General features: G+C 71.1%; 51 protein-coding genes. 22 read left to right on the forward strand and 29 right to left on the reverse strand.

Translation table 11 applies throughout. The annotated features are described in order from the left end of the window. Nucleotides 1-315: 315 nt before the first annotated feature. Complete coding sequence (nucS, locus tag QMK28_RS19350) at nucleotides 316-978, reverse strand: endonuclease NucS (protein ID WP_326439610.1); 663 nt, start codon at nucleotides 976-978, stop codon at nucleotides 316-318. Nucleotides 979-1,197: 219 nt separating this feature from the next. Here nucS and QMK28_RS19355 point away from each other — a divergent pair, with 219 nt between their 5' ends. Then, nucleotides 1,198-1,590, forward strand: coding sequence for an SCO5389 family protein (locus QMK28_RS19355; protein ID WP_326439612.1), 393 nt, complete (start codon nucleotides 1,198-1,200; stop codon nucleotides 1,588-1,590). 193 nt (nucleotides 1,591-1,783) lie between these two features. Here QMK28_RS19355 and QMK28_RS19360 read toward each other — a convergent pair whose 3' ends face one another. Further along, on the reverse strand, nucleotides 1,784-2,812 hold the full coding sequence (locus QMK28_RS19360; protein WP_326439614.1) for an LLM class flavin-dependent oxidoreductase: 1,029 nt from the start codon (nucleotides 2,810-2,812) through the stop codon (nucleotides 1,784-1,786). A 189-nt stretch (nucleotides 2,813-3,001) separates the two neighbouring features. On the opposite strand from QMK28_RS19360, the gene QMK28_RS19365 reads away from it, so the two are divergent. Next, nucleotides 3,002-3,319, forward strand: coding sequence for an ATP/GTP-binding protein (locus tag QMK28_RS19365; protein WP_326439616.1), 318 nt, complete (start codon nucleotides 3,002-3,004; stop codon nucleotides 3,317-3,319). A gap of 71 nt (nucleotides 3,320-3,390) precedes the next feature. Here QMK28_RS19365 and QMK28_RS19370 read toward each other — a convergent pair whose 3' ends face one another. From QMK28_RS19370 to mce, 7 genes are all read right to left on the reverse strand, one after another. Further along, nucleotides 3,391-4,380, reverse strand: a complete 990-nt coding sequence (locus tag QMK28_RS19370; RefSeq protein ID WP_326439618.1) for an ABC transporter permease — start codon at nucleotides 4,378-4,380, stop codon at nucleotides 3,391-3,393. After that, a complete protein-coding gene (locus QMK28_RS19375) occupies nucleotides 4,377-5,684 on the reverse strand; it encodes an ABC transporter ATP-binding protein (protein WP_326439620.1) in 1,308 nt (435 codons plus the stop codon). Before QMK28_RS19375 ends, QMK28_RS19370 begins: the two co-directional genes overlap by 4 nt. 150 nt (nucleotides 5,685-5,834) lie before the next feature. Then, on the reverse strand, nucleotides 5,835-6,605 hold the full coding sequence (locus QMK28_RS19380) for an ABC transporter permease subunit (protein ID WP_326439622.1): 771 nt from the start codon (nucleotides 6,603-6,605) through the stop codon (nucleotides 5,835-5,837). Between the two features lie 3 nt (nucleotides 6,606-6,608). Then, nucleotides 6,609-7,619 carry an ATP-binding cassette domain-containing protein gene (locus tag QMK28_RS19385; protein WP_326439624.1) on the reverse strand — a complete coding sequence of 337 codons (1,011 nt, stop codon included), beginning with the start codon at nucleotides 7,617-7,619 and terminating at the stop codon, nucleotides 6,609-6,611. A gap of 248 nt (nucleotides 7,620-7,867) precedes the next feature. Beyond that, nucleotides 7,868-8,803: a cellulose-binding protein gene (locus QMK28_RS19390; RefSeq protein WP_326439626.1), complete on the reverse strand. Its 936-nt coding sequence runs from the start codon at nucleotides 8,801-8,803 to the stop codon at nucleotides 7,868-7,870. Between the two features lie 114 nt (nucleotides 8,804-8,917). After that, entirely contained in the window at nucleotides 8,918-12,346 is a 3,429-nt protein-coding gene (locus QMK28_RS19395; protein ID WP_326439628.1) for a hypothetical protein, read from the reverse strand. 168 nt (nucleotides 12,347-12,514) lie between these two features. After that, nucleotides 12,515-12,967, reverse strand: a complete 453-nt coding sequence (mce, locus tag QMK28_RS19400; protein WP_326439630.1) for a methylmalonyl-CoA epimerase — start codon at nucleotides 12,965-12,967, stop codon at nucleotides 12,515-12,517. Between the two features lie 194 nt (nucleotides 12,968-13,161). Between mce and QMK28_RS19405 the strand changes: the two genes are divergently transcribed. After that, the gene (locus QMK28_RS19405; protein ID WP_326439632.1) at nucleotides 13,162-14,376 is read left to right on the forward strand and encodes an acetyl-CoA C-acetyltransferase; all 1,215 of its coding nucleotides are present in this window, start codon (nucleotides 13,162-13,164) and stop codon (nucleotides 14,374-14,376) included. 74 nt (nucleotides 14,377-14,450) lie between these two features. Then, entirely contained in the window at nucleotides 14,451-15,407 is a 957-nt protein-coding gene (gene meaB, locus QMK28_RS19410) for a methylmalonyl Co-A mutase-associated GTPase MeaB (protein WP_326439634.1), read from the forward strand. Nucleotides 15,408-15,645: 238 nt separating this feature from the next. On the opposite strand, the gene QMK28_RS19415 is transcribed toward meaB, so the two are convergent. Then, on the reverse strand, nucleotides 15,646-16,446 hold the full coding sequence (locus QMK28_RS19415; protein ID WP_326439636.1) for a PepSY domain-containing protein: 801 nt from the start codon (nucleotides 16,444-16,446) through the stop codon (nucleotides 15,646-15,648). A gap of 128 nt (nucleotides 16,447-16,574) precedes the next feature. Here QMK28_RS19415 and QMK28_RS19420 point away from each other — a divergent pair, with 128 nt between their 5' ends. Beyond that, nucleotides 16,575-17,240 (forward strand): response regulator transcription factor, encoded by a 666-nt coding sequence (locus tag QMK28_RS19420; protein ID WP_326439638.1) that lies wholly within the window; start codon nucleotides 16,575-16,577, stop codon nucleotides 17,238-17,240. After that, complete coding sequence (locus QMK28_RS19425) at nucleotides 17,233-18,723, forward strand: sensor histidine kinase (RefSeq protein WP_326439640.1); 1,491 nt, start codon at nucleotides 17,233-17,235, stop codon at nucleotides 18,721-18,723. The genes QMK28_RS19420 and QMK28_RS19425 overlap by 8 nt, the downstream gene beginning before the upstream one ends. 130 nt (nucleotides 18,724-18,853) lie before the next feature. Here QMK28_RS19425 and QMK28_RS19430 read toward each other — a convergent pair whose 3' ends face one another. From QMK28_RS19430 to QMK28_RS19445, 4 genes are all read right to left on the reverse strand, one after another. Further along, entirely contained in the window at nucleotides 18,854-19,330 is a 477-nt protein-coding gene (locus QMK28_RS19430) for a MarR family winged helix-turn-helix transcriptional regulator (protein ID WP_326439642.1), read from the reverse strand. Between the two features lie 100 nt (nucleotides 19,331-19,430). Continuing rightward, complete coding sequence (locus QMK28_RS19435) at nucleotides 19,431-20,210, reverse strand: AIM24 family protein (RefSeq protein WP_326439644.1); 780 nt, start codon at nucleotides 20,208-20,210, stop codon at nucleotides 19,431-19,433. Further along, the gene (locus QMK28_RS19440; RefSeq protein ID WP_326439646.1) at nucleotides 20,207-20,857 is read right to left on the reverse strand and encodes an AIM24 family protein; all 651 of its coding nucleotides are present in this window, start codon (nucleotides 20,855-20,857) and stop codon (nucleotides 20,207-20,209) included. The genes QMK28_RS19435 and QMK28_RS19440 overlap by 4 nt, the downstream gene beginning before the upstream one ends. Then, nucleotides 20,857-21,495, reverse strand: coding sequence for an AIM24 family protein (locus tag QMK28_RS19445; protein ID WP_326439647.1), 639 nt, complete (start codon nucleotides 21,493-21,495; stop codon nucleotides 20,857-20,859). Before QMK28_RS19445 ends, QMK28_RS19440 begins: the two co-directional genes overlap by 1 nt. A 157-nt stretch (nucleotides 21,496-21,652) precedes the next feature. Here QMK28_RS19445 and QMK28_RS19450 point away from each other — a divergent pair, with 157 nt between their 5' ends. From QMK28_RS19450 to QMK28_RS19470, 5 genes are all read left to right on the forward strand, one after another. Further along, nucleotides 21,653-22,000 carry a DUF3817 domain-containing protein gene (locus QMK28_RS19450; RefSeq protein ID WP_326439649.1) on the forward strand — a complete coding sequence of 116 codons (348 nt, stop codon included), beginning with the start codon at nucleotides 21,653-21,655 and terminating at the stop codon, nucleotides 21,998-22,000. Beyond that, a complete protein-coding gene (locus QMK28_RS19455) occupies nucleotides 21,997-22,293 on the forward strand; it encodes an MTH1187 family thiamine-binding protein (RefSeq protein WP_326439651.1) in 297 nt (98 codons plus the stop codon). Before QMK28_RS19450 ends, QMK28_RS19455 begins: the two co-directional genes overlap by 4 nt. A 140-nt stretch (nucleotides 22,294-22,433) precedes the next feature. Continuing rightward, nucleotides 22,434-22,940: a MarR family winged helix-turn-helix transcriptional regulator gene (locus tag QMK28_RS19460; protein ID WP_326439653.1), complete on the forward strand. Its 507-nt coding sequence runs from the start codon at nucleotides 22,434-22,436 to the stop codon at nucleotides 22,938-22,940. A gap of 127 nt (nucleotides 22,941-23,067) precedes the next feature. Next, the gene (locus QMK28_RS19465) at nucleotides 23,068-23,394 is read left to right on the forward strand and encodes a DUF3817 domain-containing protein (protein WP_326439654.1); all 327 of its coding nucleotides are present in this window, start codon (nucleotides 23,068-23,070) and stop codon (nucleotides 23,392-23,394) included. A gap of 94 nt (nucleotides 23,395-23,488) precedes the next feature. Continuing rightward, on the forward strand, nucleotides 23,489-25,189 hold the full coding sequence (locus QMK28_RS19470) for an acyl-CoA mutase large subunit family protein (RefSeq protein ID WP_326439656.1): 1,701 nt from the start codon (nucleotides 23,489-23,491) through the stop codon (nucleotides 25,187-25,189). Nucleotides 25,190-25,479: 290 nt separating this feature from the next. Here QMK28_RS19470 and QMK28_RS19475 read toward each other — a convergent pair whose 3' ends face one another. Then, nucleotides 25,480-26,814, reverse strand: coding sequence for a sensor histidine kinase (locus QMK28_RS19475; RefSeq protein WP_326439706.1), 1,335 nt, complete (start codon nucleotides 26,812-26,814; stop codon nucleotides 25,480-25,482). A 167-nt stretch (nucleotides 26,815-26,981) separates the two neighbouring features. Continuing rightward, on the reverse strand, nucleotides 26,982-27,677 hold the full coding sequence (locus QMK28_RS19480) for a response regulator transcription factor (RefSeq protein WP_326439657.1): 696 nt from the start codon (nucleotides 27,675-27,677) through the stop codon (nucleotides 26,982-26,984). 101 nt (nucleotides 27,678-27,778) lie between these two features. Between QMK28_RS19480 and QMK28_RS19485 the strand changes: the two genes are divergently transcribed. Then, nucleotides 27,779-29,065 carry a UDP-N-acetylglucosamine--N-acetylmuramyl-(pentapeptide) pyrophosphoryl-undecaprenol N-acetylglucosamine transferase gene (locus QMK28_RS19485; protein ID WP_326439658.1) on the forward strand — a complete coding sequence of 429 codons (1,287 nt, stop codon included), beginning with the start codon at nucleotides 27,779-27,781 and terminating at the stop codon, nucleotides 29,063-29,065. Continuing rightward, nucleotides 29,062-30,120, forward strand: coding sequence for a GDP-mannose 4,6-dehydratase (locus QMK28_RS19490; RefSeq protein ID WP_326439660.1), 1,059 nt, complete (start codon nucleotides 29,062-29,064; stop codon nucleotides 30,118-30,120). Before QMK28_RS19485 ends, QMK28_RS19490 begins: the two co-directional genes overlap by 4 nt. A 35-nt stretch (nucleotides 30,121-30,155) precedes the next feature. Here QMK28_RS19490 and QMK28_RS19495 read toward each other — a convergent pair whose 3' ends face one another. Beyond that, complete coding sequence (locus QMK28_RS19495) at nucleotides 30,156-30,815, reverse strand: TetR/AcrR family transcriptional regulator (RefSeq protein ID WP_326439662.1); 660 nt, start codon at nucleotides 30,813-30,815, stop codon at nucleotides 30,156-30,158. Nucleotides 30,816-31,151: 336 nt separating this feature from the next. Here QMK28_RS19495 and QMK28_RS19500 point away from each other — a divergent pair, with 336 nt between their 5' ends. The 4 genes from QMK28_RS19500 (at nucleotide 31,152) to QMK28_RS19515 (ending at nucleotide 35,325) form a co-directional block, all read left to right on the forward strand. Further along, complete coding sequence (locus tag QMK28_RS19500; RefSeq protein ID WP_326439664.1) at nucleotides 31,152-32,180, forward strand: tetratricopeptide repeat protein; 1,029 nt, start codon at nucleotides 31,152-31,154, stop codon at nucleotides 32,178-32,180. A 553-nt stretch (nucleotides 32,181-32,733) separates the two neighbouring features. Then, a complete protein-coding gene (locus QMK28_RS19505) occupies nucleotides 32,734-33,351 on the forward strand; it encodes a DUF6230 family protein (protein ID WP_326439666.1) in 618 nt (205 codons plus the stop codon). A 104-nt stretch (nucleotides 33,352-33,455) separates the two neighbouring features. After that, nucleotides 33,456-33,995: a DUF6114 domain-containing protein gene (locus QMK28_RS19510; RefSeq protein ID WP_326439668.1), complete on the forward strand. Its 540-nt coding sequence runs from the start codon at nucleotides 33,456-33,458 to the stop codon at nucleotides 33,993-33,995. A gap of 70 nt (nucleotides 33,996-34,065) precedes the next feature. Further along, a complete protein-coding gene (locus QMK28_RS19515) occupies nucleotides 34,066-35,325 on the forward strand; it encodes a hydrogenase expression protein HypF (RefSeq protein WP_326439670.1) in 1,260 nt (419 codons plus the stop codon). A 146-nt stretch (nucleotides 35,326-35,471) separates the two neighbouring features. Here QMK28_RS19515 and pyk read toward each other — a convergent pair whose 3' ends face one another. From pyk to pta, 3 genes are all read right to left on the reverse strand, one after another. Next, nucleotides 35,472-36,905: a pyruvate kinase gene (pyk, locus tag QMK28_RS19520; protein ID WP_326439672.1), complete on the reverse strand. Its 1,434-nt coding sequence runs from the start codon at nucleotides 36,903-36,905 to the stop codon at nucleotides 35,472-35,474. 61 nt (nucleotides 36,906-36,966) lie between these two features. Continuing rightward, nucleotides 36,967-38,112, reverse strand: coding sequence for an acetate kinase (locus QMK28_RS19525; RefSeq protein ID WP_326439674.1), 1,146 nt, complete (start codon nucleotides 38,110-38,112; stop codon nucleotides 36,967-36,969). 54 nt (nucleotides 38,113-38,166) lie between these two features. After that, nucleotides 38,167-40,290 carry a phosphate acetyltransferase gene (pta, locus tag QMK28_RS19530; protein ID WP_326439676.1) on the reverse strand — a complete coding sequence of 708 codons (2,124 nt, stop codon included), beginning with the start codon at nucleotides 40,288-40,290 and terminating at the stop codon, nucleotides 38,167-38,169. 422 nt (nucleotides 40,291-40,712) lie between these two features. Here pta and QMK28_RS19535 point away from each other — a divergent pair, with 422 nt between their 5' ends. Beyond that, nucleotides 40,713-41,738, forward strand: coding sequence for an ATP-dependent 6-phosphofructokinase (locus tag QMK28_RS19535; RefSeq protein ID WP_326439678.1), 1,026 nt, complete (start codon nucleotides 40,713-40,715; stop codon nucleotides 41,736-41,738). Nucleotides 41,739-42,026: 288 nt separating this feature from the next. Further along, nucleotides 42,027-43,052, forward strand: a complete 1,026-nt coding sequence (locus tag QMK28_RS19540; RefSeq protein ID WP_326439680.1) for a serine/threonine dehydratase — start codon at nucleotides 42,027-42,029, stop codon at nucleotides 43,050-43,052. Between the two features lie 22 nt (nucleotides 43,053-43,074). Here the strand turns inward: QMK28_RS19540 and QMK28_RS19545 are convergent, their stop codons facing one another. From QMK28_RS19545 to QMK28_RS19555, 3 genes are all read right to left on the reverse strand, one after another. Then, a complete protein-coding gene (locus QMK28_RS19545) occupies nucleotides 43,075-43,710 on the reverse strand; it encodes a helix-turn-helix domain-containing protein (RefSeq protein ID WP_326439682.1) in 636 nt (211 codons plus the stop codon). Nucleotides 43,711-43,919: 209 nt separating this feature from the next. Then, nucleotides 43,920-44,126: a DUF397 domain-containing protein gene (locus tag QMK28_RS19550; protein WP_326439684.1), complete on the reverse strand. Its 207-nt coding sequence runs from the start codon at nucleotides 44,124-44,126 to the stop codon at nucleotides 43,920-43,922. Continuing rightward, entirely contained in the window at nucleotides 44,123-45,001 is an 879-nt protein-coding gene (locus QMK28_RS19555) for a helix-turn-helix domain-containing protein (RefSeq protein WP_326439686.1), read from the reverse strand. Before QMK28_RS19555 ends, QMK28_RS19550 begins: the two co-directional genes overlap by 4 nt. A 210-nt stretch (nucleotides 45,002-45,211) precedes the next feature. Here QMK28_RS19555 and QMK28_RS19560 point away from each other — a divergent pair, with 210 nt between their 5' ends. The 3 genes from QMK28_RS19560 (at nucleotide 45,212) to QMK28_RS19570 (ending at nucleotide 46,836) form a co-directional block, all read left to right on the forward strand. Continuing rightward, complete coding sequence (locus QMK28_RS19560) at nucleotides 45,212-45,670, forward strand: ATP-binding protein (protein ID WP_326439688.1); 459 nt, start codon at nucleotides 45,212-45,214, stop codon at nucleotides 45,668-45,670. Next, complete coding sequence (locus tag QMK28_RS19565; RefSeq protein WP_326439690.1) at nucleotides 45,655-46,053, forward strand: hypothetical protein; 399 nt, start codon at nucleotides 45,655-45,657, stop codon at nucleotides 46,051-46,053. The genes QMK28_RS19560 and QMK28_RS19565 overlap by 16 nt, the downstream gene beginning before the upstream one ends. A gap of 186 nt (nucleotides 46,054-46,239) precedes the next feature. Continuing rightward, on the forward strand, nucleotides 46,240-46,836 hold the full coding sequence (locus tag QMK28_RS19570; protein ID WP_326439692.1) for a TetR/AcrR family transcriptional regulator: 597 nt from the start codon (nucleotides 46,240-46,242) through the stop codon (nucleotides 46,834-46,836). 20 nt (nucleotides 46,837-46,856) lie between these two features. Here QMK28_RS19570 and QMK28_RS19575 read toward each other — a convergent pair whose 3' ends face one another. The 6 genes from QMK28_RS19575 to QMK28_RS19600 form a co-directional block, all read right to left on the reverse strand. Beyond that, a complete protein-coding gene (locus QMK28_RS19575; protein WP_326439694.1) occupies nucleotides 46,857-47,693 on the reverse strand; it encodes a carbohydrate ABC transporter permease in 837 nt (278 codons plus the stop codon). A gap of 121 nt (nucleotides 47,694-47,814) precedes the next feature. Beyond that, nucleotides 47,815-48,738 carry a carbohydrate ABC transporter permease gene (locus QMK28_RS19580; RefSeq protein ID WP_326439696.1) on the reverse strand — a complete coding sequence of 308 codons (924 nt, stop codon included), beginning with the start codon at nucleotides 48,736-48,738 and terminating at the stop codon, nucleotides 47,815-47,817. Beyond that, nucleotides 48,735-50,102, reverse strand: a complete 1,368-nt coding sequence (locus tag QMK28_RS19585; protein WP_326439698.1) for an ABC transporter substrate-binding protein — start codon at nucleotides 50,100-50,102, stop codon at nucleotides 48,735-48,737. The genes QMK28_RS19580 and QMK28_RS19585 overlap by 4 nt, the downstream gene beginning before the upstream one ends. 167 nt (nucleotides 50,103-50,269) lie before the next feature. After that, nucleotides 50,270-51,559 carry a glycosyl hydrolase family 8 gene (locus QMK28_RS19590; RefSeq protein WP_326439700.1) on the reverse strand — a complete coding sequence of 430 codons (1,290 nt, stop codon included), beginning with the start codon at nucleotides 51,557-51,559 and terminating at the stop codon, nucleotides 50,270-50,272. Nucleotides 51,560-51,654: 95 nt separating this feature from the next. Continuing rightward, the gene (locus QMK28_RS19595; protein WP_326439702.1) at nucleotides 51,655-52,449 is read right to left on the reverse strand and encodes a response regulator; all 795 of its coding nucleotides are present in this window, start codon (nucleotides 52,447-52,449) and stop codon (nucleotides 51,655-51,657) included. Then, nucleotides 52,446-52,939 (reverse strand): sensor histidine kinase (locus QMK28_RS19600; RefSeq protein ID WP_326439704.1); only part of this gene is annotated, 494 nt, incomplete at its 5' end. The genes QMK28_RS19595 and QMK28_RS19600, both read right to left, overlap by 4 nt.

Consider the following 52,939-nt stretch of genomic DNA (forward strand, 5'->3'; position numbering starts at 1 on the left):
CCGCCTCCGCGCCCGCGCACCGCCCCGCCCCCGGCGACGCGGGGATCGCGTAGCCGGAGGCGGCGGACGGACAGGGGCGAGCGGGGAGCGGAGCGATGGGCCCCGCCTGCCGGGCTCGGGGGCGGGTGCTCCTGGGGCCCTGGAGGCCCCTGGGGCGGTCCGCTGGCCGACGGGATGAAGAACCTCGGACCCTGGGATATCGCGCGCCCTGGGAAGATCTCGGGTCCTGGCTGAGCAGACCCCGGGGCCCGAGCCCCGGGAAGCCCTCGGGCCTCAGGGAAACCCCGGCCCCCGAGGGCGGGCGAAGCCGACCGCTCAGAACAGGCGGAGCTTGTCGTCCTCGATGCCGCGCAGTCCGTTGTAGTCGAGCACGACGCAGCCGATGCCGCGGTCGGTGGCGAGCACGCGCGCCTGCGGCTTGATCTCCTGGGCCGCGAAGATGCCCTTGACCGGAGCCAGGTGCGGGTCGCGGTTCAGCAGTTCGAGGTACCGGGTCAACTGCTCGACGCCGTCGATCTCACCGCGTCGCTTGATCTCCACCGCGACCGTGACGCCGTCCGCGTCGCGGCACAGGATGTCCACCGGGCCGATCGCCGTCGGGTACTCGCGCCGGATCAGCGTCCAGCCCTCGCCGAGGGTCTCCATCCGGTCCGCGAGCAGCTCCTGAAGGTGTGCTTCCACGCCGTCCTTGATGAGCCCGGGGTCCACCCCGAGTTCATGCGAGGAGTCGTGCAGCACTTCCTCCATCGTGATGATGAGCTTCTCGCCGGCCTTGTTCTCCACCGTCCAGACGCTGCCGTCGCCCTCCTTCAACGTGCAGGGCGGCGACATCCAGTTGAGTGGCTTGTATGCCTTGTCGTCCGCGTGAATGGACAGGCTGCCGTCGGCCTTCACGAGGATGAGGCGAGGCGCCGACGGAAGGTGGGCGGTGAGCCGGCCCGCGTAGTCCACGGAGCAGCGGGCAATGACGAGACGCATGGTCGGTCACGCTACTCGACGGCGGGTGGTCCACGCGATTCGCCCCTGGATGAACGTGTTCGGCTTCGGCCGGTTGTACGCGCATTCTCCTGGTGCCTCCGCCGTGCGCGACTTACCGTTGAAGCTGGTGGTTGTCGCGCGGACACGCTGTGTTGCCCTCGGCGACCGCTGATCCGAACCGTGAGACCCCGATGTCCGGGGTCGCGAGAGGAGAACCCCATGTCGCTCGACGTCTCACCGGCCCTCCTCCAACAGGCCGAGCGGGGCGACGTCGACGAAGCGGAATTCGTCGACTGCGTCCGGAGCTCCCTGCCCTACGCATGGGAGATGATCAGCTCTCTGGTGGTCCAGCTCAAGGTGGACGGCGGCCAGTTCGCCGACAACCAGGTACCGCCGCCGGACGAGCAGGCGCGCGGCCAGCTGCTGCGCGCACTGGCGAGCGACGCGATTCGCGGCGCCCTGGAGCGGCACTTCGGCGTACGGCTGGCGTTCCAGAACTGCCACCGGGTAGCGGTCTTCCCGCTCGACCCGGCGGTGGACGACCGGCTCGCCCGCTTCACCTCGATCCGAGGCCAGCTGCTCAATCAGTCGCCCGAGCTGCGGGACTGCTGACCCGACCCGTTGCCGTTCTGCACGCGGGAGGTGCAGATCTGTGCGGGAGCGGCAGTGTGCGGGAGGAGTGCCCCGGCTGTGTGATCGGGGGTGTGCGGCACGCCTCCGGCCGCTCGGCCGGAGGCACCCGCGCACGCCGCCGCGAACGGGAGGCGGTCACGCGATGCCGGTGCGGGTCAGGGCAGGATGCGGCTCAGGGCAGGAGCGGCATGACCTCGTGCCCCAGCCGCAGTACGTTCTGCTCGGTCGCCGCGAGATCCCCGGAACCCTCGACGAGCAGCGCGAACCTGCTGATCCCAGTCCGCTCGGCGGTGGCCGCGAGCCGGTCGGCGCACTGCTGGGGGGTGCCCAGCGGGTGCAGCCCGCACAACATCTCGGTGTAGTCCAGCGGGTCGCGCATCGACCGCGGCCTGCCGTCCACCGTCACATGCGCGCCCAGCCCCTGCCGCAGCCAGCCGGGCAGCGCCTTGGTCAGCGTCTCCGCCGCGTCCCTGCGGGTGTCGGAGACCTGCACGACACCGGCCGACACATGGGCCGCGGCCTCGACCTCGTCGGGCGTACGGCCCGCGGCGAGCGCGCTGCGCCGCCACAGGCCGACCATCGCGGCCTTGTCCTCGTCGCCGCAGTGCATGCCGAGCAGCATCGGCAGCCCGCGCTCTGCGGCCAGCAGGACCGACGCCGGGGAGGTGCACGCGAGCACCACGGGCGGCCGGCCCGCGCCGTCCATCAGCTCGTCGGGGCGGGGTACGACGGCGACCTCGCGGAACGCGAAGCGCTCGCCCGCCGCGCCCACCCGGGGCTCGCTCAGCCAGCGCAGCAGCAGATCCAGCGCTTCGGGGAAGTGGCGCTCGTACGCGGCCAGTCCGGAGCCGAAGACTTCCAGGTCCACCCAGGGGCCGCCGCGGCCGACGCCGAGCGTGAACCGCCCGCCCGAGGTCACATGCAGCAGCGCGGCCTGTTCGCCGAGCGCCACCGGATGGCCGGTCGGCAGCACGCTGACCGCGGTGCCCACCCCGATCCGCCGGGTGCGGCCCAGCAGCAGCGCGGCGAGCGTCACCGCCGACGGACAGACGCCGTACGGCACGAAGTGGTGTTCGGCCAGCCAGACCGAGTCGAGCCCGGCCTCCTCGGCCACCTCCGCCGACCGCACCGCGCGGTGCAGCGCTTCCCCCTGTCCCTGGCCCGGGAATTGAGCGGCCAGGATGAACGCCCCGATGTGCATCGTTGTCTTCCTCCTCGAAGCCGACGCGGCACTTTTCCCATAGAAAACAACGGGATGACACATGCCTAGGGCACGGCCTGGCGAGAAGTTTTCCCGATGATCAGAGGATGGCGGTATGCCGTGTCCGACAGTGACGAGCCAACGTAGGCTGGTGACCGCCCGTAGTCCCCAGACCTGTCGAGGTGTCCCGTGTCCCCGCGTCGAAATCGCCCGCCGGGTGGAGACAAGCCCCAACCCAGCGACGAGGGCGACCGCTTCGGTCTGGAGCGCACGGAGAGCTGGCGGGGCGAGGAGTGGATGGTGCGGCAGATCGGCGGCAGCGCCGCCGGCAAGCACTACCGCTGCCCGGGGTGCGACCAGGAGATCCCGCCGGGGGTGCCGCATGTGGTGGCCTGGCCGCAGGACGGCGGCGCGGACGACCGCCGGCACTGGCACAAGGCGTGCTGGAACGCACGGGACCGCCGGAGCGCGCGGCTCCAGCGGTCCCGTAACGCACCGCGCTACTGAGCGCGGTTCGAGCGGTCCGAGCGGTCCGAACGGGCGTCAGCCGTCGGATGCCGGCCCTCGGACGTCAGCCGTCAGACGTCGCGCTTCTCCAGCATGATGAACGCGACCACGAACACAGCCGCGGTGACCCCCGCGAGCCCGCCGAGCAGCGGCCAGCCGGAGGCGTCGCCGCCGTCCATCGGGATGCGGTAGAGCGTGGCCAGGCCGTTGATCGGCGAGTACTCGATGAGCTTCTCGCGCACCGTCGACAGGCTCTCGCCGATCATGAACAGCGCGAGCAGCAGCGGCAGCAGCACGACGCCCAGCATCGCGGTGATCGCGCCGGCCGAGTGCCGCAGCAGCGAGCCGACGGCCAGCGCCAGCAGGCCCAGCAGCGCGACGTACAGCCCGGCGCCGATGGTCGCCCCGAACCACTGGCTGCCGTCGGCGACGACCTGGCCGGCCTCGATCGATCCGCTCATGGTCGGGCTGTCCGTGGCGTAGTCGGGCACCGTCTGGTCGCTGAGCATCGCCGAGTGCATCAGCGCGACCAGGGCGCAGGCCACGGTCGTCAGCACGAACGTCAGCACGAAGAAGACGAGCGCCTTGGCGGCCAGCACCCGGCTGCGGCTCGGGCAGGCGGTCAGCGTCGTACGGATCATGCCAGTGCCGTACTCGGAGGTGACCACCAGCACGCCGAGCGTGATGACGCACAGCTGGCCGAGCATCAGCCCGAAGAAGCCGCCGCCGAGCAACGGCATACCGACGTAGTCCTGGCTGCCCATGGCCAGGGCGACCAGGAAGCCGACGCCGACGACGAGGACCAGCATGACGCTCAGCGTCCATATCGTGGAGCGCACGGTGCGGATCTTGGTCCACTCGGAGGCGATCGCGTGGCCCAGGTGGGTGCGCTCCATCGGGATCGGCGAGGCGTAGCCGTGCCCGGCCGGCGCGCCGCCGCCCTGCCACTGGCCCTGCTGCTGAGGCGGCTGCGGGCCCTGCGCGTACGGCTGCGGCGGCGGACCGGGCTGGTGGAGCTGCGGCTGCGGCGGCTGTCCGGGCTGCTGGTACGGGGTCGTCATCGGGCGTCCTCATCATCGCGGTGGTCGCGGGGTTCGCGGTTCTCGCGCTTGCTCAGGTCGGCAGGGGCGGCAGGGGAGTCCGCGGGGGCCGGGGGAGCGGCGGCGGGCCGGGCCTGCGCCGCGGCGGGGCCGCCCCACGCCTCGGTGTGCGCGTACGGGTTCGGCATGCCCTGCGGCGGGCCTTGCGGGGCCGTCTGCGCTGCTCCCGGCGCTGGGGGTGCTCCCTGGGGGGCCGTCTGCGGTGCTGCCTGCTGCGGGGCCGGCGGGGGGTTGTACGCGCCGAGCTGCGGCTGCGCGTACGGGCCGCCCTGCGGGGCGTAGCCCTGCGGGGGCGCGCCCTGCGGCGCGTACCCGGCGGGGATCTGCTGGAGGCCGGCCCGCTGGTCGGCGGTGGAGCGGTAGTCGACCGCGCCCTGCGTCATCCGCATGTACGCCTCTTCCAGCGAGGCCTGGTGCGGGGAGAGCTCCCACAGCCGGATGTCCGCGCCGTGCGCCAGTTCGCTGATGCGCGGCAGCTCGACCCCGGTCACCCGCAGCGCGCCGTCCGGCTCGGGCAGCACCTGCGCGCCCGCCTCGGTCAGCGTCGCGGTCAGCTTCTCCCGGTGCTGCGGCTCGCTGTCCGGCGTACGCACCCGGGCGAAGCCCGCCGAGTTGTGCGCGATGAAGTCGTTCACGCTCATGTCGGCGAGCAGCTGGCCGCGCCCGATGACGATGAGGTGTTCGGCGGTGAGCGCCATCTCGCTCATCAGGTGGCTGGAAACGAACACCGTGCGGCCCTCGGCGGCGAGCTGCTTCATCAGGTTGCGGACCCAGAGGATGCCCTCCGGGTCGAGGCCGTTGACCGGCTCGTCGAAGAGCAGCACCTGCGGGTCGCCGAGCAGCGCGCCGGCGATGCCGAGCCGCTGCCCCATGCCGAGCGAGAAGCCGCCGGAGCGCTTCCTGGCGACGTCCTGGAGACCGACGACGCCGAGCACCTCGTCGACCCGGCGGGCCGGGATGCCGGAGAGCTGCGCGAGGCACATCAGGTGCTGCCGGGCGCTGCGCCCGCCGTGCACGGCCTTGGCGTCGAGCAGCGCGCCGACCTGGCGGGGGGCGTTGGGCAGCCGCCGGAAGGGGTGGCCGCCGATCGTGACCTGACCGCTGCTCGGTTCGTCCAGGCCCAGGATCATCCGCATCGTGGTCGATTTACCGGAGCCGTTGGGCCCCAGGAAACCGGTCACGATGCCCGGCCGTACCTGGAATGACAAGTTGTACACGGCTGTCTTGGCGCCGTAGCGCTTCGTCAGACCGACTGCCTCGATCATTCTCCGCCCCTCGCGAGATTGGTCGGGGCACGTGCCCCCGTAAGGGTAAGGAGGATAACGGCAGGTTGACGGTTCCCGGCCATCGGCGAGTGTGACCGGCGTCCGCGCAGGTCGGGGCAGGTCCGGAGAACGGTCCGGGCGACGCCGGTGCTAGGCGTCGCGCTTCTTGAGGAACAGATAGCCGCAGACCATCGCCGCGGCCACCCACACCAGCATGATCACCAGCCCGCCCCAGGGCCCGTACGGGGTGTCGTCGTCCAGCGGCGGGATCACCTGCATGACCTTCTGGCCGGCCTGGTCGGGGAGGTACTGCGCGTACTTCTTGGTGGCCGAGACGCCGCCGAGGATGTTGGAGATCAGGAAGAAGAACGGCATCAGGATGCCCAGCGACAGCATCGGGCTGCGCAGCATCGTGGCGAGGGCCATCGAGAACACCGCGATGAGCGTCATATAGAGCCCGCCGCCGACCACCGCGCGCAGCACCCCGGGGTCGCCGAGCGCCGCCTGGTGCGAGCCGAGCAGCGACTGGCCGAGGAAGAAGGTGACGAAGCTGGTGATCAGGCCGACGACCAGGGCGAGCACCGTCGCGACCGCGACCTTGCCGAAGAGGAACGCGCCGCGCTGCGGCACTGCGGCGAGCGAGGTGCGGATCATGCCGGTGCTGTACTCGTTGCCGACGACCAGCACCCCGAAGACGATCATCGCGAGCTGGCCGAGGCCCATCCCGGCGAAGCTGATGAAGGTGGGGTCGAAGGTGAGCCGGTCCTCCTGGGACAGATTCTTGAAGTCGTTCTTGGACAGGACGCAGATCAGCGCGCCGAGGCCCGCGGTGACGACCGCGGCCAGGCCCAGTGTCCACACCGTCGACCGCACTGACTTGATCTTGGTCCACTCCGAGCGGAGGACCTGCGAAACCGCCATGGCTCAGGAACCCTTCTTCTGCCAGTCGCCGCCCCAGCCGGACCGGGCCGCGGCGAGCTCACCCGCGGGCGCCGCGGCCGGCTCCCCGACCGGTGCGCCGGAGGCCGGGGCCGAGTGCGCGTGGTACTCCACCGACTCCGCCGTGAGCTGCATGAAGGCGTCCTCCAACGAGGCCCGCTGCGGACTCAGCTCGTGCAGCACCAACTCGTGCCGCGCGGCCAGATCACCCAGCGGGGCCGCTCCCGTGCCGTCCACCTCCAGGGCGCCGTCCGAGGCGGCGGCCACGGTGATCCCGGCCGCCGTCAGCACGTCGAGCAGCCGCTCCCGCTCCGGCGAGCGCAGCCGTACGTAGGTCCGTGAGTTCTCCGCGATGAAGTCGGCCATCGAGGTGTCGGCGAGCAGCTTGCCCTGGCCGATCACCACCAGGTGGTCCGCGGTGAGCGCCATCTCGCTCATCAGGTGGCTGGAGACGAAGACCGTACGGCCCTGCGAGGCCAGCCCCTTCATGAGGTTGCGGATCCAGTGGATGCCCTCCGGGTCGAGGCCGTTGACCGGCTCGTCGAACATCAGGATCTCCGGGTCGCCCAGCAGCGCGCCGGCGATCCCCAGCCGCTGCCCCATGCCGAGCGAGAACCCCTTGGACCGCTTCTCGGCGACCGAGGTGAGCCCCACGGTGTCCAGCACCTCGTCCACCCGGCCGCGCCGGATGCCGTTGCTCTGCGCGAGGCACAGCAGATGGTTGTACGCGCTCCGGCCGCCGTGCATCGCCTTCGCGTCGAGCAGCGCGCCGATGTACTTCAGCGGGTCGGTCAGCTGCCGGTAGCTCTTGCCGTCGATCCGCACCCGGCCGCCGGACGGGTTGTCGAGGTCGAGCATCATCCGCATCGTGGTCGACTTGCCGGCCCCGTTCGGGCCGAGGAACCCGGTGACGATGCCCGGCCGGACGGTGAACGTCAGATCGTCCACCGCGGTCTTCTCGCCGTAGCGCTTGGTCAGCCCCTCGAGCTCGATCATGCGGCCACGGTAAGGGGGCGCGAGGCCCCTCGCCACTGGAGTGGCGAGGGGCGAGCGTTGGTTGACCGGGACCGCCCGGGGCGGTGTCCTCAAGCGCCGGACGGGCTGATTGGTCCTGCGGGTGGCCTCAAGCGCCGGACGGCTGAAAATTCAGTCCGTCCGGCGCTTGAGGCCAGCGTGCGGCCACGGACGCGTGCCACCGGGGCCCCGGGCCGAGCCCAGGGAAGTACCCCGCCAAGTCCAAGCGACTAGCGAGTCTGCTGGGCCGGGACGCCGCGGGTGACCGGCTCGTCGCCGGGGTCGCCGACGGCGGCTACGGCCGCGCCGGTCAGTGTCGCCAGCATCTCGCGGACGTTGGTGAGCTGGGCGTTGATGCTGTCGCGGCGGTTGGTGAGCGCCGCGAGCTCGCGCTCGGACTCGCTGCGGATGCGGTCGGCCTTGGCGTTGGCGTCGGCGACGATGTCCTCCGCCTGGCGCTGCGCGGTCTCCACCGTCTGACGGGCACGGCGCTCCGCGTCCGTACGCAGCTTCTCGGCTTCGAGGCGGAGCTGCTCGGCGCGGTGCTCGATCTCGGCGAGACGCTTCTCCGCCTTGGCCTGACGCGACGCCAGGTCACGCTCGGACTGCTCGCGGCGCTTGGCGAGGTTCGTCTCGAAGTCGGCGGCGGCCTGAGCGGCCTTGGCGCGGGTCTCCTCGAAGAGGGAGTCCGCCTCCTCGCGCTTGGACAGCGCGTCCTTCTGCGCCTCGCCGCGCAGCGTGGAAGCGTCGCCCTTCGCCTTCTCGACGATGCGCTGGCCCTCGTCCTCGGCCTTCGACTTCCGCTCGACGGCGAACGACTCGGCGTCGTTGCGCACCTGCTGGGCGGAGGACTCGGCGAGCTCGCGGTGCTGCTCGGCGGCGCGACGGGCCTCTTCCCGAAGGTCCTTGGCCTCTTCCTCGGCGAGCCGGAGGATCTTCTCGACCCTGGCGCCGAGGCCCGCGTAGGACGGCTCCGAGTCATTGACCTGAGCCTGGGCGTTCTGCGTTTCGAGGTGCAGCTCCTCGATCCGCTTCTCCAACGAGGTGATACGGGCCAGTGCGCTGTCGCGGTCGGCTACGAGCTTGGTAATGCGGTCGTCCACCTGGCCGCGGTCGTATCCACGCCGCACGAGCTCGAAGCCGAATGGGGAGGAAGTGTCGCTCATGGGGTTCCTGTCGAAAGAGACCGGTGAGGTGATAGGGGGAATCCTAGGGGTGCGAGCGGCGTGTCATCGAGTCAATGCCCGTTTGATCTGGAGAATGTCCCCTCGTTCGGGTGGCTAGCCCTCGGACTGCTTGCCACCCGAACGGGTCGCGCCCGCGGCGGCTGCCGTCTTACCGCCGTTCTCCTTGGGACTGCCTGCCCCAGGAGTCTCGAATGATTCCAACGCCTCCAACACGTCCTGGACACGGGAGATCTCCGTCTGAATGTCTTCGCGACGGCGCACCAGGACCGCGAGTTCGCGTTTGCCCTCGTCGACCATCCGTTCCGCCTCCTCGGCGGCCTCCTGGTGCACCCGCTCGGCCTCCCGGACCAACTCGGCCTTCTTCGAAGCGGCTTCCTTGAGCAGGCCCTCGGCCTTCTTGACGGCGGCGATCCGCACCTTGCTGGCCTCGCCGCTCGCGTCGGAGAGCATGTTCTTGGCCTTCTCCTCGGCCTCCGCCAGCTGTTCGTTCGCGGCCGTGACCAGCTTGTCGACGCGCTCGCCCGCCGTCCGCAACTGCTCGGCGGACTCCCGGCGGGCCCGGTCGTGCAGCTCCTCGACCTCGGACTCGATGCGGGTGCGCAGCTCCTCGGCGCGCTCCCTTACCGCGGTGGCGTCCCGACGGGCCTCGCTGAGCAGCGTGTCGGCGTCCATACGGGAGCGCTCAACCATGGTGTTGCCCTCGACGGTCGACTCGGCGACCAGCCGCTCGGCCTCCCTGCGGGCCGCGCCGACCATCGTGTCCGCCTGCTCCTCCGCCGCCGCGGCCGTCCGCAGCGCGGACTCCTGCGCGTCGGAGGTGAGCCGTTCGGCCTCCGAGGAGGACTCGCCGACCAGCCGGTCGGCCTGCTCGGCCGCGTCGTTGCGGCGCTGGTTGGCCTCCGCGCGCGCCTCGTCGAGGACCCGCTCGGAGTCGGTGCGCGCCGCGTTGCGCAGCCGCTCGGCCTCCTCGGCCGCGGCCGTCGCGAGCTGCTCCGACTCGGCGCGGGTGCGCGCCGCGTGCTGCTGCGCGGAGAGGACCGTCTCGGCGGCCTCGGCCCGCAGCCGCTCCGCCTCGCCGGTGGCCTCGGCGAGCATCCGCTCGGACTCGGCGGTGGCTTCGTTGACGAGCCGGTCGGCCTGCTCGGCGGCCTCCTGGCGGCGGGCGTTCGCGCTCTCCCGCGCCTCGGTGCGGGTCTGCTCGGACTCGTTGATGGCGTCCGAAACGGTTCGCTCCGCGAGCGTCTTGGCGGCGTCCGTCTCGTCCCGCGCCTCGCCGCGCAGCCGCGCCGCGTCCTCGGCGGCGCGCTCCCGCTCGGTGTAGGCGTCGGTGCGGACCCGGTCCGCCTCCTCCTGCGCCTCGGTGCGGGTGCGCTGCGCGGCGTGCTCGGCGGCCGACCGCAGACCGGTGACCTCCTCCTCGGCCCGCGCGTGCAGACCCGACACCGCGTCCCGTACCTGCTGCGCGGTCTGCTCGGCGGAGGCGACCAGCTCGCCCGCCCGTCGCTCCGCCTCTTCGACCAGCCGCTGCGCCTCGTCCTGCGCCTCGGAGACCCGCTTGCGGGCGGCGGCGAGCAGCCCCTCGCTCTGCTCGCGGGCCTGCTCGCGTTCCTGCTGTGCTTCGTCGCGGGCCTCGCCGAGGGTCTGCTCGGCCTGCTGCTGGAGGGCGCGCAGCCGCTCCGCGGACTCGGTGCGCAGCCGTTCGGACTCCTCGGCGGTGTCCTTGCGCAGCCGCTCGGCCTCGGTACGGGCCTCGCGCAGCGTCTGTTCGGTGGCGGTGACCCGCTCCTCGGCCTCGGTGTGCAGCCGGGTCAGCTCGCCCTCGGCCTCCGCGCGGCGGTCCTGGGCGGCCTGCTCCGCCTCGGCGCGCAGCTGCTTGGAGGCTTCCTCCGCGTCGGACTTGACGCGGGCGGCCTGCTCCTCGGACTCGGTGCGCAGTTCCTCGGCCTCGGTGCGGGCTCGCTCCAGGGCCTCCTCGGCCTGCTTGTGCAGCGCGGTGGCGCGCTCAGTCGCCTCGGTGCGGACCCGCTTGCCGTCGGCGGTCGCGCTGTCCCGGGTCTCCTCGGCGTCGGACTTGGCGCGGGTCAGCAACTCCTCGGCGGCGGTGGCCGCTTCCTCGATCTGCTGGAGCGCCTCGCGGCGGGCCTCGCCGCGGATGCGCTCGCCCTCGGCGACGGCCTCGGAGCGCAGCTGCTCGGCCTCGCCGCGCAGCCGCCGGGCCTCTTCCTGAAGCTCGACGGTCTTGGCCCGGTACTCCTTGGTGTCGTCCTTGGCCGCGCCCTTGAGCTCCTCGGCGGCGTCGGCCGCCTCGGCGCGCAGCCGCTCGGTCTCGGCGGCGGCCTCGCTGCGGATGCGCTCAGCCTCCTCGGAGGCGGCGCGGGTGGTGGCGCGGGCGTCGTCGGACGCCTTGGTCAGCACGGCCTCGGCGGCCTTCGCGGCCTTGGCGAGCTGGGCCGCGGAGTCCTCGGCGGCGGCCGAGCGGGCCGACTCCTGGGCCTCGGCGAGCAGCCGCTCGGACTTGGTGCGCGCGTCCGTCAGCGACTGCTCGGCCTCGGCCTTGAGCGCATCGGACTCCTTGGTGGCCTCACCGACCATCCGGGCGATCTGGGCGCGGGCGGTCCTGGTGCGCTGCTCGTTCTCCGACTCGGCGGCGGACAGCCTGGTCGTCGCGGACTCGGTGGCCTCGCCGACCAGCTTCTCCGCCTCGGCGCGGGCCTCGCGCAGCGCGGTGGTGGCCTCTTGCATCCGCTGCTCGGCGCCGCGGGCCAGCTCGGTGGACTCGCGGCGGGTCTCCTCGGACTCGGTCGCGGTCGCGGTGCGCAGCTGCTCGGCGTGGTCGGTGGCCTCCTGCGCCTGCGTCGAGGCGGCGTTGAGCAGCCGTTCGGCGTCGGTGCGGGCCCGGCGAAGAATCGCTTCGGCTTCGGAACGGGCCGTCTCGGCCTCGGAACCGAGGCGCTCGCGGGCCTGTTCGGCGAGGCGCTGGGCCTCGGCGCGGGTGGCTGCGAGCGACTGCTCGGCCTCGGCGCGCGACTCCTCCAGCAGCCGGCGGGCCTGCGACTCGGTGCGGGCGCGCAACTGCTCGGCCCACGCGACGTTCTCGTTGACGTGCGACTCGACGGTCGCGCGGCGCTCGGCCAGCTCCTCGTCGAGGCGCTGGCGGCGGGTGACCGCCTCGGAGTGCAGCTCGGCTTCGAGCAGGGACTGCCGCTCGGCCCGTTCCTGGAGCAGCCGTTGGGTCTGCGCGCGGGCGTCGCGCAGCTCGCGCTCGGCGTCGGTGCGCAGCTGGTCGGCCTGGATCTGGGCGTTGCGCAGGAGCTGTTCGGCCTGGTGACTGAGGTTGTCGTAGGCGGGACGGGTCGCGAGAGAGCGGCGCGCCTCGTGGAGCTTGGCGCGCAGCACCTCGACCTGGTAGCCGAGGTCGTCGGCGTGCTCGACGGCCTTCTTCCGCTCCGTCTTCAGCCGCTCCATCTCGGCTTCGAACTGAGAGAGGTGGTCGTCAGCCTCGTAGCGGTCGTTGCCCCGCACTGCGCGGTCCCATCCGTCCCCTAGTCGCGTTGGCGGCCGGCACCGTCCTGCCCGTACCGGAGGTGGCCCTTAACAAGAAATGGTGTCAGATCATCGGCAGGATGCGGACCGAGCCCCCAACCGTCACCCCGGCCGAAGGTGCACTCTACCGGCCGGGGAAGCGGAAGGTCAGTGATCCGTTGCGCCGGGGGCCGGGTGGAGGGCAGCGGAGGTGACCAGTTCGGTCAATACGCCGTGGCAGTCCTTGGGGTGCAGGAAGGTGATCCGCGACCCCATGGAGCCGGTCCGCGGCTCGTCGTAGAGCACCCGCACGCCCTTGTCGCGCACGGCCGCGGCGTCGCCGTCGACGTCCGCGGTGCCGAAGGCGATGTGGTGCACGCCCTCGCCGTTCTTGGCCAGCCACTTGCCCACCGCGGAGTCCTCGCGGGTGGCTTCGAGGAGCTGAAGATACGAGGCGCCGCCGTCGGAGGTCTCATTGATCTTGAGCATCGCCTCGCGCACCCCCTGCTCCTCGTTGACCTCGCTGTGGAACACCTCGAAGCCGTAAGTGGCACGGTAGAACTCGACAGTTCTGTCGAGGTCGAAACAGGCGATCCCGATGTGGTCGATTCTTGTCAGCATCCTCCTAGTGCACCGCTCACACGGGTGGTTACGCAACGTGCGCGCGATCACACCCGCCGACCGGTGACCAGGGGCCTACCGCTCAGTACATTGACGTCAAACCCTCGTACACCTTTCTTCCGGGGGCCACGGCGACCGTCGGCGCCCGCGCCGCGGGCCGTACCCCGAAAGTCCTTCTCCGAAGGGGCCGCACCATGACTGGTACGACCGGCAGGACGAACGGCACCACCTCCGTGATCGTCGCGGGAGCCCGTACGCCGATGGGGCGTCTGCTCGGCTCGCTGCGCACCTTCTCCGGGGCGGACCTCGGTGGCGTGGCCATCAAGGCCGCGCTGGACCGGGCCGGCATCGGCGGCGATCAGGTGCAGTACGTGATCATGGGACAGGTGCTGCAGGCGGGCACCGGCCAGATCCCGGCGCGGCAGGCCGCCGTCAAGGCCGGCATCCCGATGAGCGTCCCGGCGCTGACGATCAACAAGGTCTGTCTGTCCGGGCTCGACGCGATCGCGCTCGCCGACCAGCTCATCAGGGCGGGCGAGTTCGACGTCGTGGTGGCCGGCGGCCAGGAGTCCATGACCAACGCCCCGCATGTGCTGCCCAAGTCCCGTGAGGGCTTCAAGTACGGCGCGATCGAGATGCTCGACTCGATGGCCCACGACGGCCTGACCGACTCCTTCGAGGGCATCCCGATGGGGGAGTCCACGGAGAAGCACAACACCCGGCTCGGCATCGACCGGCCCGCGCAGGACGAGATCGCCGCGCTGTCCCACCAGCGGGCGGCCGCCGCCCAGAAGAACGGCCTGTTCGAGGCCGAGATCACGCCGGTCGAGATCCCGCAGCGCAAGGGCGACCCGGTGCTCTTCTCGCAGGACGAGGGCATCCGCGCCGAGACGACCCCCGAGTCGCTGGCCAAGCTGCGGCCCGCGTTCGCCAAGGACGGCACGATCACCGCCGGCACCGCCTCGCAGATCTCGGACGGCGCGGCGGCGGTCGTGGTGATGAGCCGCGCCAAGGCCGAGGAGCTGGGCCTCGAATGGCTCGCCGAGATCGGCGCGCACGGCAATGTGGCGGGACCGGACAACTCGCTCCAGTCGCAGCCCTCCAACGCCATCGCGCACGCGCTGCGCAAGGAGGGCCTGGGCGTCGAGGATCTTGATCTGATCGAGATCAACGAGGCGTTTGCCGCCGTCTCCGTCCAGTCAATGAAGGACCTGGGGGTGACCCCGGAAAAGGTGAACGTCAACGGCGGGGCCATCGCCCTGGGCCACCCGATCGGGATGTCCGGAGCGCGTCTGGTGCTGCACCTCGCGCTGGAGCTGAAGCGGCGCGGCGGCGGGGTCGGCGCGGCCGCGCTGTGCGGCGGCGGCGGTCAGGGTGACGCGCTGGTCATCCGGGTGCCGCAGAAGTAGCGACCGGACAGTGACGGCCGGGCAGTGACGACCGGGCGGTATCGGCCGGTACGGGTGCGAGGAGCGGAGCAGCGATGGTGGATGTCCCCGAACTGGTGGAGCAGGCGCGCCACGGCAGGCCGCGGGCCGTGGCCCGGCTGATCTCGCTGGTCGAGGGGGCGTCGCCGCAGCTGCGCGAGGTGATGGCCGCGCTGGCGCCGCTGACCGGCGGCGCGTATGTGGTCGGGCTGACCGGATCGCCCGGTGTCGGCAAGTCGACCTGCACCTCGGCGCTGGTCACCGCCTACCGGAAGACCGGCAAGCGGGTGGGGGTGCTGGCGGTAGACCCCTCCTCGCCGTTCTCCGGCGGCGCGCTGCTCGGCGACCGGGTGCGGATGAGCGAGCACGCCTCCGACCCCGGGGTCTACATCAGGTCGATGGCCACCCGCGGTCACTTGGGCGGGCTCGCCTGGTCCGCGCCGCAGGCGATCCGGGTGCTGGACGCCGCCGGCTGCGAGATCGTCCTGGTGGAGACGGTGGGCGTCGGGCAGTCCGAGGTCGAGATCGCCTCGCAGGCCGATACCAGCGTGGTGCTGCTCGCGCCGGGCATGGGCGACGGAATCCAGGCCGCGAAGGCCGGAATCCTGGAGATCGGCGATGTGTACGTCGTCAACAAGGCGGACCGGGACGGCGCGGACGCGACGGCCCGCGAGCTGCGCAACATGCTGGGCCTGGGCGAGGCGCGCGGGCCGGGCGACTGGCGCCCGCCGATCGTCAAGACGGTGGCCGCCAGGAGCGAGGGCATCGACGAGGTCGTCGAGGCGCTGGAGAAGCACCGGGCGTGGATGGAGGAACGCGGGGTCCTCGGCGAGCGGCGGGCGGCGCGGGCCGCCCACGAGGTCGAGACCATCGCGGTCACCGCGCTGCGCGAGCGGATCGGCGACCTGCGCGGGGACCGCCGGCTGGGAGCGCTCGCGGAGCGGATCGTCGCGGGCGAGCTGGACTCGTACCGGGCCGCGGATGAGCTGATCGCGGGGATCACGGAGGGCTGAGGGCCTGCCGCGGCTGCTTTCGGGGAGAGGCGTCCGGAGCGCCGTCCGGGAGAGCTTCCCGAGCGGGCTTCCCGAGCGGGTGGGCACGCGGCCTGTCACGCACAGCGGCCCGAACGGCGGTGGTTCTACGGGTCGTACGGTCCTGCGGCTCGTACAAGCGGCCGGTACGGGTGATCAGTACGGGCGGCACCACGGGCGGCCACTACGGGGGATGGCCGCGCGAGATCCGTACGGCTGATCAGTTGTCCAGGTCGCTGCTGTCGTCGTCGCTGTCGTCGTCGTGGTCGGCCGGGGCGGTGGTGACCTTGCCGGTCTTGAGGTCGACGCGCAGGTCCTGCTGCTTGCCGTCCTTGCCCTGGACCTCGACCTCCCACGCGGTGGTGGCGTTGTCGTCGTCCAGGTCGACCGAGGTCACCGTGCCGCGCGACTGGGCGGCCTGGGCAGCGTCCCTGGCGTCGACGCCGGAGCCCTTGAGGTCCTTGCGGACGTTGCGGGCGTCAGCGGCACCGTCGTCGTCGCGGTCCTGGTGCTGGTTCAGCACCTTGGCGTTGCCCGCGTCGATGGTCACGTCGTGCCAGGTGTTGTCCTTGGCGAGGACGTCGATCTCCCAGGCCAGGTCGGAGCCCTCCGCGTCGAGCTCGGCGGAGGTCACCGTGCCCGGGGAAGCCTTGAGGGCCGCGCTGATGGCCTCGGAGACACTGACCTTGGCCGCCTTGGCCTGCGCGTCGTCCTCCCGGGCGTCCCTGGCGTCCTCGGCCTTGTCGTCGTCCCGGTCGGCCTTGTCGTCGGCGCGGTCCGTCTTGTCGTCGGCCTTGTCCTCGGCGCGCTCGGCCTTGTCCTCCGCCTTGTCCTCGGCGCGGTCCGCCTTCTCCTCGGCGGCGCTGTCGTGGTCGTCGCCGTCGTCGTCCCGGTCCGCCACCTGGACGCTGGAGCGCTTGGCCTGCCCGCTGTCCTCGCCCGACACGGCGAAGGCGGTGGCGGTGCCGCCGGTGATCAGGGCGGCGGCGGTGACGGTGGCGATGACGATGTTGCGCTTCATGTGGTCCTCCTGGTGGGGCTGTGGCTGCTTGCGCCGGTTGCTCTGTGGACCACCTTGGCCGAGCGATGCTGAAGCCAGCCTGAAGCCACCTGAAGGGATCTTCAGCTTGGGTGCGGCAAGGTTGCGGTATGCGTCTGTTGATCGTTGAGGATGAGCGACGGCTAGCCCTGTCGCTGGCCAAGGGCCTGACCGCCGAGGGTTTCGCCGTGGATGTGGTGCACGACGGCCTGGAAGGGCTGCACCGGGTCGGGGAGGGGGACTACGACCTGTTGATCCTCGACATCATGCTGCCGGGGATGAACGGCTACCGGGTGTGCGCGGCCCTGCGCGCGGCCGGCAACGAGGTGCCGATCCTGATGCTGACCGCCAAGGACGGTGAGTACGACGAGGCGGAGGGCCTGGACACCGGGGCCGACGACTATCTGACCAAGCCGTTCTCGTACATGGTGCTGGTCGCGCGGGTGAAGGCACTGCTGCGGCGGCGCGGCGGGACGGCCTCGCCGGTGCTGCGGGTCGGCCCGCTGAGCGTGGACCGGGCCACCCGGCGGGTGCTGCGCGGCGAGGACGAGATCACGCTCACCGCCAAGGAGTTCGCCGTGCTGGAGCAACTGGCGGAGCGGGCCGGGGAGGTCGTCTCCAAGGCGGAGATCCTGGAGCACGTCTGGGACTTCGCCTACGACGGCGACCCCAACATCATCGAGGTGTACGTCAGCACGCTGCGCCGGAAGCTGGGCGCGGCCTCGATCCAGACCGTGCGCGGCGCCGGGTACCGGATGGTGGCCTCGGATGCGTAAGTCCCTCGCGTCGGTACGGGCGCGGGCCGCGCTGGGCGCGACCCTCGTGGTGGCGATCGCGCTCGTCGGCGCGGGTGTCGTGCTGCTGATAGTGCTGCGGGGCAATCTGATCGGCCAGGCCGATCTGCACGCGGAGATCAGCGCCCGCGATGTCGCCTCGCAGGTCGCCACCGGCGTCGCCTACGACGACCTGGAGATGCCGGACGACGACGAGCCGGTGCAGGTCGTGGACGAGAAAGGCCGGGTCAGGGCGGTCAGCGAGGATCTCCAGGCGGTGTCCGGGACCGGCACCGGCCGGGTCACCCCGCAGCCGGGCCCCGGCGCGGCCCCGAGCCCCGGCGCGAGTGCCAGTCCTGGGGGCGATGACGACGATGACGAGGACGCCGGGAGCGAGCAGACCGACGGCCCGCAGCGCGGCGAGGTCTCCGACGAGACCGACGTCGGCGGCGGAGAGGCGACCGTGGACGGCGATGCGGGCGACTACCGCTTCGCCCGCATCGAGGCGACGACGTCCTTTGACGAGACGGTCACGGTCTACGCCGGCGCTCCGCTGACCACCGAACAGGCGGCGGTCGGCACGGTGCGCAACGCGATGCTCGTCGGCCTGCCCGTGCTGCTGCTGGTGGTCGCCGGTGTCACCTGGCTGATGACGCGGCGGGCGCTGCGGCCGGTCGAGGGCATCCGGCGGGAGATGGCCGCGATCACCGCGAGCGAGGACCTGACCCGGCGGGTGCCGGAGTCGTCGGCGGGCGACGAGGTGTCCAGACTGGCCCGTACGACCAACGAGACGCTCTCGGCGCTGGAGTCCTCGGTGGAGCGGCAGCGCCGGTTCGTCGCGGACGCCTCGCACGAGCTGCGCAGCCCCATCGCGAGTCTGCGCACCCAGCTGGAAGTGGGCGTCGCACACCCGGAGTTGCTGGATGTGGACGGCGCGGTCGCGGACACCGTCCGGCTGCAACGGCTCGCGGCGGACCTGCTGCTGCTGGCCCGGCTGGACGCGGGGGAGCGGCCCGCGGACGGCCGGGTGGAACTCGACCGGCTGGTGCGCACCGAGCTGTCCCAGCGGAACGGGGACCGGCTGCCGGTACGGGTGGCGGAGCTGTCCGAGCTGCGCGTGGCCGGTTCCCGCGGCCAGTTGGGGCGCGTGCTGGGCAACCTGCTCGACAACGCGCAGCGGCACGCGGGGAGCGAGGTGGTCGTACGGGTGCGCCGGGAGGCCGGATGGGCGGTGCTGGAGGTCGCCGACGACGGCGCGGGGGTGCCCGAGACGGAGCGCGAGCGGATCTTCGAACGGTTCGTCCGGCTGGACGACGCGCGCGCCCGTGACGACGGCGGCGCGGGGCTGGGGCTCGCCATCGCCCGCGATGTCGCGGTGCGGCACGGCGGGACGCTGACCGTGGAGGTTCCCCTCGGGCCTGGCGGCCCCGGGGAGACCCCAAGCGGCGGCGCGGTGTTCGTGCTGCGGCTGCCGATCGTCGAGTAGCGGCGCGCACGGGCTGCGCCCTGAGGCGCTCGGGGCTACGCCCTGAGGCGGCCCGTAGCGTTCGTGGCGGTTCGTGGCGGCCTGAGCCGGTCGGTCGCGATCCTCGGTGGCCGACCGCGACCGCCGGCGTTCAGCCGATCCCGCGGCTGCTGCGCAGATGCTCGGCGACGGGGCCGAGGGAGGAGTGGAGCGAGTCCAGCTCCTCCGGGGAGAGCAGATCGATGAAGTGCCGCCGCACGGAGGCGACATGGTGCGGCGCGACTTCGCGCATGGTGTTCCAGCCCTGGTCGGTGAGGACCGCGTACAGCCCCCGCCGGTCGGACTCGCAGCTCTCGCGCCGGACCAGGCCCGCGTTCTCCATGCGGGTGACCTGATGGGACAGCCGGCTCTTGGATTGCAGGGTGACGGTGGCCAGATCGCTCATCCGCAGCCTGTGGTCGTCGGCCTCGGAGAGGTTGACGAGGATTTCGTAGTCGTTGTTGGTCAGGCCGAAGGGATGCAGGTCGCGTTCGAGCTGGTGCATCAGCAACCGGCTGACGTCCAGGTGAGCGCGCCAGGCCTGCTGCTCATCCTCGGTCAGCCAGCGGGTGCCGGTTTCGGTCTCCATGAATTGATTCTACCTAATAAAGTTGAAAGTCGGACGAATTTGTGTGTCTCGCGCCTCACAGTGGTGCAGGCGTTCGATGTTACCCTCTGCAGAGTATCGCTCACAGACCGAAGCGACGCTGGAGGTCCCCCAACTGCCCCGGCATGCGCGGTGACCCGGCCGGAACGCCCGCCTGGTCCGGGACAGCTCCCGTCGCCAGTTCGGGCATCAGCTGCTCGGTGGACTGGAGCAGCACGGTGCCCGCGCCGACGAACTCGAACTGGTGCTCCTCGCCCGAGACCCCGCCGACGCCGCTGAGCGCGCGGAGGCCGCCGAGCACGCCCTTGAGGTACTGGTGGTCGTAGTGGTGGCACGGGGACGGGCAGTCCGACCAGCCCACCAGCGCCTGCGGATCGACCCGGATCGGCGGCTCGACGAAGACCACCGGACCGTTCGAGGCCGCCACGAACTTGCCCGAGCCGATCAGCGTCAGGAACCCCGGAATGATCGACTGCTTGAGCGAGAGCGTCGGCTGGAAGGCCAGCAGATTGCCCGACCTGATGGTGAGGTTGCCGTCCTCCAGGTCATAGGAGTTGACGTCGAAGGCCCGGTCGGCGAGCAGCATCTTGCCCTGGCCCTCGGCCACCACCCAGTCCGCGGCGTGCAGTGGCGAGTGGAAGCTGCCGGCGACCAGCCGGTCCAGCCGGCCGTGGCCGATGCCGTGGAAGTCGATCCGCCCGTAATAGGCGATCATCTTCCCCTTCTGCAGGAACCACTGGCCCTGGAGATCCACGCTGAAGGTGTACGGGTTGACGTTGTCGTCGACCGGCAGCGTGTGCGGGTCGTGCACGGCGGGGCCGCCGGCGCCCGCCGCGCCGTAGGGGGCTACCGGACCGCTCACAGCTTCTCCTCCGACGCCTGTACGTACACCGTGCCCTGCCCGGAGAGCTCCAGCTGGAACCCCTCGCCCGAGCCGCGGCCGACCATCTCGCGCCAGCCCAGCGCGGTGGAGAGTTTGTTGCGCACCTCGCCGCGGTGCGCGACGTAGGCCTGTGGGTCGACGTGCACCGGGCGCTGCGGGGAGATCGGCAGTTCGATCACGCCGCCGTGCGCCATCACGGCGACCGCGCCGTGGCCCTTGAGGGTCGTGGTGAACAGGCCCTGGCCGGTGACCTGGCCGCGCACCATGCCCATCACGCCGCCCTGCGAGCCCATGAACATCGTGCCCTGGGTGAGCGCCCCGTCGAAGGCGAGCAGCCGGTCCGCCTCGACGTACAGGGTGTCGCCGGACAGTTCGACGACGTGCACGTGGTGCCCGCCGTGGCCGAACATCACCGTGCCGCTGCCCTCCACCGTCATCAGCGGGGTCGCCTCGTTCGCGACGCGGCGGCCGATCATCGACAGCACGCCGCCGTGGCCGCCGGTGATACTGGGGGTGAAGCTCACCTCGCCCCGGTAGGCGAGCATCGCGCCGCGCTGGCTGAACAGCCGCTGTCCCGGACGCACCTCGGCCTGCACCATGCGGGAGTTGAGGAGGGTGAACGGCATCAGACCTCGCCTCCGACGGTGTTCCGCTCGCTGGGCTGGACGTAGACGAGCCCCTCGCCCTCGAAGCGGATCTGGAACGCCTCGCCGGAGCCCTCGCCGAGGAAGGTCCGGAAGTTCACGCCGGACTGGAAGTGCTGTTTGAGGTTGCCGGTATGCGCCACGTACGCCCCCGGATCGACCTGCAACGGGTAGTCGCGGGTCACCCGCAGCACGACGGCCGGGCCGTCCGAGGTCAGCGCGGCCTGGCCGGTGCCCTCGACGGTGGTGGTGAACAGCCCGTTGCCCTGCGAGGCCCCGCGCAGCCCGGTGAACGTCGTGCCGGTGCGCAGCGCGGCATCGGTGCACAGCAGATTGCTGGACTCGACGTACAGCTTCTCGCCGTTCAGTGAGACCAGATTGATCTCACTGGCGCGGTCGGCGAAATAACAGGTGCCCTTGCCCTTCACCTCCATGACCGCCATCTGTTCGCCGGTGATCCGGCGGGTGACCATGCCGCGCAGTCCCTCACCGCCGCCGGTCATCTTCTTGAACGCCATCTCGCCGTCGTAGGCGACCATCGCGCCGTTCTTCGCTTTTACGGCATCGCCCGTCATGTCGACGGCGAGCACCTTGCTCCCCTGGAGCCGAAACTGAGCCACGGAAGCGACGCTAGCGTTCTCATCCGTCGCCGAACAGGGCACATCGGTGTGGAACGGACCCTGACGCGGCGAACCACGACGGGGCTGTAACAATGGGAGCGCTTGTGCGCTCCTTCACAAGCTCGTCCTTGCTCTGACACTCACCGAAGGTGCCCCCGTGGACATCAAGACAGCTACCGCACTGCACCGGCTCCGTCTGGTCTCCGTCCCGGAGGCGCTCTCCTTCCCGGCGCTGCTGATCTTCGGATCGCTGCTCAGCCGGATCTCGGACATCGACCTCGTCATGCCGCTGGGCGTGCTCCACGCCGTGCTTTTCCTGCTCTACCTGCTCATGCTCGCGGTCGTCTGGATCCGGGCGAAGTGGTCGGTCAAGAAGGTCGCCCTGTTCTTCGTCCTCGCCGTGCTCCCGTTCGGCGGGCTGTACGGCGACAAGATCCTCAAGCGCGACGAGCGCGACGGCGTGATCGCCTCCCGCGCCCGCAAGGCAGGTGTGACCGCCGCATGATCGTCGCCTTCTCCGTCAGCCCGCTGGGTGTGGGCGAGGACGTCGGCGAGTACGTCGCCGACGCGGTCCGGGTGGTCCGCGAGTCGGGCCTGCCCAACCACACCGACGCCATGTTCACCTCGATCGAGGGCGAGTGGGACGAGGTCATGGACGTCGTCAAGCGCGCCGTCGCGGCGGTCGAGGCGCGTGCTCCGCGCGTCTCGCTGGTCCTCAAGGCGGATATCCGGCCGGGGGTCACGGACGGGATGACCTCGAAGGTCGAGACGGTCGAGCGGCATCTCTCGCAGGGTTAGCGGGCCTCGTTCCACAGGGCCGGCGGTCTCGCTGGAGCGCCGGGGACGGCGGGGCCGGGACTGCCGGGCTCCGCCGCCGTCCGTATCCAGTCGGCGAGACAGGGCTGACCAGCATGTGACCGGCCGGTAGGGTCGAGGGCGTGCCAAAGCCCCTCAGTCTGCCGTTCGACCCCATCGCCCGCGCCGACGAGCTCTGGAAGCAGCGATGGGGATCCGTGCCGTCCATGGGCGCGATCACCTCGATCATGCGGGCCCATCAGATCCTGCTCGCCGAGGTCGACGCCGTCGTCAAGCCGTACGGGCTGAGTTTCGCCCGCTACGAAGCGCTGGTGCTGCTCACCTTCAGCCAGGCCGGCGAGCTGACCATGTCGAAGATCGGGGAGCGGCTGATGGTCCACCCGACCTCGGTCACCAACACCGTCGACCGGCTGGTGAAATCCGGGCTGGTGGCCAAGCGGCCGAACCCGAACGACGGGCGCGGCACGCTCGCCTCGATCACCGACCAGGGCCGCGAGACGTGCGACGCGGCCACCCGCGACCTGATGGCGGCCGAGTTCGGGCTCAAGGCGTACGACGCCGAGGAGTGCGGGGAGATCTTCGCCATGCTGCGGCCGCTGCGGGTCGCCGCCGGGGACTTCGAGGCGTAGCGGAAGCCGGGCCACGGGCGCGGGGCCCGGCCCGGGCGCGGGCCAGGTGCTGGGGCCGTCGCAGGCCGGGCGCGGGCTGCGCGGGGCCGGGCGAAAGCGTCCCGGAGCGCCCGTTACGCTCGATGGCATGAAGTCGAATGTGTTGTCCCGGTACCGGGTGATGGCTTACGTCACCGCGGTGTGGCTGCTCGTGTTCACCGTGTGCATCGTCCTGAAGTACGGGTTCGATACCGGCGACACCATGATGGTGTCCCAGATCCACGGCGTGCTGTTCATCGTCTACGTCGTCTTCGCCTTCGACCTGGGCTCCAAGGCGAAGTGGCCGTTCGGCAAGCTGCTGTGGGTGCTGGCCGCCGGCTGCATCCCGCTCGCCTCCTTCTTCGTCGAGCCGAGGATCACCCGCGAGGTGAAGCCGCTGCTCATCGGGGCCGCCACCGCCCCCGCCGAGGCTTAGCAGAGCCACCCGCACCAAGCCTCCGCCCGGCCGCCGCGCTGCGCCGGGCGGATTGCCATCGACATTTACTAGGACGTCCTAGTAAATTGATGCTATGGACGCTGACGCGATTGAGCAGGGCCGCCTGCGCTGGCAGGCCCGGTACGACGCATCCCGCAAGCGGGAAGCCGATTTCTCCACCCTGTCCCAGGACCCCGTGGAGCCCGTCTACGGGCCCGCACCCGGCACCGAGGTCGAGGGCTTCGAACGGATCGGCTGGCCCGGCGAGTACCCCTTCACCCGCGGGCTGCACTCCACCGGATACCGCGGCCGCACCTGGACCATCCGGCAGTTCGCCGGCTTCGGCAACGCCGAGCAGACCAACGAGCGCTACAAGATGATCCTGGCGGCGGGCGGCGGCGGCCTCTCCGTCGCGTTCGACATGCCGACCCTGATGGGCCGCGACTCCGACGAGCCCAAGGCGCTCGGCGAGGTCGGCCACTGCGGCGTCGCCATCGACTCCGCCGCCGACATGGAGGTCCTCTTCCAGGACATCCCGCTCGGCGACGTCACGACCTCGATGACGATCAGCGGCCCGGCCGTGCCCGTCTTCTGCATGTACATCGTCGCCGCCGAACGGCAGGGCATCGACCCGGCCACGCTCAACGGCACCTTGCAGACCGACATCTTCAAGGAGTACATCGCGCAGAAGGAGTGGCTCTTCCAGCCCGAGCCGCACCTGCGCCTGATCGGCGACCTGATGGAGCACTGCGCGCGCGAGATCCCCGCGTACAAGCCGCTCTCCGTCTCCGGCTACCACATCCGCGAAGCCGGGGCGACGGCCGCGCAGGAGCTCGCCTACACCCTCGCCGACGGCTTCGGCTACGTCGAGCTGGGCCTCTCGCGCGGCATGGACGTGGACGCCTTCGCCTCCGGCCTCTCCTTCTTCTTCGACGCCCACCTCGACTTCTTCGAGGAGATCGCCAAGTTCCGCGCCGCCCGCCGCATCTGGGCCCGCTGGATGCGCGACGTCTACGGCGCGCAGACCGACAAGGCGCAGTGGCTGCGCTTCCACACCCAGACCGCCGGCGTCTCGCTGACCGCCCAGCAGCCGTACAACAACGTCGTACGGACCGCCGTCGAGGCCCTCTCGGCCGTCCTGGGCGGCACCAACTCGCTGCACACCAACGCCCTCGACGAGACCCTCGCGCTGCCCAGCGAGCAGGCCGCCGAGATCGCGCTGCGCACCCAGCAGGTGCTGATGGAGGAGACCGGCGTCGCCAACGTCGCCGACCCGCTGGGCGGCTCCTGGTACGTCGAGGCGCTGACGGACCGGATCGAGGCCGACGCGGAGAAGATCTTCGAGCAGATCAAGGAGCGCGGCCGGCGGGCGGCGCCCTCCGGCGAGCACCCCATCGGGCCGATCACCAGCGGCATCCTGCGCGGCATCGAGGACGGCTGGTTCACCGGCGAGATCGCCGAATCCGCCTTCCAGTACCAGCAGTCCCTGGAGAAGGGCGACAAGCGGGTCGTCGGCGTCAACTGCCACCACGGCTCGGTCACCGGCGACCTGGAGATCCTGCGGGTCAGCCACGAGGTCGAGCGCGACCAGGTCCAGCAGCTCGGCGAGCGCAAGGCCGCGCGGGACGACGCGCGGGTCCGTACCGCCCTCGACGCGCTGATCGCCGCAGCCCGCGACGGCTCCAACATGATCGAGCCGATGCTGGAGGCCGTACGGGCCGAGGGGACGCTCGGCGAGATCTGCGAGGTACTGCGCGAGGAGTGGGGCGTTTACACGGAGCCGCCCGGCTTCTGAGCGGTGGTTCCGGTGACGGGCGTGTGCTCCCGGGCCGACGGGGGCTCCGGCCGACGGGACTCCGGCCGACGGGGCTCCCAGGCCGACGGGACTCCCCGGCCGACGGGGTGAGCGGGTCTCTCCGGCCGGGCGCTGTCAGCAGGCGGTGCCCTGCTCGTCCCCCCGCGAGCACAGCGCGCTGCTTCCCGCCGCGCGGGCCGGGAAGCCGGCCGTGGCTGGCCAAGAGGCGGCTCTCCGCAGCCGCGCCTGGCAGAAGCCGGCGAGCAGCCCGCCCGGCGCGAGCCGGAGGCTCAGCCGGCCGCCGGGAAACTCAGCCGGAACAGCGCGCCGCCGCCCGGGGCCTGTTCGGCGGTGAGGTCAGCGGAGTGCGCGCGGGCGATCTGCCGGGCCATGGCGAGACCGAGGCCCGAGCCGGGCAGCGCGCGGGCGGCCTCCGCGCGGTAGAAGCGGTCGAAGACGTACGGCAGGTCCTCGGCGGCGATGCCGGGCCCGTGGTCGCGGACCGTCAGCTCCAGAGCGCCGGAGTACGCGGTCAGCTCCACCTCCACCGGACCGCCCGGCGGGCTGAACTTGGCCGCGTTGTCGAGCAGATTCGTCAGCAGCCGGCTGATCCGGGCCGGGACGCCGGGCAGGGCCACCGCTTCCGTCTCCGCAGCGAAGTGGTCCTGGAAGGCGATCTGCGGCCAGTGGCCGCGCGCGGCGCGCACCGCGTGGGCGGCCAGATCGGCCGGGCGGACCTGCTCCACCAGCGGCTGCGGCTCCTCGTCGCGGGCCAGCTCGATCAGGTCGTTGACGAGCTGGGTGACCTCCCGCAGCTGGCGGCCCAGCGCCGCCGAGGCCCGGTCGCGCTGGGCGTCGGTCAACCGGTCCGCGCGGGCGAGCAGTTCGGCGTTGGTGCGCAGCGCGGTGAGCGGGGTGCGCAGCTCGTGCGAGGCGTCCGCGACGAGCCGGCGCTGGGCGGCGATGGACTGCTCCAGCTCGCCGAGCATGGTGTTGAAGCTGGTCGCGAGGCGGGTCACCTCGTCCTCGCGGCCGGGCGGTCCCGGGGGCAGCTCGATGCGGTGCCGCGCGTCGCGGGTGGCCGCGATGCGCTCGGCGGTGGCGGTCAGCCGGGTGACCGGGGCCAGGCCCGAACGCGACACCCAGTAGCCCAGCCCGGCCGCGAGCAGCACGCCCGCGCCGCCCACCGCTGACAGCGCCCAGGCGGCCTGCCGCACGCCGCGCTGCACGGTGTCGGAGCGCAGCGCGACCTGCAACGCCTCGTGCTTGCCAGGCAGCCGGGTGGTGAACATCCGCATCTCCTGGCCGACGACCGTCAGCTTGCTGTAGTACGGCGCGTGCTGTCCGGCCGCGACCTGCCGGGTGGCGTCCGTGACGCGCAGCGCGTACGGCTTCGCCGGGTCCTCGGCCGGGTCGGACGGCACGATCTGCACACACGGCACGGCCTGGAAGCGGCAGCTCGTATCGCCCACCGTCGGACCCCAGCCGCGGCTCTGCTGGGTGACCTGCGCGGCCGTCTGGGCCAGGCTCAGGTCCAGTTGGCGGGTCATCTGGTGCCGGATGATGACGAACGCCGCCGCGCACACGCCCACCGCCACCAGCGCGACCGCCGCCGAGGCGGCCATCGCGAGCCGGGTGCGCAGCGGGCGGTGCCTGCGCCAGCGCGCGCCGAGCCTGCGCGCGCCCGGCCGGCGCGCTTCGCGCCCGCGTGCGCTCCGGCCATGCGCGCCCGTCGGGGACGCGCCCGCTCCCGGCGGGTCCGCCGTGCGTTCGCCCGCCCCCTGTGCGCCGCTCACTCCTCGTCCAGCCGGTAGCCCACGCCGTGCACGGTGTGGACGAGCCGGGACTCGCCGTCCGCCTCCAGCTTGCGCCGCAGGTAGCCGATGTAGACGGCCAGCGAATTGGAGTCGGGGCCGAAGTCCCGCCCCCAGACGAGTTCGAGGATCAGCTCGCGCGGCAGCACCTGCCGCGGGTGCCGCAGCAGCAGCTCCAGCACCGCGAATTCGGTGCGGCTGAATTCGAGCGCGCGCCCCGAGCGCCGCCCGGTCCGCGTCTGCGGGTCCACCACCAGGTCGGCGAAGGACAGTTCGGGGTCCTCCTCAGGCAGCGGCGCGGCCCGCCGCAGCAGCGCCCGCACCCGCGCCACCAGCTCGTCCAGCGCGAACGGCTTGACGAGATAGTCGTCCGCGCCCGCGTCGAGCCCGTCCACCCGCTCGCTCACCGAGTCCAGCGCGGTCAGCACCAGGATCGGCGTACGGTCCTCGAGCCCGCGCAGCCGGCGGCACACCGCGAGGCCGTCGAGCACCGGCATCATCACGTCCAGCACGATGACGTCCGGCTGCCAGGCCGCGACCTCGGACAGCGCGGCCAGCCCGTCGGCGGCCCCGCGCACCGCGTACCCCTCGACGGCCAGGCCGTCCTCGACGGCGGCGCGGACTTCGGGCTCGTCGTCCACCACGAGGACTCTGGCCGCGGGCTCGGTTCTCATGGCGTCCGTTCCTGCCGGTGATCGTTGTGCGGGGTCATGGTCACAGGTTGTCAAACACGGCTCTTAGAAGCCTCTTAGAGCACTCCGTGAGCGTGGCGGCCATGCGAACACCACAGGAACGCAGGCACCCCGCCCACCGGCGGACCGACCAGCGCCCCCTCTCCGTGGTCATCGGGGCGGGCGGCACGGGCGGCCACATCTATCCGGGGCTGGCTCTCGCCGATGCCCTGCGCCGGGCCGAGCCCGACGCGCTGATCTCCTTCGTCGGCACCGAACGCGGCCTGGAGACCCGGCTGATCCCGGACGCCGGCTACCGGCTGCACACCGTCGACATGATCCCCTTCGACCCGGCGCTGGGCGCCAAGCGCTTCCTGCTGCCCGCCGCCCTGCTGCGCTCCGGCGCGCAGTGCCGCACGATCCTGCGCGAGCAGGGCGCGCAGGTCGCGGTCGGCATGGGCGGCTACCCGAGCGCCCCGGTGATCGTCGGAGCCAGGATGGCCGGGCTGCCCAGCCTGGTCCACGAGTCCAACGCGGTCCCCGGCCGGGCCAATAAGTTCGCCGCCCGGCTGACCCCGCACATCGCGCTCGCCTTCGAGCGCAGCCGCGCCCACCTGCCCGGCGCGGAGCGGGCCGAGGTGGTCGGCATGCCGCTCGTCGGACCGCTCGCCACACTCGACCGCAAGGCGCTGCGGGCCGCCGCCCGCCGCGAGTTGGGCGTCCCGGACGGGTGCTTGCTCGTGCTGGTCAACGGCGGCAGCCTGGGCGCGGCCCGGCTCACCGAGGCGGCCGTCGGCCTCGCCCGGCGCTGGCAGCGGCGTGGGGACGTACGGCTGCTGGTGAAGACCGGCCCGGCGGCGCTGGACGCCGCACGGGTCCGGCTGGCGGCCGAGGGCGGCGACCGGGTCGCCGAGGCGGTGCCGTACCTGGACCGGATGGACCTCGCGTACGCCGCCGCCGACCTCGTGGTGTGCCGCGCGGGTTCGGCGACCATCGCCGAGCTGGCCAGCACCGGTGTGCCGGCCGTGCTGGTGCCCTATCCGCACGCGCCCGGCGACCACCAGACGCACAACGCGCGGGTGCTCAGCGACGTCGGCGCCGCGCTGCTGCTGCCCGACGCCGAGACCACCGCCGAGCGGCTGGCCGCACTGCTGGAACCGCTGCTGGCCGACCCGCGACGGCTGCTGGCGATGGACGGGGTCGCCGACCCCGGCAGCCACGCCCGCGCCGCCGACCTGCTGGCGGCCAAGGCGCTGCGCCTCGCGGGCCGCCTGCCGCGCGCCGAGGCCGACACCGCCGAAGCCGCCACCGCCGAGAGCGGCCCGTCCTTCGACACCCCCACATCCGACCTCCCCGCATCCGACCTCCCCGAACTGAGGAAAAGCGCATGAGCGACCAGCTGAGCAGCGACAACCCGACGGCCGGCGGCCCGATCGGCGACACCTGGGCCGGCCGTACCGTCCTGGTGACCGGCGCCGAGGGCTTCATCGGCAGCACGCTGCTGGACATGCTCGTGGCGCGCGGCGCGAACGTGAAGGCGCTGGTGCACTACAAGCCGTACGCCGAGCGCGGCCACCTCGCCCGCTACCTCGGCCCGGACAGCGCGGGCATCCCCGGCGACCCGGTCGAGATGCTCGCGGGCGACGTCCGGGACGCGGGCCGGGTGATGGACGCCGTCGAGGGCTGCGACACCGTCTTCCACCTCGCCGCGCTGATCGGCATCCCGTACAGCTACGAGTCGCCCGGCGCGTATGTCCAGACGAATGTCGTCGGCACCGACAACATCGCCCAGGCGTGCCGGCGGCACGACGTCCGCCGGCTGGTGCACACCTCCACCAGCGAGGTCTACGGCACCGCGCGCACCGTCCCGATCAGCGAGCGGCACCCGCTGCAACCGCAGTCCCCGTACTCCGCCTCGAAGATCGGCGCGGACATGATGGCGCTCTCCTTCCACCACTCCTTCGGGCTGCCGGTCACCGTGGTGCGCCCGTTCAACACCTACGGCCCGCGCCAGTCGGCCCGCGCCGTCATCCCGGCGATCCTCGCCCAGCTGCACTCCGGTGCGCGCGAGATCAAGCTCGGCTCGCTCTCCCCGACCCGCGACTTCACTTTCGTCACGGACACCGCGGCCGGATTCCTGGCGCTCGCGGACTGCGACCGCGCGCTCGGCGAGGTGGTCAACCTGGGTACCGGCCAGGAGATCTCCATCGGCGCGCTGGCCGAGGCGCTGATCGCGGCCTCCGGACGGGACGCCGAGGTGGTGGTGGACCCGTCGCGGCTGCGGCCCTCGGGCAGCGAGGTGCAGCGGCTGCTGTCCGACAACACCCGGGCGCGCGAGTGGGCGTCCTGGCAGCCGGAGGTCCCGCTGGCGGAGGGCTTGCGCCGCACGTCGGAGTGGGTGGCCGAGAACCTGCGGCTCTTCGCGGCGGACCGTTACGAGGTCTGAGGGCTACGAGGGCCGGGCGCTACGAGGGCTGAGCGCTACGAAGATCGAGCGCCACTGATCCTGAGCGCGGGCAGGCCGCTCAGCAGGATCGTGGTGAAGGCCGACGTCCAATCGGCGTCGACCGGCTCGCCCCTGACCAGGGCGCGGTGCACCACCGCGCCGGCGATCACGTCGAAGATCAGATCGTCACTGCGGGCCGTCGCCGCGGGGTCCTCCTCGCGGGGCAGCTCGCCGCGTTCCTGGGCGCGTTCGCGGCCCAGCACGACGAGCCGCTTCTGCCGGTCCACGATCGCCGAGCGGATCCGGACGCGCAGCGCCTCGTCACGAGTGGATTCGGCGACCACCGCCATCAGCGCGGTCTTGGTCTCCGGGCGCTCCAGCAGCACCGCGAACTGGAGCACGACGTTCTCGATGTCGGCCTGGAGGCTGCCGAGGTCGGGCAGCGTCAGTTCGTCGAAGAGGACCGCCACCGCGTCCACGACCAGCTCGCTCTTGTGGGCCCAGCGGCGGTAGAGGGTGGTCTTGGCGACGCCCGCGCGGGCCGCGACGTCGCCCATCGTCAGCTTGCCCCAGCCCAGCTCGACCAGCGCGGCGCGGGTCGCGTCGAGGATCGCCCGGTCGGCCGCGGCGCTGCGCGGGCGGCCGGTGCGGCCGCTGGGGGGCGGCCCGGGAACAGAGGGCGGGTCGGCTGGCATGGGCAGACCATACCGGTGGGTACGGATGCCCCCGCGAATGCCCCGCGGGCGGGTCGTGAGCCACATCACAGAGGGGCTTTGTCCGGGGGCTTGCGGGGGACAGGGCGGGAAGAGTTACGCTACGACCCGTAGCGAAAGAGCGACAGCCACTTGCGCCGGATGGGGATCCGGCGCGCGAGCAGTAACCGTGAAACAGGGGACGGTGCGGCGCATACCGGTGCAGACCAGCCCGGAACGGCGCGGTCCGGAACAGTACAGAGCAGTACAGAGGCCGCCGGTCGGGGTGAGTTCGCGGCCGCCTTTCTGATCACCGCGCCGAGGGGGGAAGATAGGCCCATGCAGCCACGCAATGTGTCCATGAGTGGAGTAGTCGACCTCGCTGCGGTGAAGGCGGCCGCTGAAGCGAAGCAGAAGGCGGAGCAGGCGCGAGCCGAAGCGATCCGCAGCGGCCAGAACCCTGATGAGGTCGGGCCGGCCGGCGAGGGCGGAGCCTCGCCCCTGGTGATCAATGTCGACGAGGCCGGTTTCGAGCGGGATGTCCTCCAGCGCTCCAGCGAGGTCCCGGTCGTCATCGACTTCTGGGCCGAGTGGTGCGAGCCGTGCAAGCAGCTCGGCCCGCTGCTGGAGCGGCTGACGGCGGAGTACGCCGGACGCTTCATCCTCGCCAAGATCGACGCCGACGCGAACCAGGCGCTCCTCCAGCAGTTCGGTGTACAGGGCATCCCCGCCGTCTTCGCGGTGATCGCGGGCCAGGCGCTGCCGCTGTTCCAGGGGGCGGCGCCGGAATCCCAGATCCGCGACGTGCTCAACCAGCTGATCCAGGCGGCCGAGGAGCGCTTCGGCATCGTCGGGGCGCCGGTCGCGGCCGGCGCGCCGGGTACGCAGAGCGACGGCGGCGCCGAGGCGGGCGCCGGCGGTGCGGACACCGCGGCTCCGGAGCCGGTCGGCCCGTACGACGCCCTGCTCGCGGCGGCGCACGACGCGCTCGACGCGGGCGACCTGGGCGGCGCGATCCAGGCCTACCGCAATGTGCTGAGTGACGACCCGGCCAACCCGGAAGCGACGCTGGGCCTGGCCCAGGCCGAGCTGCTGCAACGCGTGCAGCATCTGGATCCGCAGAAGGTGCGCGCGGACGCCGCGGCGAACCCGAAGGACCCGGCCGCGCAGATCGCCGCCGCCGACCTCGATCTGGTCGGCGGACATGTCGAGGACGCCTTCGGGCGACTGGTCGACACCGTACGGCTGACGGCCGGCCCGGACCGCGAGGCGGTGCGGCTCCGGCTGCTCGAACTCTTCGAGGTCATCGGCGCGGACGATCCCCGTGTCGTCACCGCCCGTAGCGCACTGGCACGCGTCCTGTTCTGACCCCTCCGGTCACATCCGGCGCTGCGCCCGCGCTTTACCAAATCTTGGTAAACGCGGCGGCTGTTACTCGCAGTAAAGGAATCCGGGCCTTTTGTTGGGGTGTACCCCAATTCCCCACTTGTTTCCTCCGTGTCAGCGACAACCCTGCGTGCCCGGCCGATATCGGCCGGGCACGCTTCGGTTATCCCGCCGTTACTCGCTAGTAACGAACCCCTTGTGCCCCGGCCGGGAATGGACCACGATCGGCCTCGCTCGGTCCATTCCCGCTGCCCGGCATCCATTCGGCGCCGCGGAGTACTGGATCCCCACCGAGTGGGCCGGCGGCAGTGGCGCCGGCTTTGGACAGGGGGGTACCTGCCACCTGGCAGGGCCTGTCCAGGAGGTTGCGCGAGTTGCGTGGCCAGTGGTTGTCGCTCGGGGGTGTGCGTCGGTGTCCAGGAAGCTTCGCCTTCCGGGTCCGGCGCTCTTCTTCCCGAGGGCGTAGCACTTCTCCCATCCCAGGCCGGGCTCCGCAGTACCGGCCGGAGATGTACGTCCGAGAAGGAGGAAAGTCATGGAGTCTCTGGCTCGTGGTGGGACCAGATGGAAGCGGTTCGCCGTCGTCATGGTGCCGAGTGTCGCGGCTACCGCCGTGATCGGCGTCGCCCTGGCACAGGGTGCGCTCGCGGCGTCGTTCAGCGTGTCCGGCCAGCAGTTCAAGGTCAGCGCTGACCGTCTCGACGGCACCGGCTTCCTGCAGTACGGCGCGATCGACACACAGCATGGCGGGAAGCACATCCCGGTCGCGGTCTCGGCCTTCAAGAAGGCCGAGATCAAGAACCTGTGCCAGTCCGTCGTCGTTCCCGTCCCGGGCTTCGGCGATGTCTCGCTGAAGCTGTCGGCGGGCAACAAGGGCACCCCGGTCGAGGCCAAGAACCTCTTCATCGATCTTGATGAGCTCAACGCGGACGCCACGTTCCGCAACATCAACATCGGTGTCGCGGCAGGCGACTCGACAAAGGGCCCCGGTATCAAGAAGGGCGACGCGGCAGACCCGGGCTCTTTCGCCCAGGAAGCCGATTCGGCGACCCTGAAGGGTGTCCAGCAGACCGCCTGGGCGACCAGTGCGGGAACGTTCAAGCTCTCAGGCCTTTCGATGAAGGTCATCAAGGGCAAGAGCGAGTGCTACTGACGCACTGAGGCGGGTGGGGGGCCTCGCCGTCCCTCGCCCGTCCCGCGTTACCGAGTGAACATTCAGCGATCGTCCAGATCGCAGGCCCCAGGGAGCTGTTTTCGATGAGTGCAGAGTCGCCGGGGGCGCGTGAACGCATCGGCCACTGGCGCCAGTCCTTCCGGGTGTGGCGCGGACAGCGCCCCTTCTGGGCAGGACTGCTGACGCTGCTGGGCGGGCTGCCGATCGCGTACTTCCCGTACGCCAACCTCACCGTTGGCCAGCTGACCGTCCGGATGTCGACCACCGCCGGATCGGGCTCGCTGATCATCGGCGTACTGCTGGTGGTCCTCGGACTGACCATGTGGTTCCAGCCGTTGGTCCGGATCTTCGCGGGAGTCGCCGCGCTCGTGCTCGGCATGGTCTCGCTGGTCGTCTCCAACTTCGGAGGCTTCCTGATCGGCTTCCTGCTGGCCCTGTTCGGCGGCGGCCTGGCCGTCGCCTGGGGACCCGGCGGCACCGGCCACGCGAAGCAGCGTCTCGACGGCTACGCCCCGGAGCCGGCACCGAAGCCGGACGAGGGTGACCGCGAGGACGCGCCCGAACCGGCCGCGGCCGGCCCTGCGGCGGACGACGATTCCAGGAATGGGAGGCACCGTGCCTGATGAGGCTCAGCTGGAGGGCGAGGGCCGCCGTGCGAGATCAGGGCCGCGTCACGCGGCTCCGAGAAGATCGATGCTCACCCGCCTGCAGATGCCGGCGGGCAAGGCGATAGCCCTGGCGGCCATGCCGACGGCTGTGCTGATGGGAATGGGTCTCACACCGCAGCTCGCCCAGGCGGACCCGCAGCCCAAGGGTTTCAAGCCCGGTCCGTGCGTCTCGCAGCCCGACGAGGCGGACAAGCAGCATAAGACCGACGAGGCGAAGGCCGAGGCCGACGCCAAGGCGAAGGCCGACGCGAAGGACAAGGCGGCCAAGGAGTCGGCGAAGCCCAGCGCTTCACCGAGCGCCTCCGCCTCGCCCGGACCGACGCCGCCTCGATCCGCCGCACCCTCGGCGGACAAGTCGGCGCCGGACGCGGCGAAGCAGCCCGCGGCCGGCGAGTCCGAGGCGCAGCAGTCGGAGGCCAAGGCCCCCGAGGCTTCGCCGAGCCCCTCCACGAGCAAGTCCCAGAACCCGCTCGACCCGCTGGGCGTCGGAGAGAAGATCGAGGATCTCTTCGATCCGTCCAACGACGCGGAGCCGAGCGCTTCCGCCTCGCCGTCGCCCAGCGCCAGTTCTTCGGCTCCGGCCAAGCCCGCCGACCCGGTGGGCAAGGCCGGCGAGAAGGCCGAGAAGGCCACCGGCAAGGTGGGCGGCACGACCGAGTCGGTGCGCAAGAAGGCCGCGGCCATCAAGAAGGCCGCGGACGAAGCCGCCGACGAGGCCGAGGCCGCCCGGAAGGCAGCCGCCAAGGCGAAGAAGGACGGGGACCCGAACCCGTCCGCTTCGGACAGCGGCCTGGAGTCCTTCCCCTGTCCGAAGTACGACGCGGACGCGCTCGCCAACGCGAAGACCGAGCCCACGAGCAGCCTGCTGCCCGACAAGCCCTGGATCCTGAAGAGCAGCCGGCTCGCGCTCCACGGACTCGACTACGAGGGCATCGTCAAGGTCAAGACCCACAACGGCACCGTCAAGGACGTCCTCAAGTTCACCGCCAAGAGCGTGGACATCAAGGACCTGCACCAGTTGGTCGAGGGCCCCGGTGGGACCACCACGCACGTGGAAGCGCGCAAGGGAAGCAACTCGACCATCCAGAACGGCAAGGTGACGATGTACACGGAGGAGCTCAAGGGCAACCTCCTGGGCATCATTCCGATCACCTTCAGCCCGAAGAGCCCGCCTCCGCTGTCCCTTCCGGAGCTGTTCTTCACCGACGTGAAGGTCACGCAGGCCGGTCAGTTCGGTGGCGATCTCACCATTCCCGGCATGCACCTGTACGACACTCAGGGCTGAGACCGGGGCCGTTCCCCGGCGCGAGGCTCCGGCGGGAGCCGCCGCGCCGCGGGTACGGCCCCGGCCGCGGCTCGACGCGGCGCGGAACGCGGTGCCGCAGAACGCGGCGCCGCACAGCACGTCGTACGAAACGGCCGTACCGCCTGTTACTCGCTGGGGGCGCTGCCGCCCAGGTGGTGCACCCGGACCATGTTGGTGGTGCCCGGGACGCCGGGGGGCGAACCGGCCGTGATGATCATGGTGTCGCCCTTGCCGTAGCGGTTCAGCTTCAGCAGCTCGGCGTCGACCAGGTCGACCATGCTGTCGGTGTTGTCGACGTGCGGCACCACATAGGTCTCGATGCCCCAGCTCAGCGCGAGCTGGTTGCGGGTCGAGGCGTCCGTGGTGAAGGCCAGGATCGGCTGGCAGGTGCGGTAGCGCGAGAGCCGGCGCGCGGTGTCCCCGGACTGGGTGAAGGCGACCAGCGCCCTGGCGTCCAGGAAGTCCGCGATCTCGCAGGCCGCACGGGCCACCGAACCGCCCTGCGTACGCGGCTTCTTGCCCGGCACCAGCGGCTGGAGCCCGCGCGAGAGCAGCTCCTCCTCGGCGGCCTCGACGATGCGGGACATCGTCTTGACCGTCTCGATCGGATACTTGCCGACCGAGGACTCGGCGGACAGCATGACCGCGTCCGCGCCGTCCAGGATCGCGTTCGCGACGTCGGAGGCCTCGGCGCGGGTCGGCCGCGAGGAGTTGATCATCGACTCCATCATCTGGGTCGCGACGATCACCGGCTTGGCGTTGCGGCGGCACATCTCGACGAGCCGCTTCTGGACCATCGGGACCTTTTCGAGCGGGTACTCGACGGCCAGGTCGCCGCGGGCCACCATCACGCCGTCGAAGGCCGCGACGATCTCGACCATGTTGTCGACCGCCTGCGGCTTCTCGACCTTGGCGATGACCGGGACGCGACGGCCTTCCTCGTCCATGATCCGGTGCACGTCGCGGACGTCGCCCGCGTCCCGTACGAAGGACAGTGCGACCAGGTCGCAGCCCAGCCGCAGGGCGAACCGCAGGTCGTCGATGTCCTTCTCGGACAGGGCCGGCACATTGACCGAGACGCCGGGCAGGTTGATGCCCTTGTTGTCGGAGATCACACCGCCCTCGATCACGATGCAGCGCACCCGCGGGCCGTCGACCTCGATGACCTGGAGAGCCACCGCGCCGTCGTTGATCAGGATGCTCTCGCCCTTGGAGACGTCTCCGGGCAGGCCCTTGTAGGTGGTGCCGCAGATGGTCTTGTCGCCGGCCACGTCCTCGGTGGTGATGGTGAACTCGTCACCGCGCACCAGCTCGACGGGGCCGTCGGCGAAGGTCTCCAGCCGGATCTTGGGGCCCTGGAGGTCGGCGAGCACGCCGATGGCGTGGCCGGTCTCCTCGGCAGCCTTGCGGACGCGGTGGTACCGCTCCTCGTGCTCCGGGTGTGACCCGTGGCTCATGTTGAATCGGGCCACATTCATGCCGGCCTCGATCAGCGTCTTCAGCTGGTCGTAGGAGTCAACGGCTGGGCCCAGGGTGCAGACGATTTTGGAACGGCGCATGAGGGCGATCCTATCGGTTTGTTTCGGAGTGGAATATTCCATCTGGTGGAAAAGCCAAGCGCTACGCCCTGACCAGCGCGTATGTCTGCGTGGCGATCTCCAGTTCCTCATCAGTGGGGATGACGGCGACCGCGACGCGGCTGCTTTGTGCCGAAATGATCCGCGCCGAGCCGCTGCGCAGGGTGTTGCGCACACCGTCCAGTTCGATGCCCAGACCGGTCAGCCCGCGCAGCGCCGCCTCGCGTACGGCCGCGGAGTTCTCGCCGACTCCCGCGGTGAACACGATGGCGTCCACCCGGCCCAGAACAGCGGTGTACGCGCCGACATACTTGCGCAGCCGGTGGATGTAGATCTCGAAGGCGAGCTCGGCGGCGCGGTCGCCCTCGCCCATCCGGCGGCCGATCTCGCGCATGTCGTTGTCGCCGCACAGGCCGAGCAGCCCGCTCTTCTTGTTCAGCAGGGTGTCGACCTCGTCCATCGACATGCCGCCCACCCGCGCGAGGTGGAAGACGATGGCCGGGTCCAGGTCGCCCGAGCGGGTGCCCATGACGAGCCCCTCCAGCGGGGTCAGCCCCATCGAGGTGTCCACGCACACCCCGCCCTCAATGGCGGAGGCGCTCGCGCCGTTGCCCAGGTGCAGCACGATGGTGTTCAGCCCGGCGAGGTCCCGGTCGAGCAGCCCGGCGGCGGCGCGCGAGACGTAGGCGTGCGAGGTGCCGTGGAAGCCGTAGCGGCGCACGTCGTACCGGTCGGCGGTCTCGACGTCGATCGCGTAGCGGGCGGCGGACTCCGGCATGGTCGAGTGGAACGCGGTGTCGAAGACCGCGACCTGCGGCAGGTCGGGGCGCAGCTCGCGGGCCACCTTGATGCCGGTGACGTTGGCCGGGTTGTGCAGCGGGGCGAGCGGGACCAGGCCCTCGATGCTCGCGACCACCTCGTCGGTGATCAGCGTCGGCTCGGTGAACTTCGTGCCGCCGTGCACCACCCGGTGGCCGACGGCGGCCAGCTCGGGGGAGTCCAGGCCCATCCCCCGCTCGCGCAGTTCGTCGGCGACCTGGCGGAGCGCGGCGGTGTGGTCAGGGACCGGGCCCTCGCCGATCCGCTCGACCAGGCCGGAGGCGGGCCGGGAGCCGTCGGCCATGTCGAGCAGCTGGTACTTGACCGATGACGAGCCGGAGTTGAGGACGAGGACTCGGGTGGGGTTCACGCTGTGCTGCCCTTTCGGGGGTGTCGGGCCGGGCGCCGGGGCGGGGGCGGGGGCTCAGGAGCCGGCGGGCTGCCGGCCCTGGGCCTGGATGGCGGTGATCGCGACGGTGTTGACGATGTCCTGCACGAGGGCGCCGCGCGAGAGGTCGTTGACCGGCTTGCGCAGACCCTGGAGCACCGGCCCGACCGCGACAGCGCCGGCCGAGCGCTGCACGGCCTTGTAGGTGTTGTTGCCGGTGTTGAGGTCCGGGAAGATCAGCACCGTCGCCTGGCCCGCGACCTCGGAGCCGGGCATCTTGGTCTCGGCGACGCCCGCGTCCACCGCGGCGTCGTACTGGATCGGGCCCTCGACCGGCAGGTCGGGCCGGAGCGCGCGCACCAGCTCAGTGGCCTTGCGGACCTTGTCGACGTCGGCGCCGGAGCCGGAGGTGCCGGTGGAGTACGAGAGCATCGCGATCCGCGGCTCGACGCCGAACTGGGCGGCGGTGGCGGCCGACTGGATGGCGATGTCGGCGAGCTGCTCGGCGTTGGGGTCCGGGTTGACCGCGCAGTCGCCGTAGACCAGGACCTTGTCGGCCAGGCACATGAAGAAGACCGAGGAGACGATCGAGGCGTCCGGCTTGGTCTTGATCACCTCGAAGGCGGGCCGGATGGTCGCGGCGGTGGAGTGCACCGCGCCGGAGACCATGCCGTCGGCGAGGCCCTCCTGCACCCTCAGGGTGCCGAAGTACGAGACGTCGGCGACGACGTCGTGGGCCAGCTCGAAGCTGACGCCCTTGTGCGCGCGCAGCTTCGCGTACAGCTCGGCGAAGCGGTCCCGCAGCGGCGAGGTCTGCGGGTCCACGATGCGGGCCGAGGCGTGCGTGCCGTCGGATATCTCGTCGGACTCCAGCAGCCGCAGCGCGATGCCCAGCTCGCCGGCCCGCTTGCGGATCACGCTGTCGTCGCCGAGCAGCGTCAGGTCGCAGACGTTCCGCCGCAGCAGCACCTCGGCGGCGCGCAGCACCCGCTCCTCGGCGCCCTCGGGGAGCACCACATGCCGGCGGTCGGTGCGGGAGCGCTCGATCAGCGCGTGCTCGAACATCATCGGGGTGAGACGGCCACCCCGGTCGAGGGCGAGCTGCTCGGTCAGCCGGGCGCTGTCGACGTGCGTCTCGAAGAGGCCGAGGGCTATCTCGGCCTTGCGCGGGCTGGCCGCGCTGAGTTTGCCCTGCAACGAGAACAGCTCGGCGGCGGTCGGGAAGGACCCGCCGGACACCGACAGCACGGGCGTGCCGGGGGCGAGTCGGGAGGCCAGCGCCAGGATGTCGGGCCCCGGCCGCTCGTCGAGGGTCAGCAGCAGCCCGGCGATCGGCGGCGCGCCCGCCGAGTGGGCCGCGAGCGAGCCGATGATCAGGTCCGCGCGGTCCCCGGGGGTGACCACCATGCAGCCCGCGGTCATGGCGCGCAGGAACCTCGGCAGCATCGCGCCGCCGAAGACGAAGTCCCGTACGTCCCTGGCCAGCCCCGAGGGGTCGCCCAGCAGCACTTCGGCGTCCAGCTCGGCGACGACCTGGCCGACGGTGGGCGCGGAGAGCGCGGGCTCCTCGGGCAGCACGTACACCGGCACCGGCAGGTGCTCGCCGAGCTGCCGGGCGGCCTGCCGGGCGTGGCTGTCGCCGACCCGGTTGGCGATCATCGCGATGACCTCGCAGCCCAGCGCCCGGTACGCGTCGTAGGCGTTGCGGACCTCGGCGACCACCGACTCGGCGCTCTGGTCGAGGCCGCCGACGACGGGCAGCACGGCGGCGCCGAACTCGTTCGCGAGCCGCGCGTTGAGGTTCAGCTCGGCCGGCAGATTGGTGTCCGCGTAGTCGGAGCCCAGCACGAGCACGACCTCGTAGTGCCGGGCGACCTCGTGGAAGCGGTCGACGAGCTGGGAGACCAGCTCGTCGGTGCCGTGCTCGGCCTGGAGCGCGGAGGCCGCCGCGTAGCCGAAGCCGTAGCCGCTCTCGGCGCTCTGGGTCAGCCGGTAGCGGGCGCGCAGCAGGTCGAAGATCGGGTCGGGGCCGCCGTGGTTGAGCGGACGGAACACGCCGACCCGGTCCACCTGGCGGGTCAGGAGCTCCATCACTCCCAGTTCGATGACCTGCCGGCCGTCACCTCGGCCGATACCGGTCACGTACACACTGCGCGTCACGCCGTCACTCCGATCGTTCGTCTCTGGGCTCGTTGGTCCCCGGGCTCTGCGGCCGGCTCTCTCGCCGGTCGGGGGCCGCATCGCGATCATGGCTTGATCCGAGCCCCGGCCCCGGTCGCCGACCGCAGGCCAGGCTGGTCGAAATTACCCGTTATGGTGCGCGTGCCCTCTTGACGATACCTGCGCCCGCCGAGAGTGCCCTGCCCGGATCGAGGCCTGCCAACCCGCACCGGCGGACCGCCCGCGACCGGCCCGTAAGCCTGACGGGAACCGGCTGCCGGGCAGCGTACGCACCGGCCGGGCAGCGCCCCGCGCCCCGCCCCTCCGGCCCCGCGCGGCACCTGCCAGCGCGAGGATCGCACAGCCCGTGAAACAATCGCATTGGCTCACAAGTATCAGCAGCGAGCAGGAGACACAGCGCGATGCGTATCGGAATTCTCACCGCGGGCGGCGACTGCCCCGGCCTGAACGCAGTGATCCGGTCGGTCGTGCACCGCGCGGTCGCCGGTCATCACGACGAGGTCATAGGTTTCGAGGACGGCTTCAAGGGCCTCCTGGACGGCCGCTACCGCAAGCTCGACCTGGACGCGGTCAGCGGCATCCTCGCCCGGGGAGGAACGATTCTCGGCTCCGCCCGGCTGGAGCGCGACCGGCTGCGCGAGGCCGCCGAGAACTGCGACGAGCTGGCCCGCCAGTACGGCATCGACGCCCTCATCCCGATCGGCGGCGAGGGCACGCTGACCGCCGCCCGGATGCTCTCCGACGCCGGCATGCCCGTGGTCGGCGTCCCCAAGACCATCGACAACGACATCTCCTCGACCGACCGCACCTTCGGCTTCGACACCGCCGTCGGCGTCGCCACCGAGGCCATCGACCGGCTGAAGACCACCGCCGAGTCGCACCAGCGGGTCATGGTCGTCGAGGTCATGGGCCGGCACGCGGGCTGGATCGCCCTGGAGTCCGGCATGGCCGGCGGCGCGCACGGCATCTGCCTGCCGGAGCGCCCGTTCGACGTCGCCGACCTGGTGACGATGATCGAGGAGCGCTTCTCGCGCGGCAAGAAGTTCGCGGTCATCTGCGTCGCCGAGGGCGCGCACCCCGCCGAGGGCTCGATGAACTACGCGAAGGGCGCGATCGACCAGTTCGGCCACGAGCGCTTCCACGGCATCGGCAACACCCTCGCCTCCGAGCTGGAGAACCGCCTCGGCAAGGAGGCCCGCCCGGTCATCCTCGGCCACGTCCAGCGCGGCGGCACCCCCACCGCGTACGACCGCGTCCTCGCCACCCGCTTCGGCTGGCACGCGGTCGAGGCCGTGCACCGCGGCGACTTCGGCAAGATGACCGCGCTGAACGGCACGGACATCGCCATGGTCCCGCTCGCGGAAGCGGTGACGCACCTCAAGACGGTGCCGGCGAACCGGATGGACGAGGCGGAGTCGGTCTTCTGACCTGCGGCGGGCTGCTGCGCGGCGGCTTTGGTACGTCTGCTTTGGTACGTCTGCGGCCTGCACCGTCTGCGGCCTGCACCGGCCTGCACCGTCTGCGGCCTGCACCGGCCTGCACCGTCTGCGGCCTGCACCGGCCTGCACCGTCTGCGGCCTGCACCGGCCTGCACCGTCTGCGGCCTGCACCGGCCCGCACCGTCTGCGGCCTGCACCGGCCCGCACTGCCTGCGGCCCGCACCGGCCGCGAGCCGACGACACCCTCCCCACTCGCCTCGGCAACGGAGTAGCAACGTGGACCAGCTCAGCTACGGCGACGTCAAGCAGGCCGCCGACCGGATCTCCGGCCGCGTCCGCCCGGTGACCGTCGCCCCGGTCGACCCCGAGGCCGTACGCGGCCTGCGCCCCGCCGCGCCCGGCGGCTACCGGCTGTGGCTGGCCCTGGAACAGCTCCAGCACACCGGCTCCTTCAAGGCGCGCGGCGCGCAGAACTTCCTCGCCGCCCACCGCGAATCCGGAACGCTGCCGGACGCCGGAGTCACCATCGCCTCGGGCGGCAACGCGGGGCTCGCCTGCGCGTGGGCGGCCCGGCAGCAGGGGGTGCGGGCGACCGTCTTCCTGCCCGCCACCGCCCCGGCCGTCAAGGTCGCCAAGCTGCGCGGCTACGGCGCGGACGTCCGCCTGGTCGGCAACGAGTACGCGGAGGCGCTGGCCGCCTGCGAGGACTTCGTCCGCACGACCGGAGCGCTGGCCTCGCACGCGTACGCCCACCCGCTGATCGCCGCCGGCGCGGGCACCCTGCTGGAGGAGCTGCGCGGGCGGATCCCGGGCCTGGACACGGTGGTCGTCGCGGTCGGCGGCGGCGGACTCTTCGCCGGCGCCGCCACCGCGGCCCGCCACCATGGAATCCGTACGGTCGCGGTCGAGCCCGAGAACTGCCGGGCGCTGAACGCCGCGCTGGAGGCCGGGCGGCCGGTCGACGTCAGCGTGGACTCGATCGCCGCGGACTCGCTCGGAGCCCGCCGCGCGTCACCGCTGGCGCTGGCCGCGGCCCAGCAGGACGGCGTCACCTCGCTGCTCGTCCCCGACGCGGAGATCGTCCGCGCCCGGCAGACGCTCTGGGACGACCACCGGCTCGCGGTCGAACACGCGGCGGCCACGGCGCTGGCGGCGTTGACCGCTGGGACGGCGACCGGGACCGGGGGCGCAGGTGGCGGTACGTCCGGCTACCTGCCCGCCGACGGCGAAAAGGTAGCCGTGGTGCTGTGCGGGGCCAATACGGACCCCAGCGACCTGGTGCCGCCCCGGAGCGAGAGCTGAGCGGTGGCGCTGACCACGGCCGCTACGCGTGCTCGCCGATCTCCGCCCAGAAGCGGTAAAGGATCTCCACCAGGAACTCCCGCCCCGCCGCACCCGAATCCGCCGACCCGCCCATGCCGCCGCCCCCGCCGCCCCAATTGAGCGTGGAGACCATGCTCGCCTGGTAGTCGCTGTGCAGCCGCTGCAGAGCACTTTCGATACGCGGCCGCGACAGCGGCAACATCTTCGAGACCGGCCGCACATACGCCTGCCAACGGGTGCCCACAGCGCTCCGCAGCAGCTCCGCGAGCGCCTCGCTGCGCCCGGTCAGCTCGATCAGCGCGGACACCGGCAGCGAGAGCACCTCAGCGAGGGCGACGCCCTGCCGTTCGTTGCCCGTCCACTGTCCGGTGCGCTCGATTTTCAGGTACACGTTCAGATCCAGCCCGATCCGCCGGGCCAGATCCTCGGGCGCGATCCCGCGAGCGAGCCGGTGTTCGAGCAGCGTGGTGGGCTCGCCCAGCAGGTCTCCCGGCGAACACCACAGCGCGCCCGCCAGCGCGGTCAGCTCCGCCTCAGTGGGCGAATCCTCGCCCAGCTCCCAGGCCGCGATGGCCCCGGGCTGGATCTGGATGCCGTACGCCGCCCAGATTCCGTATGAGACATGGGAGTGAGCCATGCCTAGCGCCTCCCGCAGGCGTCGTGCGGCGGTGGCGTCGAACGGGGGTCGATGGGCCTCTTGGGAATTTGGTCGGTGCACGGGCACACGGTAGGGGTCTGGCCATGGCTGTGACTACGGTCGGTTCGGACAAGGTCACATATCGTAGAAAGCTACGGACGTGTCAGTGCTTGCCTTTTCCCTCTCGGGTAGCGGGCTCGGGCGGCGGGTCAGTTGTCGAACTCGCCGGCTTTGACACCGGTCAGGAATGCGGTCCACTCGGCGGGGGTGTAGAACTGCGTGCCGTTGTGTGGGTTTTTGCTGTCCCGCACGGCTCGGCCGCCGTCGGCGGTCCGGGCGACCTCGACGCAGTCTGTGTTCGCACCTTGAGACGCGGATGCCTTGACGAACGCGGTGACGATGTCCTGGTTCTTCATTCCGATTCCTTCTCGCTGTCCGGGATATCCTCAATCGCCTTCTGGAGGAAGGTCAGGCTTTGCTCCGGACTCAGGGCAGCCGACCTGAGCGCTTCGAAGATGCGTGCGTGTTTGGCCACGTCTTCCAGGTCCTCAAGGATCGCCGTGGTCGTCGTGCTGTCCAATGCGACGGCCTCGGGGGCGGGCTCAGGGCCGAAGGAGAACATGACGAAGTGTGACGCCATGTGCGCGGCAGCCCAATCCGAGAACGGCAGCACCTGGATGCTGATGTTCTGTCGTTGGGCGACGTGGACGAGGTACATCAACTGTTCGCGATGCGTCTTCGGCGATGGCATCGGGGCAGTGAGCGCCGGCTCCCAGATCACTGCGGCGAAGTGTGATCCGGGTTCCTCGATGATCCGCTTGCGTTCCTGCCGGATCGCCACGGTCTTCTCGATGACTTCAGGCGAGTAGACCGTCAGGCCGGTGTCGAGCAGCGCTTTGAAGTAGTCCTGCGTTTGCAGGAGTCCGGGGATGAAGAGCGGCTGCCACGATCGAATGTATGTCGCGTCAGTCTCCAGGGCGATCAGGTCGGCATGCTCGTCGCTGACCGTTCCCTGATAGTCGAGCCACCAGCCGCGCTTATTGCTTTCGCGAGCGAGGTGCTCCAACTGCACCCGCATGTTGGCGTCTTCCACCTCGTACAGGTCCAACAGGACCCGAACGTCCCCTACTCGGGAACCACTGATGCCCGACTCGACGCGGCTGATCTTGGCTTTCGAGCAGCCCAACGCTTCGGCGGCATGCTCTTGGTCAAGCTGCGCCGCGAGCCGGTACCGCTTGAGTGCGGTACCGAGGCGACGGCTGCGCACCGTGGCCTTCCCACCTGCGGGCATGTGGCCTCCCCTAGCTCTTCTGGATCCAGTTTGCACGGCAACGGACCGTACAGGCTAGGCCGTTGCCACTCTGGGCCACTTGCAAAGTTACGCCACGCGGCGGGTTGCAAGTTGCATCGAGATGGGTCTAGCTTCAACTGCATCGCGTTCCGTAGCTGCAAAGGCACGTTACGTGATATCGGTTCCGCCTGCCCACCGCCTGGGGGACGCATGTCCGGCCGCACAGACATCAAGAGATTCCGGATCCGCCGGGCCTCCGTTCCCGAGGCCCGTCATCACGTCGAGACGCTTCTCGCCGGCTGGAAGCTGGGCGGTCTCATAGAGGTCGCTGCCCTGATCGTCAGCGAGTTGACGACCAACGTCGTCAACCACGCCCACGGAACGGGCGACTTCTTCGAGCTGGCCCTGCGCCGCAGAGGCGGCGTGCTGATCCTCGAAGTCTCCGACTCCTATCGGTGGCAGCTGCCGGAACTCCAGAAGGCCGGCCCGGACGACACCACCGGACGCGGTCTGTTCCTCGTGGACGCGCTCTCGGAGCGGTGGGGAGTCCGCCCGCGCGAGGCGGGCAAGACGGTGTGGGTGCATCTGCCGATAGGGAGAGAGCGGTCGGACACCGTGATCTCGGCCGAGCGCGAAGCCGGAGAGGGGGAGTCATGCGGACCGGTCTGACCTCCCGTTCCAACCCCGCGACGCATCGCGCCTGGTGGTGCGAATTCACCGTCCGCATGGCCTCGCCCGGTGGTGGTGGCGGCGCAGGTGAACGCGCGCGGGTGCGGGGTAGCCGCGCGCGGACGCCGGAGCAGGCGCTGGTCTGGATGCGAGTCGCCGTCAGGGTCCTGCTGTCCGGGTTCGATCCGGAGGACGGGGAGCGGGCGTTCCGCTGGCTCGACCACGGGCAGTGGGAGGCGGTGATGCGGCTCAAGGCGGGGGAGCCGTACGCGTTCGTCGCCTCGTCCGGCTCGACCCGCGTCGAGTGGTCCGCCCGACCCGTGATCTTCCTGCCGGTGCTGCCGGTGACGGGGCATCCGGTCTGCGGGGGCGAGGGCGGGTAGGCGGGTGCCCGCGCATCCCCACGGACGCCACCACCCCCGGGTGTCGGCGACAGAAAAGCCGAGCCGTGTCGAGCCGTCCCCCGATTCGGCTCGACACGACACGTACCGTTTCCTTCAGTCATTGTTGAAGGATCGCGTGCAACTGTCAACAACACGCTGCGTAGAGTTCCCCGTTACACTCGGCCGGTGATCGTGACACCCAACCCGCAACGGCGCAGTGAGAAGTCACGGCAGGCGATCCTCTCCGCCGCCCTGGAGTTGTGCACCGAGAAGGGGTACGGGCGCGTCACGATGGAATCCATCGCGGCGCGGGCCGGGGTGAGCAAGAAGACGATCTACCGGTGGTGGCACTCCAAAGGGGCGGTGCTGCTCGAAGCGGTGATCGAGGCGCTGGTGTCCGTCACGCCGTTCCCCGATACGGGGGACCTCGAAGCCGATCTGCGGACGCACATGGTGGGCGCGGTCCGGCTGCTCACCAGCCCGCCGTTCGGTCCGGCCTACACCGGGATTCTCGCCGAGATGTACCACGACGACAGCCTCGCGCGCGCCGTCAACGACCAGTTGGTCGGCCCGCGCGCCGAGGCGGCCAGGGACCGGCTGCGCAGCGCGCAGAAGCAGGGCCGGCTGCCGATGGACGCCGATCTCGATCTGGCCGTGGAGATGCTGTACGGGCCGCTGTACTACCGCAACGCGCTGCGCAAGCCGCCGCACACCGTGGAGCGTCACGCGCTTCTGGCCGAGCATGTGCTGCGGGCCCTGGGGCACAACCAGAACGGTCTCTGAGCGCGCGGCTCACGGCGCGCTCACCCCTTCACCGCCCCGCCGAACGCGAAGCCCCCGCCCATCCGCCGCGCGATCAGCACGTACAGCAGCACCACCGGCGTCGAGTAGAGGATCGAGAAGGCTGCGAGCTGGCCGTACGCGACCGCTCCGTGGTTGCCGAAGAAGGTGAAGAGGCTGACGGAGGCGGGGAGTTGGTCGGGGGAGAGCAGCAGCATGAAGGGGACGAAGAAGTTGCCCCACATCATGATGAAGCTGTAGATCGTCACGACCATGATGCCGGGGCCCATCAGCGGCAGGATGACGCGGGTCAGCGTCTGCGCCCAGGACGCCCCGTCGGTCCAGGCGGCTTCTTCGAGGACGCGGGGGACGCCGTCCATGAAGTTCTTCATCAGCCAGATCGCGAAGGGCAGTTGCGAGGTGGCGAGGAAGAGCGCGGTGCCCGCGAGGGTGTCGACCAGGTCGACCTGGACGAAGAGGCCGTAGACCGGGACCATGATCGCGGTGATCGGCAGGCAGGTCGTGAACAGCACCGTGAGCAGGTACGAACGGGTCGCGCGGGAGCGGATGCGGGAGAGCGGGTACGCGGCGAGGGCCGCGCAGGCGACGGTGAGGGCGGTCGCGCCGCCGCACAGCAGGAGGCTGTTGAGCATCGGCCGGTAGGTGATCTCGGGGTCGAGCACCGCGTCGAAGTTGTCGAGGGTGGCCGGTGACGGTGCGCCGACCCGCAGATCCGCGTGGGCGTCCAGCGAGGACAGCAGCAGCCAGGCCAGCGGCAGCACGAACGCGGCGGCGACCACGAGCAGGGCGGCGTCGGCCGCCAGCCGCTCGCGGGTGCGGCGGTTCAGGCGGGCGCGCATCCCACCTCCGTACGCTGCGATCCCCGGCCCGTCGTTAGGGGTGGTGTGGAGTCTTCGACAACTTGAAGGTGTCGAAGACTCCACACCCCACCCGCCGGACACGCGTCCCTTCGTCGCCCCGTCACACTTCCTCCCGCATCAGCCGCAGATAGACCACCGAGAACAGCGCCCCGACCAGCAACAGCAGCAGCGCGACCGCCGTGCCGTAGCCGATGAGGCTCTTCAGGAACGCCTGGTCGTACATGAACACCGGCAGCGTCTGGCTGCGGTTGCCGGGGCCGCCGCGCGTCATCGCCCAGATCAGGCCGAAGACGGAGAGCGTCTGGAGGGTGTTGAGCATCAGATTGGTGCCGATCGAGCGGCGGATCATCGGCAGCGTGACATGCCACAGCCGGCGCAGGCCGCTCGCGCCGTCCATCTCGGCCGCTTCGGTGATCTCCTTGGGGATCTCGGAGAGCGCGGCGGAGTAGACGAGCATCGAGAAGGCCGTGCCGCGCCAGACGTTGGCGAAGGACACGGCGAGGATGGGCAGCGTGAACAGCCAGTTCTGGTCCGGGAGATGGAGCCAGTCGAGCACCGCGTTGAGGGTGCCTCTGCGGTGGAAGAAGATGTAGAGCAGGAAGCCCGCGACGATCTCCGGGAGCACCCAGGCGGCGATGACGATCGAGCCGGTGATCGAGCGTACGGGGCGCGAGGCGCGGCGCATCAGCGCGGCGAGCGCCAGGCCCAGGGTGTTCTGGCCGACGATCGAGGAGACGACGGTGAAGACCAGCGTCAGCACGACCGCGTTGCGGAAGTCGTCGTCGGCGAAGGCGCGCCGGAAGTTGTCGAAGCCGACGAAGTTCGTCGAGGACGAGCCGGTCAACTGCATGTCGGTGAAGGCGATGTAGACGCAGTAGCCGATCGGGCCGCCGAGGAAGAGCAGCAGCAGGAGGGTCGCGGGGGCGAGCGGCAGCCAGCGCAGCGGGCGGCGGCGTGCGTGCGGGGGCTTCGCGGGCGCCGGGAGCGTCGAAGGCCGTGTGGCCGTCGGCGGGGCGGCGGTCATTCGTTCTTGGTGATCACTGCGCCGTCGGTGATCGTCTTCAGCTCCTGGTCGTAGGACTTCGCCGCCGCCGAGGGGGAGGCGTCACCCGTGGTCACCCCTTCCATCGCCTCGCCGATCGCGGCCGAGACCTTGGGGTATACGGGCAGCGCCGGCCGGTAGTGGGTGTGCTTCACCAGGCTGGTGAAGAAGTCGACGCCCGGCATGGACTTGAGGTAGCGGGGGTCCTTCGCGACGTCCTCGCGGACCGCGATCTGCGCGGCGCGCACGTCCCACTCGACCGCGTTCTCCTTCGTCTGGAGCATCTTGATCAGCTCCCAGGCCAGGTCGGGGTTCCTGGACTTGGCGGGGATCGCCCAGGTCCAGCCGCCGGACATGCTCACCTTGCCGGGGGCCGCGCCGTGCTGCGTCGGCATCGGGGCCTGGCCGAGCGTCTTGGACCACTCGGGCCACGGCTTGCCGCCCGTCTTCTGCCACTGCTGGCCCATCCACGAGCCGTCGAGGTTGATCGCGAGCTTGCCCTCGGGCATCCACTCGGTGGCGACCCGGACGCCGACGTTGGGGTCGAGCGCGTCGGAGACGTCGGGGCCCAGCTTCTCGGAGTAGACGGTCCGTACGAAGTCCAGCGAGTCCCGGAAGCCCTTGCCGCCGGACACCCACTTCTCGGTCTTGGGGTCGTAGAGCGGGTCGGCGCCGGTACCGTACAGCAGCATCTCGAAGCCCTGCATGACGGCGCCCTCGCCGGGGCCCTTGCCGGTGTAGACGTTCAGCGGGGTGACGCCGGGGACCTTCTTCTTGACGGTGCGGGCCGCGTCGAGGATCTCGTCCCAGGTCCTGGGCGTCCAGTCGGCGGGCAGGCCGGCCTTCGCGAAGAGCTTCTTGTTGAACCACAGGCCGCGGGTGTCGGTGCCGTCCGGGACGCCGTACGTCTTGCCGTCCCGCGCCTTGGCGGCCGTCTTCGCGGTGTCGGCGAAGAGGTCCCAGTCCCGCCACTTGTCCAAGTAGGGGTCCAGCGGGCGCAGATAGCCGCTCTCGATGTCCGAGTTGATCAGGAAGGTGTCCTCGTAGACCAGGTCGGGGGCGGTCTTCGGGGAGCGCATCATCTGCTGGATCTTGGCGTAGTAGTCGTTCTCCGACGCCTGGATCGGGATCAGTTCGATCTTTTTGCCGTCGTGCGCCTTCGCGAACTGCTTCTTGACGAGGTCCAGATAGTCGTCCTGGTACCGGACTTTGTTGTTGGTGTTGCGCTGATAGGCGACCTTGAGGGTGTCCGGATCGCTGCCGGAGCCCCCGCCGCAGGCGGTGAGGGAGCCTGCGGCGAGGACGGCGGCGAGGGTTGCGGCGAGGCCGAGCGGGGTCGGGCGCACGGGCACGTCCTCCTTCTGCGCGGAAGGGGCTGCGACGGTGACTGCCCGGTGACCGTACGGTCGCCGTCAGTGCACGGTCAATCCCCCAGGAGTGTCCGCGGGGGGTCAGGAGGGCGTGGTGTGCGAGAAGTTGACCGGTCGTCAGAACATCCGAACCGGATGGCGCGTTACGGCGTCCAGTAGTTGTGGGTGACGACGAGCATCGATTGCAGCTGGACGCTCGTGGAGTAGTAGTCGGTGGGGCTGGGCGAGGTGGCGAGCATCTTCTGCCAGATCGAGTCCAGCCAGGCCTGGCTGCCGCCGTCCGTCATCGCGGACACGCCGAAGGGGGCGAAGAAGGCGGCCTCGTTGCTGTCCCCGTAGGCCGTGCCGTTCAGCTTGTAGCCCGAGGTGATTTTCGCGGGGTCGCCGCCGGCCTTGGACTTGGCCCAGGTGTTGAGCGCGCGGGCCGCCGTCCTGGACTTGGCGTCGCCGTTGATCACGGCGTCGGAGCCGAGCCGCCACGGGTCGCGACAGGCGTTCCAGTTGTAGTCGCCGTCGTGCGGGTCCTCCAGGACCTCGCCGGAGGCGGGCTTGGGGGTGGTCGTGGTGTTCACGACGAAGTCGGGGAGCAGCCCGGTGCCGGCGGCGTGCTTGGCCTGGAGGTCGGCTGTGACCTGCTGGGTCTTGCTGAGCACGGCGTCCCAGGTGGTGTCGCCGGTGGCCTTCTTGAACGCCTTGAAGTGGCCGGGCATCCAGTCGGAGGTGCGGGAGATCTTGTCGTAGTCGCCCGAGGACCAGTCGCCCAGCTTCATCAGCTTGCTGCCGCTGTGCAGCTCGCTCTTCTTGATGGCGTTGATCCGCTTCACGGCCAGCGCCTTGTAGTCGTGCGTGCCCGAACTGCCCCACTGCTTGTCCGCGAGCAGCAGGCCGTACGCGATGTCGAGGTCGCCGTCGGTCGCGGAGTCCGAGCCGTTGACGCTCTTGCAGCTGGTGTCCTGCTCGGCGGCGTGCAGGTCCTTGTTGTTGACCGAGGGGTGCGCGATGACGTACTTGAGCAGCCCGTCGAAGATCTTCTGCGCGTCGGCGTCCGCGCCCGCCAGGGTCGCGGTGATGACCATGCCGTAGCCCTGGGCCTCGGCGACGTAGGGGTGGTCGGCGTCGGCCGCGTAGACCTCGTACCAGCCGTTTCCGCAGTTCTGCTTGATGAAGTTCGACTTCCACTTCTTGTAGAAGCCGGTCACCTCGGCGTCGTTGGCCTTCTGGTCGCCGGAGGGCTTGAGGGTGCCGGGGGCGTACGAGAAGGAGTGGCTGCCGAACGGGACGGCAGGGGCCGCGGCCGCTCGCGCGGGGGCGGTACGGGCGGCGGGGGCGGCCTGGTCGGCGGGGGAGGCCTGGCCGGTGGCGGCGGTGGCGAACCAGAGTCCTCCTCCGGCGACGGCAGCGGCGGCGAGCACGGCGATGGGCTTACGTCTCATGTCGATCTCCATGCGTCCATACGTGAACGGCGGTTGAGTGCCTGAACGCTAGCGATGCGGCTTGCCCGCGACAAGACATCGGTTAGGAAACTTTACTAACGCTTCCCGAGCCACCGGTAGTACAGCTCGGGCCGGCCGATCTGCCCGTACTGCGGGCTGCGTTCGGCCCGGCCGGTATCGACCAGATGCTCCAGATAGCGGCGGGCGGTGATCCGCGAGATGCCGACCGTCGTTCCCACGGTGCTCGCCGTGACCCCCATGGAAGGCTCCCCTGCCGAGGATTCGCGCGCCGAGGACTCCCCTGCCGAGGACGCCCGCGCCGAGGACTCACGCAGCGCGCGGGTCACCGTCTCCAGGGTCGGCGTGCTCAGCCCCTTCGGCAGGGCGGCCGGCTGCGGCGAGCGGAGCGCCGCCAGCGCCCGGTCCACCTCGTCCTGGCCGCTGGCCTCGCCCACCGCCGCGCGGTACTCCGCGTACCGCACCAGCCGCTCGCGGAGCGTGGAGGACGCGAACGGCTTCAGTACGTACTGCACCACCCCCAGCGAGACGCCCTCGCGGACCACCGCCAGATCGCGCGCCGAGGTCACCGCGATCACGTCGATCGCCCGCCCGGAAGCCCGCAGCGACCGTACGAGTTGCAGGCCGTGGCCGTCCGGCAGGTAGAGGTCGAGCAGCAGCAGGTCTACGGGAAAGCGCTCCAGATGCCGCTGCGCCTGCGCGCCGGAGTGGGCCAGGCCGGAGACGGTGAAGCCGGGGACGCGCTCGACGTAGAGGGCGTGCGCGTCCGCCGCTACGGGGTCGTCTTCGACGATGAGGACCCGGATGGGGGAGGGCGCGGATCCGGTCGGCGCGGACCCGGTCGGCGGTGGGGTCGCGTGCGACGGGCTCATGGGGTGATCCCTTGCGGCGGTGCGGGTGCGGGTGCGGGTGCGGGTGCGCCGGGGGGCGTGAGGGGGGCGGCGTGCGCGGGGGCGGTACCCGCGTGCGCTTCCGGCGTGCGGTGGTGCAGGGGGAGTCGGACGGTGAACAGCGCGCCGCCCTCGGGGGCCCGTTCGAGTTCGACGCTGCCGCCGTGGCGGCGGGCCGTCTGGTGCACGAGCGCCAGGCCCAGGCCGCGGCCGTGCGTCCCCGAGGCCCCTGAGCCCCCTGAGGTCTTGGTGCTCCAGCCGCGCCGGAACACCTCGCCGGCCGTCGCCGGGTCCACCCCCGCGCCGGTGTCGGCGACCCGCAGCAGCAGTTCGCCGTCGTCGACGCGCGCGGTGACTATGACGCGGGGGCGGGAGCGGGGGAGGGAGACCGGCGGGGGGCGGGGGCTGTCGTCGTGGCCGGGATGGCCGGGATGGCCGGGCTGGTGGCCCGGGTCGGCTGTGTCGTCCGAGC

Source organism: Streptomyces sp. H27-D2 (assembly GCF_035828615.1).
Classification (GTDB): domain Bacteria; phylum Actinomycetota; class Actinomycetes; order Streptomycetales; family Streptomycetaceae; genus Streptomyces.

Excerpts from the sequence above, each read along its gene's own strand:
- QMK28_RS19580 (WP_326439696.1), bottom strand. The coding sequence starts at position 48,738 with ATGACCGCCGCCCCGCCGACGGCCACACGGCCTTCGACGCTCCCGGCG.
- QMK28_RS19545 (WP_326439682.1), bottom strand. The coding sequence starts at position 43,710 with ATGGCTCACTCCCATGTCTCATACGGAATCTGGGCGGCGTACGGCATC.
- QMK28_RS19590 (WP_326439700.1), bottom strand. The coding sequence starts at position 51,559 with ATGAGACGTAAGCCCATCGCCGTGCTCGCCGCCGCTGCCGTCGCCGGA.
- QMK28_RS19535 (WP_326439678.1), top strand. The coding sequence starts at position 40,713 with ATGCGTATCGGAATTCTCACCGCGGGCGGCGACTGCCCCGGCCTGAAC.
- QMK28_RS19475 (WP_326439706.1), bottom strand. The coding sequence starts at position 26,814 with ATGGCCGCCTCGGCGGCGGTCGCGCTGGTGGCGGTGGGCGTGTGCGCG.
- QMK28_RS19375 (WP_326439620.1), bottom strand. The coding sequence starts at position 5,684 with ATGATCGAGGCAGTCGGTCTGACGAAGCGCTACGGCGCCAAGACAGCC.
- QMK28_RS19455 (WP_326439651.1), top strand. The coding sequence starts at position 21,997 with ATGATCGTCGCCTTCTCCGTCAGCCCGCTGGGTGTGGGCGAGGACGTC.
- QMK28_RS19595 (WP_326439702.1), bottom strand. The coding sequence starts at position 52,449 with ATGAGCCCGTCGCACGCGACCCCACCGCCGACCGGGTCCGCGCCGACC.
- QMK28_RS19515 (WP_326439670.1), top strand. The coding sequence starts at position 34,066 with ATGCTCACCCGCCTGCAGATGCCGGCGGGCAAGGCGATAGCCCTGGCG.
- QMK28_RS19470 (WP_326439656.1), top strand. The coding sequence starts at position 23,489 with ATGGACGCTGACGCGATTGAGCAGGGCCGCCTGCGCTGGCAGGCCCGG.
- QMK28_RS19550 (WP_326439684.1), bottom strand. The coding sequence starts at position 44,126 with ATGAAGAACCAGGACATCGTCACCGCGTTCGTCAAGGCATCCGCGTCT.
- QMK28_RS19505 (WP_326439666.1), top strand. The coding sequence starts at position 32,734 with ATGGAGTCTCTGGCTCGTGGTGGGACCAGATGGAAGCGGTTCGCCGTC.
- QMK28_RS19355 (WP_326439612.1), top strand. The coding sequence starts at position 1,198 with ATGTCGCTCGACGTCTCACCGGCCCTCCTCCAACAGGCCGAGCGGGGC.
- QMK28_RS19405 (WP_326439632.1), top strand. The coding sequence starts at position 13,162 with ATGACTGGTACGACCGGCAGGACGAACGGCACCACCTCCGTGATCGTC.
- mce (WP_326439630.1), bottom strand. The coding sequence starts at position 12,967 with ATGCTGACAAGAATCGACCACATCGGGATCGCCTGTTTCGACCTCGAC.
- pyk (WP_326439672.1), bottom strand. The coding sequence starts at position 36,905 with ATGCGCCGTTCCAAAATCGTCTGCACCCTGGGCCCAGCCGTTGACTCC.
- QMK28_RS19360 (WP_326439614.1), bottom strand. The coding sequence starts at position 2,812 with ATGCACATCGGGGCGTTCATCCTGGCCGCTCAATTCCCGGGCCAGGGA.
- QMK28_RS19510 (WP_326439668.1), top strand. The coding sequence starts at position 33,456 with ATGAGTGCAGAGTCGCCGGGGGCGCGTGAACGCATCGGCCACTGGCGC.
- QMK28_RS19390 (WP_326439626.1), bottom strand. The coding sequence starts at position 8,803 with ATGAGCGACACTTCCTCCCCATTCGGCTTCGAGCTCGTGCGGCGTGGA.
- nucS (WP_326439610.1), bottom strand. The coding sequence starts at position 978 with ATGCGTCTCGTCATTGCCCGCTGCTCCGTGGACTACGCGGGCCGGCTC.
- QMK28_RS19555 (WP_326439686.1), bottom strand. The coding sequence starts at position 45,001 with ATGCCCGCAGGTGGGAAGGCCACGGTGCGCAGCCGTCGCCTCGGTACC.
- meaB (WP_326439634.1), top strand. The coding sequence starts at position 14,451 with ATGGTGGATGTCCCCGAACTGGTGGAGCAGGCGCGCCACGGCAGGCCG.
- QMK28_RS19420 (WP_326439638.1), top strand. The coding sequence starts at position 16,575 with ATGCGTCTGTTGATCGTTGAGGATGAGCGACGGCTAGCCCTGTCGCTG.
- QMK28_RS19495 (WP_326439662.1), bottom strand. The coding sequence starts at position 30,815 with ATGCCAGCCGACCCGCCCTCTGTTCCCGGGCCGCCCCCCAGCGGCCGC.
- QMK28_RS19480 (WP_326439657.1), bottom strand. The coding sequence starts at position 27,677 with ATGAGAACCGAGCCCGCGGCCAGAGTCCTCGTGGTGGACGACGAGCCC.
- QMK28_RS19430 (WP_326439642.1), bottom strand. The coding sequence starts at position 19,330 with ATGGAGACCGAAACCGGCACCCGCTGGCTGACCGAGGATGAGCAGCAG.
- QMK28_RS19385 (WP_326439624.1), bottom strand. The coding sequence starts at position 7,619 with ATGATCGAGCTCGAGGGGCTGACCAAGCGCTACGGCGAGAAGACCGCG.
- QMK28_RS19575 (WP_326439694.1), bottom strand. The coding sequence starts at position 47,693 with ATGCGCGCCCGCCTGAACCGCCGCACCCGCGAGCGGCTGGCGGCCGAC.
- QMK28_RS19370 (WP_326439618.1), bottom strand. The coding sequence starts at position 4,380 with ATGACGACCCCGTACCAGCAGCCCGGACAGCCGCCGCAGCCGCAGCTC.
- QMK28_RS19560 (WP_326439688.1), top strand. The coding sequence starts at position 45,212 with ATGTCCGGCCGCACAGACATCAAGAGATTCCGGATCCGCCGGGCCTCC.
- QMK28_RS19490 (WP_326439660.1), top strand. The coding sequence starts at position 29,062 with ATGAGCGACCAGCTGAGCAGCGACAACCCGACGGCCGGCGGCCCGATC.
- QMK28_RS19485 (WP_326439658.1), top strand. The coding sequence starts at position 27,779 with ATGCGAACACCACAGGAACGCAGGCACCCCGCCCACCGGCGGACCGAC.
- QMK28_RS19465 (WP_326439654.1), top strand. The coding sequence starts at position 23,068 with ATGAAGTCGAATGTGTTGTCCCGGTACCGGGTGATGGCTTACGTCACC.
- QMK28_RS19440 (WP_326439646.1), bottom strand. The coding sequence starts at position 20,857 with ATGCCGTTCACCCTCCTCAACTCCCGCATGGTGCAGGCCGAGGTGCGT.
- QMK28_RS19380 (WP_326439622.1), bottom strand. The coding sequence starts at position 6,605 with ATGGCGGTTTCGCAGGTCCTCCGCTCGGAGTGGACCAAGATCAAGTCA.
- QMK28_RS19415 (WP_326439636.1), bottom strand. The coding sequence starts at position 16,446 with ATGAAGCGCAACATCGTCATCGCCACCGTCACCGCCGCCGCCCTGATC.
- QMK28_RS19565 (WP_326439690.1), top strand. The coding sequence starts at position 45,655 with ATGCGGACCGGTCTGACCTCCCGTTCCAACCCCGCGACGCATCGCGCC.
- QMK28_RS19425 (WP_326439640.1), top strand. The coding sequence starts at position 17,233 with ATGCGTAAGTCCCTCGCGTCGGTACGGGCGCGGGCCGCGCTGGGCGCG.
- QMK28_RS19500 (WP_326439664.1), top strand. The coding sequence starts at position 31,152 with ATGCAGCCACGCAATGTGTCCATGAGTGGAGTAGTCGACCTCGCTGCG.